General features: G+C 37.7%; 55 protein-coding genes and 1 pseudogene (2 of these 56 only partly in view). 33 read left to right on the top strand and 23 right to left on the bottom strand.

Annotated features, from left to right (window positions below):
- Nucleotides 1–1,051, top strand: partial view of a malic enzyme-like NAD(P)-binding protein gene (locus tag OM33_RS01480; RefSeq protein ID WP_038637799.1) — the 3' portion only. It extends 191 nt beyond the left edge of the window; only the last 1,051 of its 1,242 coding nucleotides appear in the window; the start codon falls outside the window, past its left edge; its stop codon occupies nucleotides 1,049–1,051.
- A gap of 45 nt (nucleotides 1,052–1,096) precedes the next feature.
- On the opposite strand, the gene metJ is transcribed toward OM33_RS01480, so the two are convergent.
- Nucleotides 1,097–1,420 (bottom strand): met regulon transcriptional regulator MetJ, encoded by a 324-nt coding sequence (gene metJ, locus OM33_RS01475; protein ID WP_010562146.1) that lies wholly within the window; start codon nucleotides 1,418–1,420, stop codon nucleotides 1,097–1,099.
- Between the two features lie 190 nt (nucleotides 1,421–1,610).
- On the opposite strand from metJ, the gene metB reads away from it, so the two are divergent.
- Nucleotides 1,611–2,831, top strand: a complete 1,221-nt coding sequence (gene metB, locus OM33_RS01470; protein WP_038637797.1) for a cystathionine gamma-synthase — start codon at nucleotides 1,611–1,613, stop codon at nucleotides 2,829–2,831.
- Between the two features lie 8 nt (nucleotides 2,832–2,839).
- Nucleotides 2,840–5,176 carry a bifunctional aspartate kinase/homoserine dehydrogenase II gene (metL, locus tag OM33_RS01465; RefSeq protein ID WP_038637795.1) on the top strand — a complete coding sequence of 779 codons (2,337 nt, stop codon included), beginning with the start codon at nucleotides 2,840–2,842 and terminating at the stop codon, nucleotides 5,174–5,176.
- A 53-nt stretch (nucleotides 5,177–5,229) separates the two neighbouring features.
- On the opposite strand, the gene OM33_RS01460 is transcribed toward metL, so the two are convergent.
- On the bottom strand, nucleotides 5,230–7,683 hold the full coding sequence (locus OM33_RS01460; protein ID WP_038637793.1) for a penicillin-binding protein 1A: 2,454 nt from the start codon (nucleotides 7,681–7,683) through the stop codon (nucleotides 5,230–5,232).
- Between the two features lie 135 nt (nucleotides 7,684–7,818).
- On the opposite strand from OM33_RS01460, the gene OM33_RS01455 reads away from it, so the two are divergent.
- From OM33_RS01455 to OM33_RS01415, 9 genes are all read left to right on the top strand, one after another.
- Nucleotides 7,819–8,898, top strand: coding sequence for a pilus assembly protein PilM (locus tag OM33_RS01455; RefSeq protein WP_038637789.1), 1,080 nt, complete (start codon nucleotides 7,819–7,821; stop codon nucleotides 8,896–8,898).
- Nucleotides 8,886–9,452, top strand: a complete 567-nt coding sequence (locus OM33_RS01450) for a PilN domain-containing protein (RefSeq protein WP_038637786.1) — start codon at nucleotides 8,886–8,888, stop codon at nucleotides 9,450–9,452. The genes OM33_RS01455 and OM33_RS01450 overlap by 13 nt, the downstream gene beginning before the upstream one ends.
- Nucleotides 9,449–10,054 (top strand): type IV pilus inner membrane component PilO, encoded by a 606-nt coding sequence (locus OM33_RS01445; protein ID WP_038637784.1) that lies wholly within the window; start codon nucleotides 9,449–9,451, stop codon nucleotides 10,052–10,054. Before OM33_RS01450 ends, OM33_RS01445 begins: the two co-directional genes overlap by 4 nt.
- On the top strand, nucleotides 10,051–10,584 hold the full coding sequence (locus OM33_RS01440; protein WP_038637782.1) for a pilus assembly protein PilP: 534 nt from the start codon (nucleotides 10,051–10,053) through the stop codon (nucleotides 10,582–10,584). The genes OM33_RS01445 and OM33_RS01440 overlap by 4 nt, the downstream gene beginning before the upstream one ends.
- Nucleotides 10,571–12,655 carry a type IV pilus secretin PilQ gene (locus tag OM33_RS01435; protein WP_038637779.1) on the top strand — a complete coding sequence of 695 codons (2,085 nt, stop codon included), beginning with the start codon at nucleotides 10,571–10,573 and terminating at the stop codon, nucleotides 12,653–12,655. Before OM33_RS01440 ends, OM33_RS01435 begins: the two co-directional genes overlap by 14 nt.
- 142 nt (nucleotides 12,656–12,797) lie before the next feature.
- On the top strand, nucleotides 12,798–13,316 hold the full coding sequence (gene aroK, locus OM33_RS01430; protein WP_038637776.1) for a shikimate kinase AroK: 519 nt from the start codon (nucleotides 12,798–12,800) through the stop codon (nucleotides 13,314–13,316).
- Between the two features lie 18 nt (nucleotides 13,317–13,334).
- Nucleotides 13,335–14,414 carry a 3-dehydroquinate synthase gene (aroB, locus tag OM33_RS01425; RefSeq protein ID WP_038637774.1) on the top strand — a complete coding sequence of 360 codons (1,080 nt, stop codon included), beginning with the start codon at nucleotides 13,335–13,337 and terminating at the stop codon, nucleotides 14,412–14,414.
- Nucleotides 14,404–15,834: a hypothetical protein gene (locus OM33_RS22465; protein WP_038637771.1), complete on the top strand. Its 1,431-nt coding sequence runs from the start codon at nucleotides 14,404–14,406 to the stop codon at nucleotides 15,832–15,834. Before aroB ends, OM33_RS22465 begins: the two co-directional genes overlap by 11 nt.
- Before the next feature lie 77 nt (nucleotides 15,835–15,911).
- The gene (locus OM33_RS01415) at nucleotides 15,912–16,751 is read left to right on the top strand and encodes a Dam family site-specific DNA-(adenine-N6)-methyltransferase (RefSeq protein ID WP_038637768.1); all 840 of its coding nucleotides are present in this window, start codon (nucleotides 15,912–15,914) and stop codon (nucleotides 16,749–16,751) included.
- On the opposite strand, the gene OM33_RS23045 is transcribed toward OM33_RS01415, so the two are convergent.
- Nucleotides 16,748–16,918 (bottom strand): DUF2970 domain-containing protein, encoded by a 171-nt coding sequence (locus tag OM33_RS23045; RefSeq protein ID WP_199922479.1) that lies wholly within the window; start codon nucleotides 16,916–16,918, stop codon nucleotides 16,748–16,750. The genes OM33_RS01415 and OM33_RS23045 overlap by 4 nt on opposite strands.
- 11 nt (nucleotides 16,919–16,929) lie before the next feature.
- Nucleotides 16,930–17,238: a hypothetical protein gene (locus OM33_RS01405; protein ID WP_052140856.1), complete on the bottom strand. Its 309-nt coding sequence runs from the start codon at nucleotides 17,236–17,238 to the stop codon at nucleotides 16,930–16,932.
- Between the two features lie 229 nt (nucleotides 17,239–17,467).
- Between OM33_RS01405 and rpe the strand changes: the two genes are divergently transcribed.
- From rpe to speD, 10 genes are all read left to right on the top strand, one after another.
- Nucleotides 17,468–18,142, top strand: coding sequence for a ribulose-phosphate 3-epimerase (rpe, locus tag OM33_RS01400; RefSeq protein ID WP_038637763.1), 675 nt, complete (start codon nucleotides 17,468–17,470; stop codon nucleotides 18,140–18,142).
- 95 nt (nucleotides 18,143–18,237) lie between these two features.
- A complete protein-coding gene (gene trpS, locus OM33_RS01395; protein WP_038637760.1) occupies nucleotides 18,238–19,242 on the top strand; it encodes a tryptophan--tRNA ligase in 1,005 nt (334 codons plus the stop codon).
- A gap of 65 nt (nucleotides 19,243–19,307) precedes the next feature.
- A complete protein-coding gene (locus OM33_RS01390) occupies nucleotides 19,308–19,892 on the top strand; it encodes an anthranilate synthase component II (RefSeq protein WP_038637757.1) in 585 nt (194 codons plus the stop codon).
- A gap of 11 nt (nucleotides 19,893–19,903) precedes the next feature.
- Nucleotides 19,904–21,064, top strand: coding sequence for an HDOD domain-containing protein (locus OM33_RS01385; RefSeq protein WP_038637753.1), 1,161 nt, complete (start codon nucleotides 19,904–19,906; stop codon nucleotides 21,062–21,064).
- Between the two features lie 311 nt (nucleotides 21,065–21,375).
- Entirely contained in the window at nucleotides 21,376–22,581 is a 1,206-nt protein-coding gene (locus tag OM33_RS01380) for an aspartate aminotransferase family protein (RefSeq protein WP_038637750.1), read from the top strand.
- 60 nt (nucleotides 22,582–22,641) lie between these two features.
- On the top strand, nucleotides 22,642–23,664 hold the full coding sequence (gene astA, locus OM33_RS01375; RefSeq protein ID WP_038637748.1) for an arginine N-succinyltransferase: 1,023 nt from the start codon (nucleotides 22,642–22,644) through the stop codon (nucleotides 23,662–23,664).
- Between the two features lie 19 nt (nucleotides 23,665–23,683).
- Complete coding sequence (astD, locus tag OM33_RS01370; protein ID WP_038637745.1) at nucleotides 23,684–25,150, top strand: succinylglutamate-semialdehyde dehydrogenase; 1,467 nt, start codon at nucleotides 23,684–23,686, stop codon at nucleotides 25,148–25,150.
- A gap of 178 nt (nucleotides 25,151–25,328) precedes the next feature.
- The gene (locus OM33_RS01365) at nucleotides 25,329–25,667 is read left to right on the top strand and encodes a DUF3802 family protein (RefSeq protein WP_038637743.1); all 339 of its coding nucleotides are present in this window, start codon (nucleotides 25,329–25,331) and stop codon (nucleotides 25,665–25,667) included.
- 93 nt (nucleotides 25,668–25,760) lie between these two features.
- A complete protein-coding gene (locus OM33_RS01360) occupies nucleotides 25,761–26,165 on the top strand; it encodes an OsmC family protein (RefSeq protein ID WP_038637740.1) in 405 nt (134 codons plus the stop codon).
- Between the two features lie 97 nt (nucleotides 26,166–26,262).
- Nucleotides 26,263–27,075 carry an adenosylmethionine decarboxylase gene (speD, locus tag OM33_RS01355; protein ID WP_038637736.1) on the top strand — a complete coding sequence of 271 codons (813 nt, stop codon included), beginning with the start codon at nucleotides 26,263–26,265 and terminating at the stop codon, nucleotides 27,073–27,075.
- Nucleotides 27,076–27,139: 64 nt separating this feature from the next.
- On the opposite strand, the gene OM33_RS22460 is transcribed toward speD, so the two are convergent.
- The 6 genes from OM33_RS22460 to OM33_RS01330 form a co-directional block, all read right to left on the bottom strand.
- Nucleotides 27,140–27,292: a hypothetical protein gene (locus tag OM33_RS22460; RefSeq protein WP_199922478.1), complete on the bottom strand. Its 153-nt coding sequence runs from the start codon at nucleotides 27,290–27,292 to the stop codon at nucleotides 27,140–27,142.
- Nucleotides 27,293–27,471: 179 nt separating this feature from the next.
- Nucleotides 27,472–28,914 (bottom strand): conjugal transfer protein TraF, encoded by a 1,443-nt coding sequence (gene traF, locus OM33_RS01350; protein WP_052140855.1) that lies wholly within the window; start codon nucleotides 28,912–28,914, stop codon nucleotides 27,472–27,474.
- 394 nt (nucleotides 28,915–29,308) lie between these two features.
- Nucleotides 29,309–31,426 (bottom strand): peptidase domain-containing ABC transporter, encoded by a 2,118-nt coding sequence (locus OM33_RS01345; protein WP_038642873.1) that lies wholly within the window; start codon nucleotides 31,424–31,426, stop codon nucleotides 29,309–29,311.
- A gap of 1 nt (nucleotide 31,427) precedes the next feature.
- The gene (locus OM33_RS01340; RefSeq protein ID WP_038637734.1) at nucleotides 31,428–32,666 is read right to left on the bottom strand and encodes an HlyD family efflux transporter periplasmic adaptor subunit; all 1,239 of its coding nucleotides are present in this window, start codon (nucleotides 32,664–32,666) and stop codon (nucleotides 31,428–31,430) included.
- Nucleotides 32,667–32,678: 12 nt separating this feature from the next.
- Nucleotides 32,679–33,140 (bottom strand): hypothetical protein, encoded by a 462-nt coding sequence (locus OM33_RS22455; RefSeq protein WP_234402716.1) that lies wholly within the window; start codon nucleotides 33,138–33,140, stop codon nucleotides 32,679–32,681.
- A 64-nt stretch (nucleotides 33,141–33,204) separates the two neighbouring features.
- A complete protein-coding gene (locus OM33_RS01330; RefSeq protein ID WP_038637728.1) occupies nucleotides 33,205–33,435 on the bottom strand; it encodes a hypothetical protein in 231 nt (76 codons plus the stop codon).
- 617 nt (nucleotides 33,436–34,052) lie between these two features.
- Between OM33_RS01330 and OM33_RS22710 the strand changes: the two are divergent.
- Both OM33_RS22710 and OM33_RS01320 read left to right on the top strand, forming a co-directional pair.
- Nucleotides 34,053–34,436: pseudogene (locus OM33_RS22710) on the top strand (integrase core domain-containing protein); the annotation flags it as partial.
- Nucleotides 34,437–34,666: 230 nt separating this feature from the next.
- Nucleotides 34,667–34,882: a hypothetical protein gene (locus tag OM33_RS01320; RefSeq protein ID WP_038637725.1), complete on the top strand. Its 216-nt coding sequence runs from the start codon at nucleotides 34,667–34,669 to the stop codon at nucleotides 34,880–34,882.
- A 239-nt stretch (nucleotides 34,883–35,121) separates the two neighbouring features.
- On the opposite strand, the gene OM33_RS01315 is transcribed toward OM33_RS01320, so the two are convergent.
- The 3 genes from OM33_RS01315 to OM33_RS01305 are packed head-to-tail and all read right to left on the bottom strand — an operon-like array spanning nucleotide 35,122 to nucleotide 38,357.
- Nucleotides 35,122–36,714, bottom strand: a complete 1,593-nt coding sequence (locus tag OM33_RS01315) for a non-canonical purine NTP pyrophosphatase (protein WP_052140852.1) — start codon at nucleotides 36,712–36,714, stop codon at nucleotides 35,122–35,124.
- Nucleotides 36,707–37,672 (bottom strand): beta-ribofuranosylaminobenzene 5'-phosphate synthase family protein, encoded by a 966-nt coding sequence (locus OM33_RS01310; protein WP_038637722.1) that lies wholly within the window; start codon nucleotides 37,670–37,672, stop codon nucleotides 36,707–36,709. The genes OM33_RS01315 and OM33_RS01310 overlap by 8 nt, the downstream gene beginning before the upstream one ends.
- The gene (locus OM33_RS01305) at nucleotides 37,653–38,357 is read right to left on the bottom strand and encodes a hypothetical protein (RefSeq protein ID WP_038637719.1); all 705 of its coding nucleotides are present in this window, start codon (nucleotides 38,355–38,357) and stop codon (nucleotides 37,653–37,655) included. The genes OM33_RS01310 and OM33_RS01305 overlap by 20 nt, the downstream gene beginning before the upstream one ends.
- A gap of 447 nt (nucleotides 38,358–38,804) precedes the next feature.
- Here OM33_RS01305 and OM33_RS22705 point away from each other — a divergent pair, with 447 nt between their 5' ends.
- The 8 genes from OM33_RS22705 (at nucleotide 38,805) to OM33_RS01270 (ending at nucleotide 44,422) form a co-directional block, all read left to right on the top strand.
- On the top strand, nucleotides 38,805–39,179 hold the full coding sequence (locus tag OM33_RS22705) for a DinB/UmuC family translesion DNA polymerase (RefSeq protein WP_081990985.1): 375 nt from the start codon (nucleotides 38,805–38,807) through the stop codon (nucleotides 39,177–39,179).
- Between the two features lie 14 nt (nucleotides 39,180–39,193).
- The gene (locus tag OM33_RS22700; protein WP_052140850.1) at nucleotides 39,194–39,397 is read left to right on the top strand and encodes a DUF4113 domain-containing protein; all 204 of its coding nucleotides are present in this window, start codon (nucleotides 39,194–39,196) and stop codon (nucleotides 39,395–39,397) included.
- Between the two features lie 87 nt (nucleotides 39,398–39,484).
- The gene (locus OM33_RS01295; protein ID WP_038637716.1) at nucleotides 39,485–40,267 is read left to right on the top strand and encodes an endonuclease; all 783 of its coding nucleotides are present in this window, start codon (nucleotides 39,485–39,487) and stop codon (nucleotides 40,265–40,267) included.
- A gap of 72 nt (nucleotides 40,268–40,339) precedes the next feature.
- Complete coding sequence (locus OM33_RS01290; protein WP_038637712.1) at nucleotides 40,340–40,630, top strand: hypothetical protein; 291 nt, start codon at nucleotides 40,340–40,342, stop codon at nucleotides 40,628–40,630.
- A gap of 629 nt (nucleotides 40,631–41,259) precedes the next feature.
- Entirely contained in the window at nucleotides 41,260–41,547 is a 288-nt protein-coding gene (locus OM33_RS01285; protein ID WP_038637708.1) for a hypothetical protein, read from the top strand.
- A 117-nt stretch (nucleotides 41,548–41,664) separates the two neighbouring features.
- Complete coding sequence (locus OM33_RS01280; protein WP_038637705.1) at nucleotides 41,665–42,132, top strand: hypothetical protein; 468 nt, start codon at nucleotides 41,665–41,667, stop codon at nucleotides 42,130–42,132.
- A gap of 100 nt (nucleotides 42,133–42,232) precedes the next feature.
- A complete protein-coding gene (locus tag OM33_RS01275) occupies nucleotides 42,233–43,018 on the top strand; it encodes a hypothetical protein (protein WP_199922476.1) in 786 nt (261 codons plus the stop codon).
- Nucleotides 43,019–43,435: 417 nt separating this feature from the next.
- On the top strand, nucleotides 43,436–44,422 hold the full coding sequence (locus OM33_RS01270) for an RES family NAD+ phosphorylase (protein WP_038637699.1): 987 nt from the start codon (nucleotides 43,436–43,438) through the stop codon (nucleotides 44,420–44,422).
- Nucleotides 44,423–44,702: 280 nt separating this feature from the next.
- Here the strand turns inward: OM33_RS01270 and OM33_RS01265 are convergent, their stop codons facing one another.
- Together OM33_RS01265 and OM33_RS01260 are read right to left on the bottom strand one after the other, a co-directional pair.
- A complete protein-coding gene (locus OM33_RS01265; protein WP_081990984.1) occupies nucleotides 44,703–46,190 on the bottom strand; it encodes a DEAD/DEAH box helicase in 1,488 nt (495 codons plus the stop codon).
- Between the two features lie 3 nt (nucleotides 46,191–46,193).
- Entirely contained in the window at nucleotides 46,194–46,724 is a 531-nt protein-coding gene (locus tag OM33_RS01260; RefSeq protein ID WP_038637697.1) for a hypothetical protein, read from the bottom strand.
- Between the two features lie 126 nt (nucleotides 46,725–46,850).
- On the opposite strand from OM33_RS01260, the gene OM33_RS01255 reads away from it, so the two are divergent.
- Complete coding sequence (locus tag OM33_RS01255) at nucleotides 46,851–47,081, top strand: helix-turn-helix domain-containing protein (protein WP_038637693.1); 231 nt, start codon at nucleotides 46,851–46,853, stop codon at nucleotides 47,079–47,081.
- 123 nt (nucleotides 47,082–47,204) lie between these two features.
- On the opposite strand, the gene OM33_RS01250 is transcribed toward OM33_RS01255, so the two are convergent.
- The 8 genes from OM33_RS01250 to aroQ all read right to left on the bottom strand — a co-directional run.
- Nucleotides 47,205–49,397 (bottom strand): AAA family ATPase, encoded by a 2,193-nt coding sequence (locus OM33_RS01250; protein ID WP_038637690.1) that lies wholly within the window; start codon nucleotides 49,395–49,397, stop codon nucleotides 47,205–47,207.
- Nucleotides 49,366–49,827 carry a coiled-coil domain-containing protein gene (locus tag OM33_RS01245; RefSeq protein WP_038637687.1) on the bottom strand — a complete coding sequence of 154 codons (462 nt, stop codon included), beginning with the start codon at nucleotides 49,825–49,827 and terminating at the stop codon, nucleotides 49,366–49,368. Before OM33_RS01245 ends, OM33_RS01250 begins: the two co-directional genes overlap by 32 nt.
- On the bottom strand, nucleotides 49,820–50,467 hold the full coding sequence (locus OM33_RS01240) for a hypothetical protein (protein ID WP_038637684.1): 648 nt from the start codon (nucleotides 50,465–50,467) through the stop codon (nucleotides 49,820–49,822). Before OM33_RS01240 ends, OM33_RS01245 begins: the two co-directional genes overlap by 8 nt.
- A complete protein-coding gene (locus OM33_RS01235; protein WP_052140849.1) occupies nucleotides 50,460–53,546 on the bottom strand; it encodes a hypothetical protein in 3,087 nt (1,028 codons plus the stop codon). Before OM33_RS01235 ends, OM33_RS01240 begins: the two co-directional genes overlap by 8 nt.
- Nucleotides 53,546–54,937, bottom strand: coding sequence for a tyrosine-type recombinase/integrase (locus tag OM33_RS01230; RefSeq protein ID WP_081990982.1), 1,392 nt, complete (start codon nucleotides 54,935–54,937; stop codon nucleotides 53,546–53,548). The genes OM33_RS01235 and OM33_RS01230 overlap by 1 nt, the downstream gene beginning before the upstream one ends.
- An 826-nt stretch (nucleotides 54,938–55,763) precedes the next feature.
- Complete coding sequence (gene accC / locus OM33_RS01220) at nucleotides 55,764–57,104, bottom strand: acetyl-CoA carboxylase biotin carboxylase subunit (RefSeq protein WP_038637681.1); 1,341 nt, start codon at nucleotides 57,102–57,104, stop codon at nucleotides 55,764–55,766.
- Nucleotides 57,105–57,125: 21 nt separating this feature from the next.
- The gene (accB, locus tag OM33_RS01215) at nucleotides 57,126–57,584 is read right to left on the bottom strand and encodes an acetyl-CoA carboxylase biotin carboxyl carrier protein (RefSeq protein WP_038637678.1); all 459 of its coding nucleotides are present in this window, start codon (nucleotides 57,582–57,584) and stop codon (nucleotides 57,126–57,128) included.
- 41 nt (nucleotides 57,585–57,625) lie between these two features.
- Nucleotides 57,626–57,671 carry the end of a type II 3-dehydroquinate dehydratase gene (aroQ, locus tag OM33_RS01210; protein WP_038637674.1) on the bottom strand. The gene runs 395 nt beyond the window's last position, so only the last 46 of its 441 coding nucleotides appear in the window; its start codon lies off the right edge, out of view — the gene reads right to left on this strand; the stop codon is at nucleotides 57,626–57,628.

Raw genomic sequence — 57,671 nt, 5'->3', positions numbered from 1 at the left:
TATGGTTGCTGTTATCTCAAATGGTACTGCTATTTTAGGTTTAGGAAACTTAGGGCCACTAGCGTCAAAACCTGTAATGGAAGGTAAGGCTCTTTTATTCAAGCGTTTTGCTGGTCTAGATTCAATTGATATTGAAGTTAAACATCGCACAACCGAGGATTTTATCAATACGGTTGAAAATATTGCGGACACCTTTGGTGGTATTAACTTAGAAGATATTAAAGCACCAGAATGCTTCGAAATTGAAAAAGCCCTAATAGAACGTTGTAGCGTTCCTGTGTTCCATGATGATCAGCATGGTACTGCGATTGTTACTGCGGCAGGTATGTTAAATGCGTTAGAGATTCAAGGTAAAAAGCTTAAAGATGCACTTATTGTGTGTTTAGGTGCTGGTGCTGCGGCAATTGCTTGTATGGAGCTACTAATTAAATGTGGCGCACAACGTGAGCACATTTATATGCTCGATAGAAAAGGGGTTATTCATACACGTCGTGACGACTTAAATGAATACAAGATGCTGTTTGCCAACAATACGGATAAACGTACATTACAGGATGTAATTGAAGAAGCGGATGTATTTGTAGGTGTTTCTGGCCCTGACTTGTTAGCTCCAGAAGATCTAAAGTTAATGGCAGATAAGCCAGTGGTATTTGCATGCTCTAACCCTGATCCTGAAATTAAGCCAGAAGTAGCGAATGCAGCGCGCAATGATTTAATTATGGCAACAGGTCGTTCAGATTACCCAAACCAGGTAAACAATGTGTTGTGTTTCCCGTTTATTTTCCGTGGTGCACTTGATGTACGCGCAACAGCGATTAATGACGAAATGAAAATTGCGGCGGTTAACGCTATTCGTGCTATTGCTAAAGAACCTGTGCCAGAGGAAGTATTATCTGCGTCTGGTGAATCAAGCCTTGAGTTTGGTAAAGACTATATTATACCTAAGCCAATGGATCCGCGCTTATTACCTCGTGTAGCACGTGCTGTTGCGGAAGCTGCAGTTGCTTCGGGTGTGGCACAAATAGAAATGCCAGAAAATTACATGCTTTAGCCTAGCTAAAGCCAAAAAAAACCTCAGCGTATGCTGAGGTTTTTTTTATTCGTCTTCTAATTCAGGAACCGGTAACCCGCGTTCAGCAAGAATCTCTTTTACCCTTTGCGGAATATGCTCAGGATTATCTTTTCTTAAATCTTCATCGTCAGGCAATGGCTGACCTGTAAATGCATGCAAAAATGCCTCACAAAGTAATTCGCTATTGGTTGCATGACGTAAGTTATTTACCTGTCTACGAGTACGCTCGTCTGTCAGTACTTTCAATACGTTAAGAGGGATAGATACGGTAATCTTTTTTACTTGTTCTGATTTTTTACCGTGTTCCGCATATGGGTGAATATATTCACCGTTCCATTCAGTTGCCATAAAGTGTACTAGCCTATATCTGTTACGATTTAATTTTGACGATAGCCCGTATAGTAAGAGGCAAAATTTTATCGTTTTAAAATATATAGTCAAATATCATTTGTTTGGCTATATAGACGTGTAAAAGTTTTGACTTCCGCTATTTAGTGGTTTAACCTTTTAGACGTCTAAACATCTAAGTAGCAAAGTTATGAAGCAGAGTAAACAAACAACCCTTGCTGTTCGCAATGGCATTACCGCAGATAAGCATCATGGCGCGGTTGTACCGCCATTGTATTTATCAACTACCTATGAATTCGCAGATTTTGATAAAAAGCGTGATTACGACTACGGCCGAAGTGGCAATCCTAATCGTGATATTTTAGCGGATACATTGGCTCAACTAGAAGGTGGCGAAAAAGGGATTGTTACAGCAACAGGTATGGCTGCTGTTCACTTATGCACACAAATTTTAACGCCGGAAGATACAATCTTAATTCCCCATGATTGCTATGGTGGTAGTTATCGTTTATTTACAAGTTTAGAAAAGCGTGGCCTGTTGAAAGTAGCCGTTGTCGATTTTACACATGCGTCTTGCTATGAACAGATAAAAGCAATTAAACCTAAGCTTGTATGGATTGAAACACCGAGTAACCCTGTTTTACGCCTAACAGATATTGCCAAAGTAGTGGAAGTTTCCCATTCGGTTGGCGCCTTAGTTGGCGCAGACAACACCTTCTTATCGCCTGCATTACAAAACCCAATCTCATTTGGGGTTGATATTGTGATTCACTCAACCACTAAATACATTAATGGCCACTCAGATGTTGTTGGTGGTGTTGTAATTACTCGCACTGCAGAATTAGGTGAAGAGCTTGCTTGGTGGGCAAACAACATTGGTATTACCGGTGCGCCATTTGATGCATATTTGACGCTACGAGGTATTCGTACGTTAAATGTGCGTATTAAACAGCACCAAGAAAACGCATTTGCTATCGCACGCTACTTAGAGACTTGTGAGCATGTTGAAACCGTTTACTACCCAGGGCTTGAAAGTCACCCTCAACATGACTTAGCGAAAGCGCAACAGAAGGGTTTCGGTGGCATGGTGAGCTTTAGTATAAAAGGTACCATAGAAGATACAGCGAAGTTTTTAACTAGTGTTGAGCAGTTCAGTCTCGCTGAATCACTAGGCGGCGTTGAGAGCTTAATTTGTCACCCTGCAACAATGACACATGCTGGCATGGCGCCAGAAGCGCGTATAAAAGCAGGTGTAAATGATACCCTTATTCGTATTTCTGTTGGCATTGAAGATGTTGAAGACTTAATTGCTGACCTTGAGCAAGCATTTGCAAAAACGATTAATAAAAACACAGCTGCTGGTGGCGATTCTAAAACCCAGTGTTGTGCCGCGCGACCTGCATTGTGGTGATAAAATAAATGACGAAACAAGTTTATAAATTTGGTGGCTCGAGTTTAAGCAGCGCCAAGCGTTATCATGCAGTTGCTAATATTTGCCATCATTTAAAAGGCGGTGATGCGGTTGTTGTTTCAGCTGCGGGTAAAACAACGGATACGCTTGTACGTTTATGGTCTTGTTACCACAATCAAGATCACAAAGGTGTTGGCGAAGTTATTGCACTGTTAAAAGATCATCAATGCGCACTAATTGCTGAACTGTTAGGAGATAAAAGTGAAGTGTATGCTCACTTTATCGATGATATCAATGCTATTTCTCAACGTGCTGGCTGCGCTGAGTTAGAGCAGGCATGGTTGCTTGCTCATGGCGAGTTGTGGTCTGCACGTTTGCTTGCTCATTATTTAAATAAAATAGAGGTTGCTGCTTGCCATTTTGATAGCAGAGATTTATTTATAGTTGCACAAAATAACCTTAAGCATGAGGAAAATACTGCCCGTTGTCAGGTTTTGAAAAATGATCAGCTTAATGTTGTGACAGGTTTTATCGCTAGTGATGAAAACGGCAGTACGGTGACACTTGGACGCAATGGAAGTGATTACAGTGCGACCTTACTTGGTAAATACTTAAACGCTGATAGCGTAACTATTTGGACTGATACACAGGGTGTTTACAGCACAGATCCTCGCAAAGTTGAAAAAGCGGTAAAATATAACAAAATTAGCCAACAACAAGCCCAATTACTTGCCCGTCTAGGAAACCCTGTTTTACATGCTAAAACATTGACACCATTAAAAGACAGCGATATCAAATTAGTTGTGCGTAGTAGCTACGACAGCCACAGTGATGGCACCAAAGTGGTTGCAAACGAACAGGCTAAAGCAAAGCGTTTTCTTACCACGCTTGCAAGTTCCGATGTTTTTCAGCTGACAAATAGTAATAAAGAAAGCATTAGAGAGTTGAGCATTTTGCTTCAACATCCTTTGCAGCCATTAGAGGTTGATGGTAATACCTTGTTACTAGTGCCAAGCCAGTTTGGTGAGCAGGTTGCAGCATTTTATCAAGAACACGCTGTGCTCATTGAGTCAAATGTGTCAGGTGTTGCGATTGTCAGCGAGCCAGGCAGTGAACCGCAATTACTTAAAAGCGCAAAGCAATTGCTTGAGAAGCAAAGTATGACGTTACGCGGTGCTTGGAGCCAGGATGGCTTTGCAATTTTGTTGGGTGATCAGTTATTAGAAAGTGACACCTTATCATTGCTACACGACGAATTAATCAGTGCAAAACAAGAGTTAGCTGTGATTGTCGCTGGTATTGGTAATGTAGGAGAAGTCTTCTTATCGCAATTAAATAGCCAACTAGAGCGGTTAAATACTTTACTCCCAGTAAAGCTTGTTGGCTTATTACGTTCCACTTCTAGCCTGTTAAATGGTCAGGGTATTGCATTATCGAGTGCAAGTGAGCAGTTTAATGAGCATGCTAAAACCACAACCTCTGAGCAGTTAATCGAGTTTATAAAGGAACTGGATTATGGCCATAAAGTGATAATTGATATTACTGCAAGCGAGCAATTTAGTTTACTTTATCCAGAGTTTGCATTACATGATTGTCATATTATTTCGGCTAACAAATATGCGGGTACTGCAGAGCTAGATTGGTATGAAAATTTACGACGACTACAAACCGAAAAGGGTCTTTTATGGCGTTATAACACCAGTGTAGGTGCTGGTTTACCAATAAACTTTGCACTTAAAGACCTACAAAATTCTGGTGATAAAATTACCAAAATAAGTGGTGTATTCTCAGGCACGTTATCTTGGTTAGGTGCACACTATTCACTTGATAAAAAATTCTCAGAGCTCGTTGAGCAGGCAAGAGAGTTAGGTTTTACAGAACCAGACCCACGTGAGGATCTTTCAGGTAGGGATGTACAGCGTAAATTACTGATTCTAGCTCGTGAGCTTGGACTTTCTCTCAATCTTGATGATATTGAATTATCCGCGTGGATGCCGACTGAGCTTGCAAATGGTACGTGGCAAGATGCATTAACAAAACGAGATTTACTTGATAAGTTTGTTGAAGAGTTAGCCTTAGAAGCTGAAAAAAATGGTAAAACATTGAGGTATGTTGCGGAATTAGACACCACGACTAAACCAGTAATTGCAAAAGTGGGCCTTAAAGCAGTTTCGCCAAATGCAGCTGTTGCTACACTGACCCCTGGCGATAACATCTTTGTTATAAACAGTGTATGGTATGAAAATAATGCGTTGATTATCCAAGGACCTGGTGCAGGCCGTGAAGTTACAGCTGCTGGGGTACACTCTGACCTTTACTGGTTGTGTCACAAGCTTTCTGAGTAACAATATTAATTGACTAAAACTAAAAAGCCGCTAATTAGCGGCTTTTTTGATGTTTAGAATAACTCTTCGTTAGTTGTGGCAACGTCATTTGATTCGTAAGGGTCGAATAAATTAGGTACCTCTTCTTGCGCAAATTGGGTTGGTGCAGTTCCTTTGATGAAATATTCAAAACGAGATGATTTATCTGTTTTTCGACTAAGTAACCCAGACTTGCGATCAATACGAACAGAGACTAAACCTTCCGGTTGCTCGATAGGCGCACTTGGCATTCCTTTAAGCGCTTCACGCATGTAAGCAATCCATGCAGGTTGTGCGGTTCTTGCACCAGATTCACCGCCAGCAAACTGATTGCGTGTTAAGTTGTTATTGTATTGAACGCGACCTAATCGTTTACCTGGGTCATCAAATCCAACCCAGGTGGTGGTAATAATCTGACTATTAAAGCCGGAGAACCAAGTATCAACAACGTCATTTGTTGTACCCGTTTTACCTGACAAATCATTGCGTTTTAGATCCTTTGCACGCCAGCCTGTGCCAACCCAGCCAGGTTCTCCATAAACAGCTGTTTTCATCGCATCAGCAATTAAAAACGCATTTTGTTCGCTGATAATACGTGGTGCGTAATGGTAACTATCACGGACTTCTTCAGCGGTACACAGGTTGCAAACTACTAAAGGCTGGGCTTGATAAATAACATTACCTTCAGCGTCTTCAATGCGGTCAATAAAATAAGGCTCGATTAAATGACCACCATTAGCAAATGCGGCCATGCCACGCGCAACTTCTAATGGTGTTAATGATGCAGCACCCAGTGAGAGAGCTTCATGAGGTTTGATATCTTCCGGTGAAAAACCAAATTTCAATAAATGGTCTACCGTGTTGCGTGCACCAATGCCCCTAAGCAAGCGAACTGCAACTACGTTCTTTGATTGTGCTAAAGCACGGCGAACACGGATTGGTCCATCATAATTAGGTGGGCTGTTTTCAGGGCGCCATGCAATACGCTGTGCAGAGTTCCAGCTATTGATTGGAGCATCATTAATAATTGTTCCTAGGGAGTATCCATGCTCAATAGCAGCAGAGTAAATGAAAGGTTTAATATTCGAACCAACCTGACGCTTAGCTTGAGTAACACGGTTGTATTGTGATTGTTCGAAGCTGTAGCCACCAACAAGGGCCTTTATAGCTCCGTTTTGTGGATTCAGAGAAACAATTGCACTACTCACATCTGGCATTTGTGATAATTGGTACTGGCCAGAACTGTTTTGCTGTACCCAAATAAACGCACCAGGGTGAAGAATGTCAGATGTTACGGTTGGAGCAGGCCCTTGTCTTGAATGGGTTACATAAGAACGTGCCCATTTTAAGCCATCCCAATCAATAGTAATTGAGCTGCCGTCTTTAAGTATTGCATACGCATTTTGCTCATCAGTTTGTTCGACTACTGCGGCTTTTAAATATCCAAACTCGTCAACTGATTGCAAGTAAGTAAGAATGTCATCGCGTGACCAAAAAGCATCGGTTTCTGAATTCCAAAGATATATTTTGACACCTCGAAAACCATGGCGTTGATCATAATTGTGGATGTTGTCCATTAATGCTTTTTGTGCGGCCGCTTGGTTGCGAGAATCTATTGTGGCAAATACTTTGTAACCGTTATTGTAAGCACCTTCCAAGCCAAAACGAGCGACCATTTCAGCGCGGATCATTTCAGAAATATAAGGTGATGAGAAATCAATTTCAGTACCATGGCGTCTAGCGGTAACGGGAGCATTTTTAGCATCATCATATTGCGATTGCGTGATGTAACCCTCAACTAGCATGCGATGAAGAACAACATTTCGACGCTTCTTGGAGCGCTCGGGGTAACTAATTGGGTTTAGTGTAGAAGGGGCCTTTGGAAGGCCTGCAATAGTCGCAAGTTGTGCAAGTGTTAATTCTTGTAAATCTTTTCCGTAATAAACCTGAGCAGCTGCCCCAATACCGAAAGAGCGATGGCCGAGTGGGATTTTGTTAAGGTAAAGCGTAAGGATTTCATCTTTACTCATTAAGCTTTCGATATGAAGTGCAATGAATACTTCTTTAATCTTTCGCATGAACGCTTTTTCACGGGTTAAAAAGAAGTTTCGAGCGGTCTGCATCGTAATGGTACTAGCCCCTTGCTTCTTTTGCCCAGTAGTTATTAGCACAATTGCAGAGCGCACAATCCCAATGGGGTCAATACCAGGATGTTCGTAAAAACGATTATCCTCTGTTGCTAAAATTGCATTGATAAAGTCCTGCGGAATTTGATCTATGGTAACTGGAATTCGCTTTTTTTCACCAAATTGGTTGATTAATCGACCATCTTTAGTAAATACTTGCATAGGTGTTTGAAGCTGAACGTCTTTTAGAACGGCAACACTGGGTAGCTCGGGCTTTACGTAAAAGTAAAGAATAACTACTGCAAAAGTACCAAGAATGGTACATATGATAATAAAACGTAAAAAGTTTTTTATAAAAGCCACAGAAAATTCCCGAGAATGGACTCCCAATTACAAGATAACACTGGTAGTATATCCTGATTAATTTTTGAATAAAATTTTTTCGCTAGATTTTATAAAGTTATTATAATTATAAAAAAAAGGATTAGCGTTAGGTTTATGATAGGTCAACTGTTTAAAAAGCCACAGCCATTGATGGTTGGTATTGATATTGGCTCACACTCCGTAAAAGCGGTGTTGTTAAGCCAAAAAGAAACGCATTACCGACTTGAAGCGTTCGCTGTTGAGCCGATGCCCAAAGGGGCAATGGCGGAAAGAACCATTCAAGATATTGAAGCTGTTGGTCGTGTAATCAACAAAATCCGTAAAAAGCTCCCCAAGAATATTACGGAAGCTGCAACAGCCGTATCAGGTCAAGCCGTAATCACTAAGGTCATCTTCATGGATGTAGCCTTAACGGATGCTGAATTAGAATCACAAATTGAAATTGAAGCTGATAGTTTAATCCCTTACCCACTAGATGAGGTAAGTTTGGATTTCGAAAAACTTGATGTGAACGATGCTGATCCCTCAAAAGTAAATGTATTACTTTCGGCGGCGCGTACGGAAAGTGTTGAGGCGCGTGCCGGAGCTGTTGAGGCTGGTGGTTTTGTTCCAAAAGTTGTTGATGTAGAAGCTTATTCACTTAGCCGAAATATCGAGCTTTGTTACGATTTGTTACCAGAAGATGCACCAAATAAAATTGTCGCCTTTATTGACGTAGGTGCGACTATGACACTAATTAGCGTTGTGCAAAATGGTGAGACACTTTACACCCGTGACCAGGTGTTTGGTGGTGAACAGTACACGCATAGTATAGTGTCTTATTATAATAAGAGCTTTGATGAAGCTGAACTTGCAAAAACTTCTGGCGACTTACCACCAAACTACACGTTTGAGGTATTAGCACCATTCCAAACGTCATTTTTGCAACAAGTTCGTCGTGCGATTCAAATGTTCTTAACGACAAGTGGTAAAGATCAAGTTGACTACATTGTTCTATCAGGTGGCACTTCACTCATTATGGGTCTAGAAAAATTACTGATAGATGAACTTGGTATTCACTCGGTGATTATGAACCCATTTGAGAATATGGAACTAGCTCCTGGTGTGGATCGAGAATCCTTAGAAAAACATCAAGCTCAGTTAGCTGTAGCGACTGGCTTAGCACTAAGGAGTTTTTCACCATGCCACATATAAATCTCCTCGCGTGGCGTGAGGCGTCACGCAAAGAAGCGCAAAAGCAGTTTTTAAGCATCTTGCTTTTAGTTGTTATTCTCTCTTTTGGTAGCATGTTCGCCTTGAGTATGTTTTACAGTGCATTAAAAGATGGACAGAATGTTCGAAACAATTTCTTGACCTCTGAAATTGCACTACTTGATCAGCGAATAAAGGATATCCGTGAACTAGATAAGCGCAAGGCGAGCTTACAACAGCGTATGCGCTTAATCGAAGAACTTCAAAGTAACCGTAACCTCGGTACTCAGATTATGGATGAAGTTGCGTTAATTGTTCCTTCGGGCGTTTATTTAACAAGTCTTGAGCGCCGTGATAGAGCGTTACAAATTGTTGGTAAAAGTGAATCACACAATCGTGTATCAGCTATGCTACGTAAACTAGAAGAATCTTATTTGTTTGAAGATGCAGTAATGCAAGTAATTGAAGCAGGCGATCAAGAACTACGTCTACTGAATGACTTTAATCTAAGATTTAGAGTTAAGCCTTTTGAAGAAATTAGCGAGGCTCAAAAATGAATATTGATTTAAAATCGCTAAATGAAATTGAATTAGATGAACTCGATTTAGAAAATGTAGGTAGTTGGCCGTTAGTTGTAAAAATTATCGTTTGTGTAATTGCTGCAGGTCTAGTAGCGTTCTTCACCTATTCCTTAATGGTTTCAAGTGAAATTGAAGCTTATGAAAGGGCTCAGCAAAAAGAGCAAGAGCTTCGTACTACATACCGTCAAAAATATGATGTAGCTAGTAAACTTGAAATCTACCGTCAACAGATGGTTGAGATGGAAGAAAAGTTTGCTCAGTTATTGAAACGTCTGCCTACTTCTAGTGAAACACCAGGTCTGATTGAAGACTTATCTTATATAGGTACTTCTAGTGGATTAACATTTCACAAAGTTGAGTGGATGCCTGAGATTGAGAAAGAGTTTTATACGGAACTTCCAATCAAAATTGAAGTGGTAGGAAGTTACCATGACTTTGGAGAATTCGTAAGTAAAGTAGCTGAATTACCTCGTATTATCAGTTTGCATGACTTCACGATCCAAGGTGGTGACACACAAGAGCAATTAGAATTTAGCGTAGTTGCTAAGACTTATCGTTACGAAGGAGAGCGCGAATGAGAAAACTAGCTATTTTAGCATTGCCTCTTATTCTTTGCGGCTGCTTTGATGATTTAACGGAACAACAAGAGTTTATTAATCAGGTTCGTGCCAATACAAATAATAACGTAGAGCCAATTCCTGAAATAAAGAAATTTAACCACTTTGCTTACACTGCCAGTGAAAAGCGAAGCCCATTTGTAGCACCAAAGCCAGAAGTTATTCAGGATCGATTATTGCAGGTACAAAATTGTTTGCACCCAGATCCACGAAGAAGAAAAGAGGCTTTAGAACGTTTCCCACTTGAAAATTTGCAAATGCGTGGAACGATTGGTTCAACAACAGAGTTATTAGCCTTGATCACAGCGCCAGATAATTCGTTGCATGAAGTAGGTATAGGTGGCCGAATGGGTTTATTTAATGGCAAGGTAACTCAGGTTCAAAATGGCTTTATCGAGTTATTAGAGTTAATACCTGATGGTGCAGGATGTTGGAAAGAACGCCTGACGAAAGTGGAAATCGTGGAGGCAGGTAGCAATGCGTCAAGTTAATAATAAAGGGTTTAATAATATGCGATCAACAGTAGGTCTTCTCCGTAAAGGTTTTTCAACTTTACTGACAGCCGGTTTGTTGGTGCTTTCATTTGGGGCATCAGCTGTCCCTCTGCTATATGATGTGCGCTACAACCCGTTACTCGATGGTGAAACTGAAATTGAATTCGTGTTCGATGAAGAAATTTATATTGAACCAAAGATTCAGGTTTTTTCTGAACCAGCACGTATCGAATTATTCTTTGATGAAGCTGACTTTGAAGAAAACTTAACAGAAGTGCTAATCAACAAAGCAGGTGTAAAGCGCGTTACTCATGAATTTGAAAATGATGGATTTAAGGTTACGGTATTCTTAGATTACCTTAAAATTTATCAAACTCGTGTTGATAAAAACTTGTTTTACTTACATGTAAGCGATAACCCAACTCAGGATGTTGCCGAAACGTCTGCAATTGAAGATAGTTCAAGCTACATCAATAAAATCCAAGCAATCGATTTTCGTCGTGGTGAAAGTGGTGAAGCACGTGTAATGATCTTCTTGCAAGAGAATATGGCAGCTATCGATGTAAGCGAGAAAGCAGGAAAAGTAGTCGCCGAATTCCACAACACAGATATTCTTGATGATTTATTATATCAACTAGATGTAATGGACTTTGGTACCGTTGTAAGTACTGTTGAAACGTTTAAAGATGGCATCAATAGCCGTATTGTAATCGACACAACCACAGGATTTGATTACAACTATCAACAACTTGATAATATTTTCACATTAACAGTAGAAAAAGATGAATCTAAGCGCAGCTTCCTAGGTGATGGAAAAGATTATCAAGGTAAACCGATGTCGCTTAACTTCCAAGATATTTCTATTCGCCAAGTGCTGCAAATTATCGCGCAATACAACAACTTTAACTTAGTAACAAGTGACTCGGTGGAAGGTAACATTACCTTGCGTTTAGATGGCGTTCCTTGGGACCAAGCACTTGACGTTGTATTACGTATGAAAGGTTTAGATAAGCGTATGGATGGCTCAATTCTGATGGTTGCACCGACAGAAGAGTTAGCATCACGTGAAGCGAGAGAATTAGAAGTAAAGCAAAAAGTAGCTGAACTTGAACCGCTTTATAGCGAGTACATCCAGCTTAACTATGCGAAAGCGAAAGACTTTTCTGAGCTGTTAAAGTTTGAAGGAAATAGCATTTTATCAAGTCGCGGTTCAGTATCAGTGGATGAGCGTACAAACACATTGCTTATTAAAGACACTGCAGTGAGTATTGAAAGCGTACGTCGTATGATCGAAAACCTTGATATCCCTGTGAAACAAGTGAAAATAGAATCACGCATGGTTACTGTTCGTGACAACGTTCAAGAAGACTTAGGAATTCGTTGGGGCTTTAGTGATCAACAAAATTCTGATGGCGTTTCAGGTACTCTTGAGGGTGCTAACAACATTGCAAATGGAATTATTCCAGCGCTTAGTGATCGCTTAAATGTTAATTTACCCGTTGCAAACCCAGCGGGAAGTATTGGTATTCATGTTGCCAAACTTGCTGATGGCACTTTAATTGACCTTGAGTTATCAGCACTTGAACAAGAAAATGAAGCTGAAATCATTGCTAGTCCAAGTATTACAACTGCAAATCAGAAATTAGCGCGAATTGAGCAAGGTACTGAAATCCCTTATGTACAAGCTGCATCTAGTGGTGCAACGACGGTTGAATTTAAGAAAGCAGTACTAAGTTTAGAAGTAACACCGCAAATTACTCCTGATGACAAGATAATTTTAGACCTTGTGATAACTCAAGATACACGTGGTGATACAGTTCAAACACCAACTGGACCTGCGGTAGCAATTGATACTCAGAAGATTCGTACTCAAGTATTAGTTGATAATGGTCAAACGGTAGTGCTAGGTGGCATTTACCAACAACAGATTGTGAGCAGCACTAAAAAGGTACCGTTATTAGGTGACATTCCTTATTTAGGCTATTTATTCCAATCTAATAGTGAGTTTAATGAGAAGAAAGAGTTACTTATTTTCGTAACTCCTAAAATTCTTAATGAATCTTTGTAGCTAAAAAGGGCTGAATAGCCCTTTTTAATGTATAACACTTGAAAACCTTGCCTATTTGTTGAGATAATCTCCGCCTTACTTTTGGGGACCAGCTAATAAGCGGGGTTTTTTTCAATTTTAGAGTTCGTTTGTACTAAAAGATATGGCTGAAAAACGTAATATATTTCTAGTGGGCCCAATGGGCGCAGGTAAAAGCACTATTGGTCGTCACCTTGCAGACCAACTTCATTTAGAGTTTTTTGACTCAGACCAAGAGATCGAGCGCCGTACAGGTGCAGATATCGCTTGGGTATTTGATATTGAAGGTGAAGAAGGGTTTCGTCGCAGAGAAGAGTCTGTTATTTCTGATTTAACAGAAAAGCAAGGTATCGTGCTAGCAACAGGCGGTGGCTCTATTATTAGTAAAGATGTACGTAACAAGCTTTCTGCTCGTGGCATCGTTGTTTATTTAGAAACACCGATCGAAAAGCAATTAGCACGTACACAACGTGACAAGAAGCGTCCGTTACTACAAACAGAAGAAGAGCCAAAAGATGTATTGGTTCGTTTAGCAGACGAGCGTAATCCGCTTTATGTTGAAGTTTCTGATTTCGTTGTTCGTACCGATGAACAAAGTGCAAAAGTAGTTGCCAATCAAATTATCGAAAAGATAAATTTCTAAATATAAAAGGGGATGCGCATGCTTGAATTATCAGTTAATTTGGGTGAGCGCAGCTACCCAATTTATATTGCTCAAAATAATCTGACCGACAGTCCAAATTTATCTGAATTTGTTCGAGGTCAAAAAGTTGTGATTGTTTCTAATGAGACAATCGCTCCTATCTACTTAAATCAACTAACTTCACAACTACCAAACAATTCTTTCTTGTCGTGCATCATTCCAGATGGTGAACAGTTTAAATCACTCGAATATTTTGAGTTTATTAACCGATTTTTACTAGAGCATAATTGCGGTAGAGATACTTGCTTAATCGCATTAGGTGGCGGTGTTGTTGGCGACTTAACAGGCTTTGTAGCTGCATGTTATCAACGTGGCGTTGACTTTATACAGGTCCCTACCACCTTACTTTCTCAGGTTGACTCTTCTGTTGGTGGTAAAACAGCTGTAAACCACCCTCTTGGTAAAAACATGATTGGTGCTTTTTACCAGCCAAAAGCAGTTTATATCGACAGTAATACGTTGAAAACTCTACCAGATAGAGAGTTTGCAGCGGGTGTAGCAGAAGTCATTAAGTATGGTTTAATTTATGATGCTGACTTTTTTACATTTATTGAAGATAACTTTAGCGCCATAAAAGAGCATCAAACTGATGCATTAAGTAAAATAATCTATCGCTGTTGTGAAATTAAAGCAGAAATTGTTGCACAAGATGAAAAAGAGTCTGGTTTAAGGGCATTATTAAACCTCGGTCACACTTTTGGGCATGCGATAGAAGCTGAAATGGGGTATGGCAATTGGCTTCATGGTGAAGCTGTTGCAACTGGTATGGTGTTAGCGTCACAACTAGCTTTTTTAAGAGGCTATTTATCAGAACAAGAATTGCAGCGTATTATTAATTTGCTCGCTAAGTTCAATTTACCTGTTCAAGCACCTGCTTCAATGTCATGCGATGACTTTGTTAAGCACATGATTAAAGATAAGAAGAACAAACAGGGAGTAATACGTTTTATTATCCCTACATCATTTGGTAAATGTGAGCTTGTTGATGATGTGACACAACAAGAACTTGAAGAGTTATTTAGACTGCATGCAAACTAAAATATTGCCAAGTAGGCAAGCACTAGTAGATCGCATCGAGTTACAGTTTGCTTATGGCAATAATTATATATGTCTAATTTCTGAGGTGGGTCTTGGTAAGAGTTATCTTGCAGAGACCTTCATTTCAGATAAATTTCCCGAATACAATAAATCCTATGTCCAAGGCTCCCGTAGTGCCCAAGATCGTCATTTGTTGGGGCAGATACTAGAGCAAAGCTTTTCCAAACCTCTTATTGATTATGACTTAAGCATTCTTGATAACTTTGCAATCTTATCAAAGGGGAATGTTGAGCCACTATTAATCGTTATTGATGATGCGCACTTTATAAGTGATGAATTCGCCAGCGAACTATTCCAACTAACTGAGCTTTATCAGGGGCAAATTCGAATCTTATTAACAGCTACAAGACAATTACCAGTTAGTGATGCAATTAATATTCATTTAGAGCCTCTAAACCAAATAGAAAGCATTACGTTAATGAAGATGTACTTCCAAGATTTGCCTTATGAAGATGAACCTGTCTTTAAAGCTTTTTTAGAAGCGAGCCATGGTAACCCTCAATTGTTACTAGCTTGGAAAAATGATAATTCGCAACAAAAATTAAAAGTTGAAACTAGAAAAAAACAAGTCAAAATTTATGCTTGGCTGGTCATTGTTGCAATATTACTAACCTTATTTGCAAGCGGTTTGTATTATTACTCAAAACAAGCACACACTATTCAAAACGATTCAGAAATTGGTGCTCCTTTAACGGTAATTACTGCGCAAGATGCTACATCTGAAGTAAATAAGTCATTTGACATCCCTGGTAATCAGCAAAATACTTCTGCGCAGCCAGAACAGCAGCCAGAACAGCAGCCAGAACAGCAGCCAGAACAGCAGCCAGAACAGCAGCCAGAACAGCAGCCAGAACAGCAGCCAGAACAGCAGCCAGAACAGCAGCCAGAACAGCAGCCAGAACAGCAGCCAGAACAGCAGCCAGAACAGCAGCCAGAACAGCAGCCAGAACAGCAGCCAGAACAGCAGCCAGAACAGCAGCCAGAACAGCAGCCAGAACAGCAGCCAGAACAGCAGCAGCCAGAACAGCAGCCAGAACAGCAGCCAGAACATCCCGTCAAAGTACTTTCAGGTAATGATTGGTTTTTATCTCAACCTCAAAGCTATTACACCATTCAATTAATGGTGGTGCGTGATAGGCAAGTGCTCACAAATACTGTGATGGAAAACAATTTAACCTCAACGCAAGTCTATGAAATAACAAAACAAAGCAATGTATTGATTGGGCTTACCTATGGTTTATTTGAAACATTAGCTGAAGCACAAAAGGCAAGGCAACAATTGCCTGAAAGTTTGTTAAAACAAGGTGCTTTTGTTAAATCTATTGGCAAAATTCAGCAACAAATACAAGCAAATAATTAAAGCCATAGTTTAGTCACTGTAGCTAGTGTAGAATAGCTCGCCTTAACGTAATTTATTAAGAAAAATAACCAGCTAGCATGAACAAAAAAACACGCGCATTTCTTAAATGGGCAGGCGGTAAATATAGCTTAGTTGAAGAGCTTTCAAAACGCTTACCAACAGCAGACACCTTAGTCGAACCTTTTGTTGGTGCTGGATCTGTTTTCTTAAATACCCAGTTTAAGCACTATATCTTGAATGATATCAATGCTGATCTTATTAATCTCTACAATGAATTAAAAGATAATCCCGATGAATTTATAGCTGATGCGCGTAAATTGTTCGTTGAAGTTAATAATGATGCTGATGTGTATTATGCATATCGAAAACAGTTTAATGAGTCATCAGATGCCTATGAGCGTGCAATTTTATTTTTGTATATGAATCGCCATGGCTACAATGGGTTATGTCGTTATAATAAAAAAGGTATTTTTAACGTACCATTTGGCAAATATAAACGCCCCTATTTTCCTGAAAACGAATTGTATTTTTTTGCTGAGAAATCACAGCAAGCGACGTTTACTTGCTTAAATTACGAAGAAGTATTTCAAGCTATTCCCGAAAATGCTGTGGTTTACTGTGACCCTCCTTATGTACCTTTGAGCAAAACCGCTTCATTTACAAGCTATGCCAAAGGAGGTTTTGACCTTGATGATCAAGCGAATCTAGCAAACCTTGCAGAGAGCCAAGCGTTTAACCAAGGGAACTCTGTGCTAATCTCAAACCATGATACTTTATGGACACGTAAAATTTATGCTCAAGCGAGCCTAGATGTGATCCAGGTAAAGCGAACAATTAGTCCTAAGGGGAACAAGCGCAATAAAGTTGGGGAATTGATGGCGCTCTACAAATCAGCAAATGCAGATTTTGAAATCTAACCTATTACGATATTTACTACGAATACAATTAAGATAATCAGAGCTACAGTCATCAAGGTAGCTAAGGCAATGAGGTGTTTTACAGATAATTTCTGGAAGTCTTCACGGCGTTTGCTATCACTTTGAATTCCAAATAATGCAGCGATTATGCTTTGTACATACTGCATCACAATCCCCATTATCTTATATGGCTAGTATAATTAGTGTTAGCTTCTTTTTTTCCTGACTCTAATAACTCAAGTAAGTCTAAGTAATGAAATTGAGAGCTTCGACTTTTGCCCGTTAACCATGATAACCAACTCTGGTTAGCTGCGCGGGCTTGACAGTTACCAACCGGTAAGTAGTTAGCATTGTTTGCTTGCATTTGAGAAGGGCAAGAGCAATTAGGATTTGTTGATTCGGTGGTGGTAATCCAAGAGAAAGAAGTCGCAGAAAACACTGTAAAAGCTGCGGCTGATGCTGTGTGTTTGATTCCTTTGCTGAACATAATATGCCCCTTCCTATTCATTACTTGGCTAAAGCTTAACCAAGTTTCAGGAACAACACAATGGTATTTTACCGCAAAATACACTTAGTCCATCTCAAATTATGTTATAAATGTTAACCATTTGTAAAGGTGTTTTTTGAAAAAAAATAAGGTAGAGTATAGTGCGCTTATAATCAAGCAAATCTCTGTTCCCGTTCAATGTGTTAACAAAAAATTTTAAGGAAGTGTTATGTCGCAGTATTTAATTGCACCTTCTATTTTATCAGCCGATTTTGCCCGCTTAGGTGAGGAAGTGGACAATGTATTAAACGCCGGTGCAGATGTCGTGCATTTTGATGTAATGGATAACCATTATGTGCCTAACTTAACGATTGGTCCGATGGTCTGTAAAGCGTTACGTGATTATGGAATAACAGCGCCAATAGACGTGCATTTAATGGTTAAGCCTGTTGATACACTTATTCCGATGTTTGCCGACGCAGGTGCAAGCATAATTACATTCCACCCTGAAGCAAGCGAGCATGTAGACCGTACACTTTCATTAATTAAAGAACATGGTTGCAAAGCAGGCTTAGTACTAAACCCAGCAACACCGCTAAGCTGCCTAGAATATGTGATGGATAAACTTGACGTTATTTTATTGATGTCAGTAAACCCAGGTTTTGGTGGTCAGAAGTTTATTCCAAATACACTTGATAAGCTGCGTGCGGTTCGCAAAATGATTGACCAATCAGGCTATGATATTCGTCTTGAAATTGATGGCGGGGTTAATGTTGATAACATTGCTGAGATAGCTGAAGCTGGCGCCGATATGTTTGTCGCAGGCTCTGCGATTTTTAATCAACCAGATTACAAACACGTGATTGATAAAATGCGTGAGCAACTGGCACACGTTAAATCTTAAAAAACTGAAATTCAGGTCGACAAAAACTTGCTTCCCAGCTCGAAGCATTTAAAATTGTCGGCCTTATTTGTAAATTATATTAGTAAAGGAAAATCATGACAAAGCCTGTAGTGTTAAGTGGCATTCAGCCAACCGGTGGTATGACAATTGGTAATTATATCGGTGCCATTAACCAGTGGCTTAAGTTGCAAGAAAATCATGATTGTTACTTTATGCTTGTTGATTTGCATGCCCTAACTGTTCGTCAAGATCCTGAAATATTAAAACAACGTGTTCTTGATGGTATTGCATTATATGCAGCTTGCGGTATTGACCCTGAGAAGTCAGCATTATTTGTCCAATCGCAAGTACCAGAACATGCACAACTTGGTTGGGTGTTAAACTGCTATGCGCAAATGGGCGAACTTAACCGCATGACGCAGTTTAAAGACAAATCAGCAAAAAATGCCAATAACATCAATGTTGGTTTATTTAGTTACCCTGTATTACAAGCGGCTGATATTTTACTTTATCAAGCTGATCAAGTGCCTGTAGGTGAAGACCAAAAGCAACATCTAGAACTTACTCGTGATATTGCAACGCGTTTTAATAACTTATACGGCGATGTTTTTACAATCCCTGAGCCTTACATCCCTGAGTTTGGTGCTCGTGTCATGAGTCTACAAGACCCGACCAAGAAGATGTCTAAGTCGGATGATAATCCAAATGGTTACATCATGTTATTAGATGAGCCGAAAAAGATTGAGAAAAAGCTTAAAAAAGCAGTAACTGACTCTGATGAGCAAGCGCGAATTTATTTTGATACACAAGAAAAAGCAGGTGTTTCTAATTTATTAACCCTGTTATCTGTGGCTACAGGTAAAACAATTGAAGAGCTTGTTCCAACTTACGAAGACAAAATGTACGGTCATCTAAAGAAAGATACAGCAGAAGCCGTAGTGAACATGATTGAACCAATCCAAGCACGCTTTAAAGAAATACGCGAAGATCAATCATTGTTGAACAGTATTATGAAGTCTGGTGCTGAAAAAGCAGGCGAACGTGCAGAATCAACGCTTAAATCGGTTTATAACGCGCTTGGTATGATCCCTCGTCCTTAATAGAGCGTTTTAACGTTAAATAAGAGCCAGGCGTCGCCTGGCTTTTCTATAAATAGGTATATTTCATGCTGTTAATGATAGATAACTATGATTCGTTTACTTACAACCTTGTGCAATATTTTCAACGTCTTGATGTTGAAGTCAAAGTTGTTCGTAATAATGAGATTTCGGTATCTGCAATAGCAAACCTAAAACCCCAGTATGTAGTTATATCGCCAGGCCCTTGTTCACCTAATGAAGCGGGTATTTCACTTGAGGTTGTTAGTCGCTTAAAGGGACAATTTCCGATTCTTGGAATTTGTCTCGGCCATCAAACTATTGCGCAAGCGCTTGGTGGAAATGTGGTGCGTGCAGAGCGTGTGATGCATGGCAAAACATCAAAAATAATCCATACTAATCAAGGGGTATTTAGTGGTTTACCCATGCCACTGGAAGTTTGCCGCTACCATTCGCTGGTAGTCGAAAAGGCGAGTTTGCCAAAAGAGCTTAAAGTAACAGCTTGGAGTCAAACAGCGGAGAGTGTGGAAAACGAAATTATGGGTATCCAACATGAAAGCATGGCGCTTGAAGGGGTGCAATTTCACCCTGAAGCAATTTTGACTGAGTCAGGCTTAGCACTCTTGAATAACTTTATAACCAAATATCGGTAAAGAACGGCTTAATGAATACAGCAATAAAGCAAAAGTGGCAGATTGAGATGTTGCTTGGCAGATTTCATGATTTACTGCTGGGACAAAAGTTCGCCCAGCAGCAAATAGGCTATATTCATACTCTTGATATTGATTACGGTGAACCATTACCGATTCGCAAACTATTAGAAGTTGAGCAAGTTGCAGCGAAAGCGCGGGAAAAAATAGATTCAAAAAATGCGCAATTTATCGTTGATGTCAATGCGGATCTACACCAACAAATAGAAGATGAAATTGATAAACTAATAAACGATATTGATTATATCTATAAAGAAATTATTCAAATACAAGATAATATACCGGCTACATTGGATATTCTGGCTGTTAAATCAGCCTCAGTAGGTCGGATTGACCCACTAATTAATGACCTTCACTGGCTTGGTGAAGATATTTTAAAGTTAATAAACCTCCCGCAATATCGCCAAGAGAAAGATCCTGCAAAAGCGGTTCGCGTAGATAATGTCTCACTTGCGCTACGTTATATAGGCTTAGATAATTTAAAGCTGATAGTACCAACATTCTCATTAAAGCACTGGACACCGCACAGTACCGCTCCCTTTGATATGCTTAAACGAAAACTTTGGGAAACAGGTATGGCTGCGGGTATTGCATCGCGTAAATTAGCAGAAATAAGTAATCAGGACCCATATCAACCCTTTGTGCTTGGCATGTTCCATGGCGTTGGGAATATGGCGCTCATTAGGCTTTATTTGCGATTATTTGATGTGATATGGGAGAAAAATGCACGAGAAGCAAGAGAAAACGGTCAAAAAGAACGTCACTCTGCGCTTTCCGAGTTACAACCTGATGCGCTTTTCTTACGAAATTTATTGGTTGAAAAAGGTCCGACTGTATCATGTGCATTGATTGAGCAAATGTCACTTAAATATATTCCGATCGCATCAGCAATGCGCGAAATCGCCGAAAATACAGTCTTTACTGAATGTACGCCACTGGCACAGACCGTACTTAAAGGGCGAGCTTATAGCCACTATAAGTTTTTACAAAAGCATGCACTTATTGAGCCTGATGAGGCAAAAGCACTTTTTACGTTTTACAAATTCAGTGCGAATGAGCTTAAATTATTGGCGAGCACCAGTTTGCAAAACTTACAATTACGCATTGAGCGTTAATCTTTCTTTATTTTTCACAATTTTTTTACGCCTATTCATGCAAGATGAATAAATTTCATTAATTTAACTAATTACTAGCCTGTATAGCAACGTGTGATAGAACACTCATCAATAAATTAAAATAGTTATTCATATAACATGAAAATTTATACGAAACCCTTGAATTTAAAGGTGTTGGAGCTATTTTTAATGGAGACAGTTGGGGATTTTTCTGGAATAATGATAGTCCGAATTTTGCCCGATATAGCGGGCTTAGGTGTCACAAAAGTGTAATTAAGCCATGTGAACCTAAAAATTGATGAGGAGTAAACATGACAGTTTCAAGAGCATTATTTGACCAAGTAATGGTACCTAACTATTCACCTTCTGCGGTAATTCCAGTTAAAGGTGAAGGTTCACGTGTATGGGATCAACAAGATAACGAGTATGTCGACTTTGCTGGAGGCATTGCGGTTAATTGCTTAGGTCACTGTCATCCTGCGCTTGTTTCAGCACTGAAGGAACAAGGCGAAAAGCTATGGCATTTATCAAATGTGTGGGCTAATGAGCCATCACTTCGCTTAGCGGAAAAGTTAACGAAAGCAACATTCGCTGAAAAAGTATATTTTGCAAACTCTGGCGCAGAAGCAAACGAAGCTGCATTAAAACTTGCACGTCGTTGGGCACTTGATAAATTCGGTGCCGAAAAATCACAAATTATATCATTCAACAAAGGCTTCCACGGCCGTACATTCTTCACTGTAACAGTTGGCGGTCAAGCTGCTTATTCTGATGGTTTTGGCCCTAAACCTGGTGATATTGCACACGCTGATTACAATGACCTAGCATCATTTGAAGCACTTATTTCTGATAATACATGTGCTGTTATGCTTGAACCTCTTCAAGGTGAAGGTGGTGTAGTAAGCCCGACAAAAGAATTTATCCAAGGTGTTCGCGAGTTATGTGACAAACACAACGCGCTACTTATTTTTGACGAAGTACAAACAGGTGTAGGTCGTACAGGTGATTTATACGCTTACCAAGGATTAGGTGTAACACCTGATATCTTATCAACAGCAAAAGCGCTTGGTGGTGGTTTTCCTATTGGTGCAATGCTAACAACAACAGAAATTGCGAAGCACCTTAAAGTAGGTACGCACGGTTCAACTTATGGTGGTAACCCATTAGCATGTGCAGTTGCAGAAGCCGCATTCGATACTGTTAATACAACAGAAGTACTTGAAGGTGTTACTGCAAAAGAAGCGTTATTCAGAGAGCTACTTGCTGAAATTAATGCTGAATTTAACGTATTTGCAGAAGTGCGTGGTAAAGGTTTATTACTAGGTTTAGCACTTAACGACGAATACAAAGGTCGTGCGAAAGAATTTATGACGGCTGGTGTAGAACATGGCGTAATGGCGCTTGTAGCAGGCGCTGATGTTGTTCGTTTCACGCCTTCATTAGTAATTCCTGAAGCTGATATCCGTGAAGGTATGGCTCGTTTTGCTAAAGCTGTAGCACAAGTTGTTAATGGCTAAGAGCAAAGGTAGAAAAGCAGCATTTTGCTGCTTTTCTTAATTTTACTATAGGGGCTACCAATGATTATCGTTCGTCCGATTAAAAGCTCGGATTATCCAGCTTTAATGAAGATTGCTGAGGATTCAGGCCATGGCTTCACGTCTTTGCCGCAAAATGAAGAACTGCTTAAATCTAAAATAGCGCGTTCTGAAAACAGTTTTAACAAATCTGTATCACATCCTGAAGATGAAGGTTACTTATTTGTGATGGAAGACCTATCAACGGGTGACGTTGTCGGTACTTCTGCAATTGAGGCTGCGGTTGGTTTAGATGACGCATTTTACCATTATCACTTAAGTAAGGTGATCCACTCATCACGTGAACTTAACGTTTACAAAGCAGTAGATATTCTTACCTTGTGTAATGATTATACAGGTGCAACTGAGTTATGTACTTTGTATCTTCAAGATCACTACCGTAAAGGTGGAAATGGTAAGTTGTTATCCAAAATGCGTTTTATGTTCATGAAAGCGCATGCTGAACGTTTCGCTAATAAAGTATTGGCTGAAATGCGTGGTGTGTCTGATGAAAATGGCGAAAGCCCATTTTGGCAATGGCTTGAAGAACACTTCTTTTCAATGGATTTTCCAACGGCTGATTACCTAACGGGTATTGGTCAAAAGGTCTTTATTGCCGAGCTGATGCCGAAATACCCAATCTATGTCAATCTGTTAAGTAAAGATGCACAAGCTGTGATTGGGCAAGTACACGAAAAAACACGCCCGGCAATTGAATTGCTAAAAAGTGAAGGTTTTACCTTTAATGGCTATGTTGATATTTTCGATGCTGGACCGACAGTTGAAGCTGATGTCAGCAACATCAAAACAATTCGTGATTGCCAAAATCGTAAAGTGATTATTGGCGAGATGAATGCTGATGCTCAGCAAAGTTATATGCTTTCAAATCATAAGTTGGTTGACTTTAGGGCATTACTATCGACAATGACCTTGGATGCAAGCAGTGACACTATTACTCTGTCAGCTGAACTTGCAAATGCGCTACATGTTTCTGAAGGTGATGTGATTACTGTCGCACCACTTTAAATAGTTAGGAGAAATTGAGATGACTCACGCCGCTCAGTTTATAAATGGCCAGTGGTTAGCTGGTGAAGGAGCTGAATTTAGCTCGTTAAACCCTGCAAAAGGGGAAGTAATTTGGTCAGCAACTGCTGCAACTGCAGAGCAAGTTGACGCTGCAATTAAAGCTGCTCGCGAAGCGTTCTATAGCTGGACTGATTTAACATTTGAACAACGCTTAGAGATTGTTAAGAAATTTGCTGAACAGCTTGCTGAAAATAAAGATGAGTTAGCGAATGCTATCGCTCTTGAAACCGGTAAACCACTTTGGGAAACGGCAACGGAAGTTGGCGCAATGATTGGTAAAATCGGTATTTCTGAAAAAGCGTATTTAGAGCGCACAGGCACAGTTGAAAACCCGATGCCTCAAGGCCGTGCTGTGATCCGTCACAAAGCCCATGGTGTTGTAGCGGTATTTGGTCCTTATAACTTCCCTGGTCACTTACCTAACGGTCACATAGTACCTGCGCTATTAGCCGGTAATACGGTTATCTTTAAACCGTCTGAACTTACGCCAATGGTTGCTGAGTTAACACTTAAGCTGTGGGAAAAAGCAGGCTTACCTAAAGGCGTTATTAACCTAGTACAAGGTGAAGTTGAAACTGGTAAGGCACTTGCGTCTCACCGTGGTATTGATGGTTTGTTCTTTACAGGTTCATCGCGCACAGGTCACTTAATTCACCAGCAGTATGGTGGTCAGCCTGGTAAGATCCTAGCACTTGAAATGGGGGGTAATAACCCGCTTATCGTTAAAGATGCGGCAGACACCAATGCTGTTGTTCACGATATTATCCAATCAGCGTTCGTATCGAGCGGTCAACGTTGTACGTGTGCACGTAAGTTATTTTTACCAGCTGGTGAGCAAGGTGATGTTATTCTTACCAAGCTTATTGAAGCGACAAAAGCAATCAAAGTTGGTTTTTTCGACGATGAAGAACAGCCGTTTATGGGGTCAATGATCTCTGAAGCAGCTGCTAAGTCGATGATGGACGCTCAAGCGCAACTACAATCTCTTGGTGGTGAATCATTGATTGAAATGACACACACTGCGGGTACAGGCTTTGTAACGCCAGCAATTATTGAGTGTACTAATATTACTGATTTCCCAGATGATGAGCACTTTGGCCCATTATTGAAAGTATTCCGTTATACAGACTTTGATGCTGCGATCGAGAAAGGCAACGACACTGATTATGGCTTATCGGCAGGTTTATTAAGCGATAATGCTGCTGATTATGATCACTTCTTACGTCGCATCCGTGCGGGTATTGTAAACTGGAACCGTCCAATTACTGGCGCATCAAGTGCGGCACCATTTGGTGGTATTGGCGCTTCAGGTAACCACAGAGCGAGTGCTTACTACGCGGCAGATTACTGTGCGTACCCAGTTGCATCAGTAGAATTAGAAAAGGTTGCTATGCCAGCAACATTAAGCCCAGGTATTAAAATTTAGTACTTGGTTTAATTAAAAAAGCAGCGCAAGCTGCTTTTTTTATGTCTATAGTTAGTGTGATATTAGTTAAATTGCTACGACATCAGGGTAGTTTACTAATGAAAAAGTATAGGCTAGCAATCTCGAAGCTAATCTGCTTAAAATAGAAACAAATTATGATGAAGTAGTAGGGCAAATAATGGTAATTGATAAGCAAGGTTATGATGAGCTCATTATGTATTTAACAGAACATTTATCCTTGTTCGAAAAGCCTGGCGAAGTGCGCCCCGGTGCGCCTACGGTAATGGCACTGATTGAGGACGATATTGCTGAGCAAATAATTAACCTTTGCATGCAGCATGAAGATTTAAGTGTTGATGACCGCAGCCTGATTATGCGCGAGGTTGATGGTATTGTGTATGATCTACAAGAAGTATTGTCAGGCGTGATTAATCAACCAGTAACTATTGAGCAACATGCATTTATTGATGAGTTTGCAGGTTTAGTTAAAAACTTATTCGATTCAGCTGTGTCATAACGCTATCTCAACAAATCCGTTAACCTCTTTTTATTGCTATCTTTTTTTGCTTGCATACAATCGTTGTTAGATTAACAAATAAGAGTGTAAATAATGCAAGCAAATGTTAAATGGGTAGATGGTGATACTTTTGTCGGTTTATCACATTCCGGACACAATGTCGTATTTGATACTGGCAGTGATAGTGCAGCGCCAAGCCCAATGGAAATGGTGTTAATGTCGGCAGGTTGTTGCTCTTCGGTCGACGTTGTTAGTATTTTACAAAAATCGAAACAAAACTTTTCAAACCTTGAAGTAAAACTCTCTGCAGAGCGAGCAGAAACAACACCAAGAGTTTTTACTAAAATTAATCTACACTTTGTTGTTACTGGTAAAGATGTCTCAGAAAAACACCTTTCCAGAGCGATTAGTTTGTCTGCAGAAAAATACTGCTCTGTTGCACTAATGCTGGATAAAACCGTAGATATTACACATAGCTACGAGATCGTAGAAGAATAGCGAAAATAGTCCTTTTGCGCGGGTGGATTTTCATATAAAATCCGCCATCTTCAAATGCGAAATCGCGATTATTTTATACAATTGAGGGTGGTTTACAGTGCCAAAGCCATTTAAAAAATTAAAGCTACACGGTTTTAATAATCTGACAAAAAGCCTTAGCTTTAGTATATATGATGTGTGTTATGCAAAAACACCAGAGCAACGTAAAGAATACATTGAGTATATTGACGAACAGTATAGTGCTGAACGCCTGACCGATATTCTAGGTGAAGTTGTAGATATTATTGGTGCAAATATTCTCAATGTAGCGCGTCAAGATTATGACCCTCAAGGCGCTAGTGTAACTATTTTAATCTCAGAAGAGCCTGTTGCTGATGCGACTGCTCAACAAGAAGAGCCAGGTCCACTTCCGGATTCTGTAGTAGCACACTTAGATAAAAGCCATATTTGTGTACATACCTACCCTGAAGAACACCCTCATGATGGTATTTGTACATTCCGTGCTGATATTGAAGTGTCGACCTGTGGCGTTATCTCACCACTGAAGGCATTAAATTTCTTAATTCACTCTCTAGAATCAGATATTGTAACAATCGACTATCGTGTGCGTGGCTTTACCCGTGATGTTGATGGTAAAAAGCATTACATTGACCATGATATTAATTCAATTCAAAACTTTATGTCGGAAGATACTCAAGATGCGTATCAGATGATCGATGTGAACATGTATCAGGAAAACTTATTCCATACGAAAATGTTACTTAAAGAAACCGATCTGAATACATATTTATTTGGCATCACAACAGATGATCTATCTGAAGAAGAACAGGTGGAAATTCGTCATAAGCTGACACGAGAAATGCACGAAATATTTTACGGCAGGAACTACCCAGCTGACTCAGCAGTTTAATAAAAAAGGCGCTTTTAGCGCCTTTTTTTATATCGAATTAGTGTCTTATTTTAACTTCAAAAGACTACTTATCAGTTTTGATTACTTTTGGAGGTACTCTCACAGGTGGTTTTCCTAAAGAGCCAACATCAGTTACATCACTGACTGCTTGGTTTGTATCATTGGCAATATCATTTATCTGAAGTTGCATTGCAAAGTATAAAATTAAGCTAATCATCTTTGTTCTCTATTGTTATTGCAATTAAAGTATGAACTGCGATCAAAGCACTTGTTTATTAATCAAGCGCAAACAATGATTGCTCATTTTTTGCTCTGCATCTACCGTTAAGGGCATTGAAATATAAACAAATGTAAACAAGCTCAAATATTTTAAAGGAATCAGCTTTATAAAGTTTATTAATAATCGAACTGAATGCCCAAAGATACACTGAGTCCTCGCATATAATCCTGCCCGTCAATTTCAACGGTATCAAGCGTTGATGCAACATCTAAATTGATAAACTTCATAAACGTTAACCCAGCATTCAAGTAGGCTAGCTCTGAGCCTGCTAAATTACGACTAAAGCCCACTCGAGCGCTGGGTAACCACCAACTATCTGCGGCATAACCTGCGGTGAAGTTAAGCCATTGGAATTTATCAAGCATAGGGTCGTTAATGGCATTAGCATCTACTTCAAGGCTAAAACTCCATTTATGATCTTCACTGAATAGAGCGCCTTGCAAAGTAAGTTGGCGTTCTAGTGTAAATCGCTCATTTTTGTCGAGTTGCTGAAGTACATAAGGGGAATTAAAGCGGCGTCTATCAATTTGTGGAAAACGATAGTCGCTTTCTATGGCATTTTTCAAATGGCCAGCAATAAGGTAATTGTTACTTGCAAATGACAACCCAAAATCAACATCAAAGCCATGTTGATAACTGTAATCGCCATTCTTTATATCATCGAAAATGGCTTCGGCATCTTCTAAGTCGCCAATTCGTACCCCTAAACTTGTCATACCAATATTGAAATAAGTAGGTTTAACGCCCCAATATAATGTGCCGTAATCGTTTTCATATTGAGCGCGCGAGTAGGATAAATTGACCTTACTAATCCGAGCCGATTTCACAAGTAACAGGCTATCGTTTGTGACGATTAATTTAACCCCTTTATTTTGTGGGTTATACAGCATTTTTAATCCAGCACTTAAGTCCAGTTCTTGAATTCCATCATCTTCATCAAAATCAGGTATTCGCATTAACTCATTTTTTGCTTGCTCAGCATCAAATTGGATCTGCTCTAAAATGCCCTCAGCTTTTGAGTAGCCTGTGTAACTCGTGCCGAGTAATACCGTGCCACCATAAAAATCCGAACTTAGCAAAAACGGAGCTTCTAAGCCTAATTCAGCTTTACCGTAACCTTCAGTCGCAATCAGCGCAAGTAAGCTTGCTAGTGATACCACTTCATTTTTTAAGATATCTAATCGATCTTCTAAGTTAGGGTATGTTTCAAATAATTTATCCCAGTCGATGAGTTCGGGTGTCTCTATGGGGTTAGTTGGTGTTCCTGGAGGGGGTTCTGATTGTTCAAAGTCACCAGATAATTTATTGTATGCTTCAAAAAGCTCGTCCAAATTACCATATTCGAGTGATGCAGTGCCATTGAGCATTGCACCTGTCATTACATGGTTATCATCACGTTTAACAACCAAGGCGGTGTTTGCTGGATTAGCATCGCTAGTTAAAGCCCGTTGCGAAAAATTTAATTTAGTATGTTTAGATTGAATGTTTGCAAGTGCAAAGTTAAAGATACAGCTAGAGATGCACAGTACAATGATGGAATAGGGCAATATCTTTCGCATATTAAAAATCTTTAATTAGAAGATAGGCTTAAAAGTATACTCAAGAATAAAATGTATACACAATGAATTGCTACAAGTAATTTAAATTATTGTAATTGTGAAAGAAAATACAAAAGGGAGTGTTATAGAAAAATGGTGGCCCCACCCTGACTTGAACCATTATATGGGGTAAATGACTTTTCAAAAAGAAGTTGATACTGTCCGTCCGTTTCGTGAATAGCTTCCAGTGTGAGCTTTAGGTAGCATATCCTGTCTTTGATGTGGTACTCTTAAAATGTAACCTTTAGGTTGTATTTATTTCTAAACACTCTCTGACCTGTCTAATTAAATCAGTTCACCGATTGAAAAACTGGTAACAGTCAGGTCAAGTCTGAGCTAGTATATTTTATTTTTCTTACTTTTTAACTTCAATTAGCTTCCCATTTGACAAAGTGTAAACTTTGTCGGCACTTGAAATGGTTTCGGGTCTATGAGCCACCATTATTCTAGTTATATTTAAAGATTTAATTTTATCATTGATCATTTTTTCGAGGGAGATATCTAGATGACTAGTTGCTTCATCAAGGAATAATATTTTGGGCTCTTTATATAATGCTCTAGCTAATAGGATTCTTTGCTTCTGACCACCAGAAAGAACAGAGCCCATTTCACCAATTAATGAATCAAAGCCCATTGGCATTTTGATAATATCCTCATAAACCCCTGCATTTTTAGCGCATTCCTCGACTTTATCGAATTTAATATGTGTATCAAAAAAGCTGATATTTTCTCTAATTGAGCCAGATATCAATTGATCATCTTGCATTACGGCTGCTATTTGGCTTCTATAATTCTCTATCCCTAAATGATTTATTTCTTGACCATCAATTAATAAGTTTCCTCTTTGAACTCTAAAAATACCCATCAGTAATTTTAATAATGTTGATTTACCTACTCCTGACGGGCCAGTAATTGCTATAGATGAACCAGCATCAATTTTTAATGATAAGTTTTCAAAAATATATGGCTCATCGCTGGTATATCGATAGCCAATGTTATCTATCATTAAGTTACCTTTTATTAATCTTTTGTTTTGAATTCTTTTGCCAGTATTTTCTTTATCAGTCAATGCAATGTCTGCAATTCTACCAAGGTGTAAGTTCAACATTTTAATCTCTAGTAATTTTTCTATGAGAGCTATCATTCGACTCGAAAACTGCTGTTTGTACGACATAAATGCCATCATCATACCTATAGTTAATCCACCAGCCATAACAGCCTTTGCAGCTAAAAAAATTATTATGATTTTTTCAAATCCAAAAATGCTGTTATTGAGAGTTGTAAAGAGGATGTTTAATTTGCCAAGTTTAATAGTTGCATTAATATTGTCTGCATAGCAGTTTTGCCACTTTATTTCTCTTTTAGATTCACCATTAAATAGCTTTATACTTTGAACACTTCTTACTGTTTCCATAAAGTTTGTGTTCTCTTTGGCTGCAGTAACAATAGAGTCTTCAGTTAACCTCTTCATTGGTGAGAACAAAACTAATCTTAAAAGAGCATATAAAAGAACCGCCGATATGACTACTAAGCTTAGTTGAGGACTATAGATATATATTAGAATTAGGGTTGATAATGCCATTAAAGCATCAACTAATATTTCAACTAAACCTGTAGTTATTATTTTATTAATAGAATCTAATGATTCGAAACGCGAGACTATATCTCCTGTATGTCTTTTTTCAAAAAAACTAAGTGGGAGTCTTAGCAGATGTCTAAAAAGGTTTGATGCAAGTTGAATACTCAAAATACTGCTTAGGTGTAGTGTCACTAAAGACCTAAACGCAGTAGTTAATATGTTGATAATTGTTAGTAATGCAAACCCTAAAGCTAAGACTATCAGCAAGTTATAATCATGACTAAGTACTACTTCATCTAAAACTAATTGAAGATAATATGGACTGGCAAGAGCAACAAACTGTAGAATTAAGGATAAGAATAGAATTCTTAATAACGCGGGAATAAGGCCTATCATTTTATTCCACAAGTCTTGAATTTTTACCTTTTGTCTAACATCTTCCTTTTTAAATTCACTTGTTGGTGTTAATTCTAAAGCTACACCTGTGAAATGTTTAGAAACTTCATTATAGCTCAACCTTCTGAGCCCAATTGCAGGGTCATGAATTTCAATATAATTTTTGGTCGCTTTTTTTAAGACAACAAAATGGTTTAAGTCCCAGTGAAGAATTGAAGGTTGTTTGAGGTTTGTTAATTCATGTAATTCTAACCTAAGCGCCCTAGAGGATAGCTCTAGCTCATCAGAAATCGAAATGAGCTGATGTAATGTTGAACCTTTCAGAGATGTTTCAAATCGCTTTCTTAAATAATTAATATCTACTTTCTTACCAAAAAAGCTACTAATCATAACAATACAAGCAATACCACACTCAGATAATTCTGACTGGATTATCTGAGGAAGTTTGTTTGATGAATTGAAATTTACTAGAGATAGCAGACTAACATTATTTTCCAATTTAGAATTTCCCTGTGATGCTAAAGATTGGTTCAAGCAACCACTCTAAAAGAGTTCTGCGTTCCAAGATTATATCGGCTTCAAGCAGCATTCCTGCTTGTAGTTCAGATTTACGTCCATATAATGATACTGCCTGATCTTCTAATTTTACTTTCACTTTATATACAGGCTCTTTAATTTCAATTGGTACAAGAAGTTCACCAGGCAAAATGACAGACTTTGAGACTTCAGAGATGATGCCTTTTGCAACACCAAACCGTTGATATGGGAAAGCCTCATACCTAATTCTCGTGATCTGATTTTTATTTATAAATCCATATGATCTTGTTGGAATTAATAATTCAGCTTCTAAATGTGAATCTTTTGGTATTAACGAAAGTGAAGGAATATGTGAAAAGACCATTTCCCCCGAAGAAACTTGTATAGAAGTAACCTTACCTGCACTTGGCGATAACACATCAAGTGATGTTTTTTCGCTAATATCTTCTTTTCGTAAGGTTAATTCAGAAATCATTTTATTAATGTTAAGTAATTGCTTTTCGAATTCTATTGGTAAAGATTCTAAAGCTATATTTTTCAAGTTTAATAATTCGAGTTGCTTTTCACGATGTGATTCATTTACAGCTATATCGCCAATGATGCTTAAATAAGCCTCTTCTTGTTCATTGAAAAGCTCTTCTGAGATGTTATTCTTCTCATGTAATCTGAGAAACTTTTTTCTTCTTTCTTTGTTTATTTTGAGCCGCTTTTTTAAAGCATTAATTTGGGTGTCAAGAGTAATAAATGATTTCTTTAAATATTTGATAGACTCTTCTAGTTCTTTTTTCTTTAAATCATTTAAGTTCTTTAATATAACTTTCTGTTTCGTCGCATCTTTAATCTGTTTTTCAAGTTCTAATATTAAGTTTTCGCTTCCTTGAGTACTCATAATATTTTCACTTTTTATACTAAAAAGTTTTTGACCTTGTTCTACAAAATCTCCTTCAGATATAAAAATATTGTCAACAATTCCACCTCTATGAGGGTAAACCTTTTTAAGACCTAAGTTTGGTGTAAGGTACCCTTTGACTACTTCCTTTCTATTTAATGAAGCAAAAGACAAAAAAAGGACGATTAGTGCTGTTATTAATGTTAAATAAAAAGTAATAGTCGTAAAATTTTGGGGTTGAGTAAGTATTACATTGCCTAAAATTTGTGACTTTTTATTTTCAATAACCTCATTTCTAAATAAGTTTGCCATATAACTTTTTTATCACTCTAAAACCATAAGAAATACTGCAAAGTTATTTTGTAGAGAGTGAATAATGAAACTCACAAAAAAACCACACAATATAGAATTTTCTTTCCAAACTAAAAATGCCAATGAAAATATATAGAATGGCAAAAAAGTAACTACTCCCCATACAGGGCTAACATATGAGTGCATTCCAGCCCAAATGACTGCAGAAATAGCAGAAGTTAAATGTATATTTTTAGAGAAACGATTAATAAACAAAATCCCTATTAATAGTAGTAAGGTCTCAACTAATGGCGTGAGAAAGCCTAAAATAATAATTAATTCTGTAAAGTTCCCTTCAAAACTTTTTCCGATATCTTCTGCTGGGAATATGATATTTAGGATCAAAAAGATTGAAATAGACGAGATCAGAGATATTAATAAAGATAAGGATATATAGCTAATAATGTTTTTTTTGTTCGATAAGTAGTTAATCACTTAGGTTCACTCGAAGAGATATGGGAGGGGTAATAAATTCCACCTCCCCAAGACATCTTAAGAACTAATCTTTGTCTTTATCAATCAATAAAGTAACAGTTTTGGTTTGTACGTTGACAGATATTGGAACGTTCATAACCAAATCATCCCAATCTGCATTCCAAGCACTCTCAGCTGCTGACTTGAGCTGGTCGTACAACATACCTCCGGCAATAGCTTCACCAAGCCACTTTAAGAATCGACCTCTAGATCCACCACTAACTTCGCAAATTTCCAACGCATTTAATTCACGCACGATGATTTTCCTTTTTTTAGATTGGTATTTATAAGGATATTCAGAGAATTGGCTAAGATTTTTTGCATATCCTTATGCTGTAGTTAGCAAGGAATTTGCTAACGAGTTAATAATAATACTCTTTGATATGGGTTTTAATACTTTGTTTACATTCATTTTCAAATTATTATCATACCTGCTGTTTGTTTTTTGGAGTGCCTATATAAATCTGCAAACTAGTTTTTGTTGTTTTAGGTGAAGGTTAATCAAAAATAATAAGTTGTTTTGAAATATACGCTTATTTGTCATTTCAGATAATTATGTACAGCAACAGTTTGTGGTGGCAGAATCTGATAAATTTGTGTCACCGATATTACCTACAGTGTACTCTGAGTTCAGCGACAGCAAGGATTGCTCAAATGGACCACGAGTCTATTTGAAATTCATAAATAATTGAACTGAAATTTAATTTGTTTATGACGCTATCTGGTTGTGTAGATAGCTGAATCTGAGCGGCAATGACTCATTGTGTGATAAAGGGGTGATGTAACCCGCTGTCAACCGGAAGTTAGGCGAGTTCGTTAAGCCAAAATGCTTTTCTAGACTGTGTAGTGGACGTCTATTCACGAAGTGGCTGACGTGCATTAAAATCAATACAAACTGTGCTGATGTTAGATCTGTTGGAAAAAGCATTATGGGCGCGAGGCAAACCGAATAGCGTGACCCATCACAGTGATTGGAGCAGCCAGTATGTTTCTATTCGTTACACTGAACGGTTAAGTGAAGCTGGCTGCAGCGCTTCTGTCGGCAGCGATGGAGATTCCTATGACAATTCGTTGGCTGAAACGATTAACGGCCTTTATAAGGCGAAGTGAACCACAAAGACGGTCCATGGAAATGTCTGGAACAAGTTGAACTAGTGACCTTAGATTTGGTTGACTGGTTTAACAATAAACGGTTACTGAGTTCTACTGGCGATTGAATATGAGGGAAATTACTATAGACAGCTGTCTGAACATTAGGCAGCTTAACTCAAATAAACAAACTATTAATTTACATATCCTGCCATTTAGCTCGGATATCTAAAAGCTTTCTCCTAAAAACAAATTCCACTTAGACATCAGGCATTCCATTTGTTAGCTTTATTAATGAGTATTTAGCTTGTATTCACTTGTTAAACTATTTTATTTTTGATTTAACCCGAAGTGCATGCTTATATACTGTTAACTGTATAAGACATGCTAGGAGAACTATGAATTTAAGAACAATCATTTTGGCGCTAGTCGCATTCGGATTAGTCGATATTCTGGGGATGACATTAGGAATTGAAGTTTTGAGTTCATCTTTGCTTGATGCTAGCAACGAAAACAAAATCATTTCTTTTGCAGTCAGATTTATAGCTATGTTGCTATTTTATTGGTTTTTAAGCCAAGTTACTAAGTGGTTATTCAAGAGCAACGTAAATTGAATCTTTTAGTTAATGGAAAATCCTCTTATGAACTGTTTCATTTTTTGGGGGAGTTACACTCCCAGTGTAAGCTCTAGGTAGCATATTCTGTCTTTTATGTGATTCCCTTCTAAATGCAACCTTAAAGTTGTATTTATCTCTAATAACACTTTCTGTCTTACTTCACTTTGAAAATAAATGACGTCTAGAGAATTGTTCACTTAAGGTATTATGAGAAATGGCTTTGAGTTACGACTCGACTAACGAGTTATTGTATGTCTAGGGAACTCAAACTTCCTTAAAATGATTTTTGCAAACCCAACCCCAGTATTCGATAAACGATACTTTCTTACTTTTTTCGTAACCTTTATTTCAAATAGCTCGTTGGAGTTCATCTTAAAAAACCTTCCAACGTTAGTAACAAATTTGGGTTTTTTTAGCCCATTTTTATTTATAAGCTCGGTAATTTCTGTGGTAGTGAAGAAGGAAGACTTTTCAGCATCTCCTCTTTCAACGTAAAGGACTATAATGATTAACTCCTTTAAGCTAAGTTCTTCAAAGTTTGAAATTTTTTTCCTAAAGGGGGGTTTGTATTCTGTTAGACGTAATTTGGTTTCATATTCCGAGTAAAACTGGTTAAGAGTCTTTTCATTTATTATTTCAATGCTATTTTTACTATCTTGTATTAACCGAGCTATACCCATATCTAGCTCTCGTTCATCCCTTTTATCAAGTTCTTCTTCATTTATACTTTGAATCGTTCGGTTGCGTTTATTTTTTCGTTTTAGTCTAAGTTCACTGTTTGCTACAACTAAAACTCTTTTACTTTCATAATTACCTGAAAGGTTCTTTTCTATGAATTCTACCTCTTCAACTAATCTGAAACCTGTTATTACAACATTTTCTTCTCCAAGGCTTTCTATGTATTCAAGGACTTTTTCTGCAACTAAAAGAGGTGAAGTTTTTAAAATCTCTTTCGCAAAAGCTCCTATTGCAACATCGCTTTGAAGTCCATGATGTTGTCGATAAATCACGTGCATGAAGTCAGATGCTTCAACATGTAAAAAGTCGAACTTGTTTATTAAATAGGTTGCTATAGTTGTTTTTCCAGCACAACTGAGACCATAGATTAAATGACAGTTTATATTTTCAACTAAGCTTTTAGTTTTACTTGGAATTACAAGAGTTTTACTCTTTTCTTTTATAATGTTGTATCTTTTTAGTGTGGCCAGCATTTCATCAAAAGACTTTTTTCTGAAATCATATAGGTCAGCTTTTTCGATAGGTAACATACCTAGTACCGATGTTTCACCTTTAGGGATAAACCACTTGTTAAATGTCTTATTATCTAACCATGGGTAGACGATATTTGTTTCAAAACTATAAGGTTTGCTGGTAAACTTCCCCTTTGTTTTTCCAATAAAATGGAATGGTTCCTCTCTAACTTCAGGAAGGTAAAGCAGTAGGTCTGAGCGAACCGTGACAGAACGATCATTGCCTAACATTTCTAGTTCTAGATCTATATCCTCAAATCTTACTTTTTCCATCCAATATTTGACATCAAGTCCTGGATATTCGTATCCATACTTTTTTGACAATGCATGAATATCAACAGATGTGTCTTCAATAATAAAAGGTTTGATATTACCTAACTTCGACTTCTTAAGTTGCGACAGCGCACTGGAAAAACTCATATCGAGTAGTTTTTCTCTATTTGATAAACGAGGCTCTTCATAATTAGCTAAGCTAGTTATTTCATTGAAGTTTCTAATCTTTATCTCAAACTCTCGACATATATGTCGAGAGTTTTGCATTTTTATTCTGCTAGAGGTAAAGAAAATCAATTCAAACATAATTTAATTTCCTCCCATTATTATTGGGAGTTAGTCTTAATTCGTTTAGCTTATACATTGCTTTTATTTCTTCAATTTCTTCACTTTTTCCTTTCGAAACAATAAAAATACCAGGGCCCATGCTGCTCATACTAGTTCCCTGAACTCCTTTCTCTTCTAAGGAAGTAAAAATATTTTGTATTTTTGAACCACAATGTTGTATTTCCGCCATCTTCCAAGCTGTTTTTCGTATAGCATCAACAGCCTTTGAAAAAGTGAGAATTTGCTTGTCTGCTAAAGCTGCGGCTACCATAAAAAAGGTGTTGTAGCAGGCTTCTAAAGAAGCACTTTTAGAAATAGGAGTGTTTTCTTCAAAAAAGTCAGCCTCTAGGTTCCCAAAGTTTTTAAATTGTTCACAAGGATAAAGAAATCTTATATCCCCAAAAGGATAATCTTTTTTAAATAAAAGTGTAGGTATAGATATTGGTTCAACATAACTTGAAGGATTATGTGGCCTATTTTCAGGTGGAACACCAGTATCAAAAACCATCCCACCAGTAAAATACGAATGTATGCCTACGCCTGATGTTCCACCTCTTCCTGATAACTTTTGTATAGTATTGTGATCATATTCGTAATTATTTACTATCAAAAGAGCTTCAATAGAAGCTAAAGTTAAAGCTGTTCCGCTACCTAGTCCAATGTGTGGTTTGGGAGGTTCAATTAACGAGATCTTTATTCCTGAAAGTAGGGATAATTCCTTCGATATTTGTTCTAGTTTTATTGTAACTTTTTCAATTGTTTTACTAAGTTCGTTATATTCACCCTCAAAGCTTATTTTATTTGACCTTTTACCTTTTAGCATGAATCCTGAATCGACAGCCAAACCAAAGCCTCCATTTCTTCTATATTGACATTCATGCAAAGCAATTAAATTGAAGTGGAGTCGAAGAGGAACTTTAATTGTTATCTTCTGCATTTTCCCACTCAGTGTTGAAATATTTTTTGTAAGGCGCAACAAAACTAGCGTTAGAGCGAAAATGGATTGAAGGGAGATATTTTCCCTTTTCATTTTTGAAGTATGGGCCAATCACAGCATCTGTATCTGTAATAAAAAGATTGTGATTAGGTTCGTGACAGTAAAATCTGACTTGAAAACGATCTCCATATTTTTTTCTGAGTCGACTTATGGCTTTTGAGCTAATATCATATGAAAGGTGGTCTCTCTCCTCTAGGTAATCTCTATGTGTTAGAAGCATTCTGACAACTAAGTTAGGGTTTTTATCTAATAATTTTATAAGAAGATTATCTTCACCTTGTTCCTCACAAAAATCTTCGAAGAAACGCTTTGAAGTATGAAAGAGCAAGTCAAATTGAGTATTGGCTTTGTTGATCAATTTAGAGTAATAGTCTCTGTCACCCCTAGTGCTTAGAAACTCACGAACTCCACTATCTTCAAGTTTTTCATTATTTCTATAGTTTTTAAAGTTAATCAGGAACTGTATTAATGATACTAAAGATGATATTGCCATACCGCCTACTATTGGTGCCCATTTTTCATCGAAAACTTCTTTATGATATAAAAAAATAAGAACTGAGGTTCCTAAGACCAATAACCCTAATACGATGACAGAAATCGAAACATTGAGGTGTTTCTTATACATATATGCATAGTCCTTTATGTAATTGATGAATAAATGAAATTATAATGAAAATACACTTTATTAGGTTAGTGTTCTAATATCAATAAGTAGCACAGATTGAACTTGCCCCCAATTCTCAAGACATTTATTATCAAAATGAATAAGATAGAAGGTGATATGAGAAATAATTCCCCCAAGAATTTAAGGATGAACCCGTCGCTCAAGTGATTGAAAAAGGCTATAATGTCGTTGATGTCGCAAAACATTTGAGCAAACTTATTTAATCTGTATTGGAGCAGATGCACATTCATCAAAAATTGTTATCCTGGATATCCCTGATCAATTCCAATACTTCCAACTATAGTTGATGACCTTACTACTAAAGCGTCCAAATATAATTGGCATTCACACAGCGCTCGACTTAGCTAATCAACCAGCGAGGATAATGCGTAAACAATTTAGCGTTGTTTGGAACGGACCATAAATGAGTTAAATGGCACCGCATGTTTGTCTTGGGATGAAGTAAAGCAAAAGAAAAAAGAAGTGTATTCGACACGTTCATTTGGAGAGTGTATTACTGACATACATTCACTTAAATCAGCGTTAGCAGCACATTGCTCTATTGTGTCTCGCAAGCTAAGAAAACAAGGTTCTTTGGCAAAACGGTTAGTGATTTTTGCGCATAGCTCACCACATGAAAACAATTACTATAAACGTGCATTTATCCATGATTTTCCGATCGCATCAAGTGATGCTACTGTTTTCGCAAACGCTGTAAAAAACGTCCTATTGTCGATATATAAACCTGGTGTACGTTTTATAAATGTGGCATTGGCGCAATAGAACTTGAAGACGAAATGCATCATCAAGGAGACTTGTTTAATAAATCTCAAGATAAACCAGAGCTTATGAAGTGCTTAGACGAAATAAACAACCGATTTGGCAGTCATAAGCTCAAAATCGAAAGTGAAAAGCAAACTTCATTTTGGAAAATGCGGCGAGACTTTTTGTCGCCACATTACACGACACGTTGGTCTGATATTCCAGTTATTCATTGCTAATCACATTGTAGATAGCAGATAGACTCAACTTGTTGCATTTGTATAATGAATTTCAAATTAGTCCTTCAAAAATAAAGGGATTTAGATATGAAAAAACTCCTAATGACTTTGCTACTTGTTGTATGTGGTAATGTCTACGCTAACTACCCAACGAGCTTTTCAAACGCGAAGACGAAAGCAGAAAAAGAGGTTTATTTTGACCGCTCGACAACATTCTATTGTCAATGTGACTTTGTATTCGATGATATAAAGGATGTTGACAGTGATGGCAACATCACTGAAACCAAAATAGACCCGAAAGCATGTGGATATGAGCCTCGTAACCCCGTTACTAAAAAAGGAAAAGAAAATAAGCGTGTGTCTCGTATTGAGTGGGAGCATATCATGCCTGCAAATATCATTGGCGGTCATCTTGAACAATGGGAAAACTATAAAAACCACGAAGAGTGTAAGGACAAAAAATATAAGACCAGAAAATGCGCTTATCACCTAGTGCCTGAGTTTAAGCGGGCTCATGATGATATGAACAATCTCGTTCCTGCAGTGGGGGAATTAAATGGAGACCGCTCGAATTTTCGCTTTGCGAATATCGAGGGTGAAAACAGAGCGTATGGAAAGTGTGATTTTGAGATTGATTTTGAAGCTGATACAGCAGAGCCTGCAGATAATGTGAAAGGTAATATTGGGCGCGTTTACCTACATATGATGAAAGAGCATAAGGTTTCTCTACCAGAAGAAACTGTGAAAATGATGAAGGAATGGTCTGATTTAGATCCAGTCGATGCATGGGAGTGTGAGCGCAATGACCGTATTAAGAAGTCTCAAGGTCTTGGAAATAGTTTTGTAGAAGCTGCCTGCGAGAAACGCTGAAAACAAGATAATTTTTGAATTCCATGCAATCTTGTCAATACTTTAAGTATCAACAGGAAGTTGGAGAAGAGCATGGAATTCAAAATTACGGAATTAGTAGCTACGACCATATCAGGTATAACGCTTTGGGCTTTCAATATTGCTCGCCAATCGAATTCTAAAGAACATCAATTAAAAGCTAACCAAGAATACGCAAAGCTTTTCAATTACCTCAAAAGTAAACCAGAAAACATGGAGTCAATTAAAACAATTTGTGAGAAGTTAAATTGGTCCCAAAATCAATTAAAAAGGGTCGTTAAGCGGGCGCCATTTAGATTCCATTTCAAAGGGAAGTGTATTAGAGTAGACTTGCTCAAACCTTAACTGTAGTAACTCATATCTGATCATAAAGTTTCGATGAATAGGTTTAGACCTCATCTGGTAGGCACCTATAAGTGAACAACTGTTGCTCATAAACTTTATAGGTTTTCTATAGTGCTTCAAAGCAGACGTTCAACTAACTCTTTCCACTTCCATTACATACACAAAGGGAGGATTTGAACGAGGAACAGTCGTTCACAATCATGATTTAAAAATTACATATTTAGTTAATCTATTAATTTCATCAAATAACTTAAAAGTATGTGTATTTGTACAGGTATAATAGCTAACCAATCAAAAATGTGATTTTACTTCCTATCAAATAGGTTTATTAATTCTCGCTTTACCTAGCTCATGAAATTCAACTTATTGATTAATAATTAGATTTTTAAAGATCTTTAGTGTTTAATAGAAGGTGACTGAGGGCTCAATAAGACAGGTTTCGCTTTCTTTTCGAAAATTAAATACATTAGCGGCCCTTTAAAATATAATTTATTAATATTAATCAATTGCTTATTGTTGTTTTTTTGTCAAATTTTATGTGATGTCTGAAAATTACATATTCGGCATTCTCGATAATAAGCGTTAGCAGTTTATGTAAATTGGAAGCTTGATTCGCAAAAGGAAAAGAAATGAGTGATGTAGAATTTGAAAAAAGGCATGAATCAATTGGTCCTGTTTTTACCGAGTGGTACGACGGTTCTAATACAATATCTTCGTGGACTATTGATGTAGAAAATGAAGTTTCATTAAGATTAATGGACGTGACTGTAAGTGTTACTGTAACTGAAGCAAATGACCAAAATTATAAAGGCACAGTTAGAGCATTTGAAAATGTTTTAGGTAGGACATTTGAAGGAATATCAATTGGAGACACGGTGAGTTTCAGGTATGAAAATATAATTGGCTGTAGTAAGTAAACTGCTAACAAGGCGTTTAAAAATCGGACACCGTAATGCTTGCTCGGTTTCGCTTCGCTTCACATTTTAGCAAGCATTACTATGCCGTCTAACGCGGCGTTATGCGTAAAGGAAAGTATGGATACAATTCTCACTAATCTAAATGACCCATCATGGTGGTTTACAGGACTATTCTTTGTAGTTATTGCTTTATTAATACCCAAAGCGATAACTTTTATGCATTCAATCCCTTTGCATGCAAAAGGCTTTAAGCGTAAATCCAAATTAGCAGATCTTAAAAAAGTTAAGGGAATCAGGCATGATGATACTAAAGTTTTAATAGAATCTATTAAAACTTTTGCTTGGATGGTTGTATTTATTTTATCAATCTTAATTTTAATGTACTCATATTTAACGGAACCTATTTGGTTAGGTAATACTTTAAATAATACACCTACAGAAAAAGGTTTAGGTGTGGCACTTATAGCATTATCATTACCTATTTATGTATTAGAAATCATCTACCTAAAGCAAGATCGTCTTCTAAAGGTATTAATTAAACATCGCGATAAATTACGCATAACAAGCAAGTCGACTAGGACTTAAAACAGTTTGCTGTTTTTCGTTCCTCAAACATTTTAGCAAACAGTTTTATGCCTGTTATCTGGGCGTTAGTTACTAGTTCACATCAAGGAGTATGCAGAACGTGCAAGGTTGGATTATTGAAAACAAAGACTGGTTATTTTCAGGGGCTGGAATTTTTGTTGTTACTACTGTTTTCAGTATTATCTCGATAATTGTTACATTGGTACTGAAATCGAGGTCGGATAAAAAAGCGATAAAGAAGCTTCAGGTTTTAGAGGATTTAGTTAAGTTTGAGCTACCTAATGCAGATGAGCAATTTGATAGCAAAGCTTTTTCTGTGTCGTATAAGAACGAAAGCTATAGGCACTTGTGTCACTATTCAGTTTCCTTAAAAAATACTGGTAGTGTTGCTATAGAGAAGCAAAATTTACTTTTATCAATACCTGAGACTGGCAAGATAATTGAGAGAAATACCAAGGGTTGCCATTCATCCATAGAAATTAAAGAACAACCTACCTCTTTAGAAAATGACAAATTATACGTCATTGACAGGTTAGAGGCTGATGAAGAAATATCAATTACTTTGTTGGTTGATTTAGAAGATTCTCATCTAATAGAGTGCACTCCAAGGGGGGTAGATGGCATTGAATATGTCTACAATAAACCAACCTCATCCAATGATATGGAGGTTCTAATCTTTCTATTGGCAGTATTTATAATGGTTGATATGGTTCCTTTTGTTGGAAGTGGTTTACAAGCTCTAGTTGTAGTTGTTAGCTCTCCAAGATTGATTAAAATTGCTTTATCTTTACTAAATAACCAAAAAAACAGAGATAATGTAGTTAATATTTCAGGTGGTATTAAAATGGCGGAAGACTCAAATATATCAATTGAGCAACAACGTTGATCGTAACAAACAAACTGTTTAAAAGCGGACAAAATTCCGTTTGCTGGTTTCGCTCCGCTTCACATTATAGCTAACTAAATTTTGCCTTTTAACAGAGGCTTTACCACCGACCGCTTTTGGCACTAAGCGGAAGTAACTCACTGAATTTAATTATGTATCCGGCAGCAATGACCGAACAACGGACATTAAATATTTTTGATACTGTTATTATATCCAGAGTTTACAACTTTCCACTATATTCAGGAAGATGAGCAATTTGCACATTTTTGTCCTCAGAGCACTTTGCCAACTAAAAATTTCTTATCTAGTAAAAGGTTAGCTAATTTGATAAATAGTAGTAATCAGAAAAGTGAGTAGTTGCGTGGTAGAAATATGCGCGATTTGCGCACTTTTAAATTGTTAGGTTAATGGGATGTTATGTTAACAATTGAAGAAAGAGAGCAGCTTGAAGAGCTGGATATGTATGGAATAGAAGACCTATTTTTATCTGAATGCGATTCTTGGTTTTCAGCGGATATAGCTTGTTGTGACCTCTGTGTTGATGATTTTCTAAAAGCATGGCCAAGTGCTGGAAATGCGATAGACTTTCAAAGCAATGTTATGGATATTGACCATTTTTATGAGTCAACCATACTTAGAGATTGCTACACACCAGAAGATTATTTAAAGTTTATGCAGTTAGTCAATTGTCCAAGTTGTGGAGAGCAGTTGAAAGGTGGATTCTATCCTTATGAACTACCTTTTAAGCCTGTTGATTCTTTCGAAGATATCCTAAATGAACTTATGGAAATTGCGCATAAGTCGCCCTTTGTGATGCTTAAGCATGAGTTTGCAGAGTCAGTATTTCAAGCTATTCAAGAGTTAGCTGAAAACGCAGTTCCTATAGAAATTACACAGCCTTTGTATCGAGCAAGAGCTGCATCTCAAATTACTGAGGTTGCACCAAAGGAGTTCGATGTTACTCCAAAAGCATTTGCTTCAGAGGGTAGGTATAACCATTCTGGTTTACCTGCCTTTTACCTTGGTAGTGACATGCGTACTTGTTATGAAGAAATGCGCAGGGTTCCATGCTATATGGCTGAAATTTGTATAAATCAACCAGTGAAAACTCTCGATTTAACTGCTTCGCACGAAAACCACGAACAGCATAGTGATATGCTCGATACTATGGTCTATTCAGCTTTAGTGAGCGCAAAGCACGACGATGAAGGGCAGTACAAGCCCCAATATTTGTTTTCAAGGTTTGTCGCTGATTGTGCAAAGTATGCAGGGTTTGATGCAATCAAGTATCCATCAACTCGTACTATCGCTGGGTGTTTTAATCTTGTCTTTCTCAATCAAAACTTTAGCCTTGGCAATGCGTGCGAACTTTTAAACGTAAAGCGTTACCCAGACGAAAATTAACCTAACAAAGCATTTAAGAGTGATTCGCAACGCTTGGCAGTTTCGCATCGCTCAAGTATAGCCAAGCGCCGCTCATACCTTAATGCGGCGTTACACGTTAATAATTAGGATGTAACTGACGTGATTTTAGATTGTTCAAATTATGAATCTACCAAAAATCTATTCTAGATATTTTTAGTACCACTGAGGACAAATTAACCTCATTTTTGCAATCTATAAATCCATTCGAAAGCATCTATAAGCCAGCTGAAGAGGCCTTTGCATCATCATAACTCCATTTTTAAAATGCCACTGAACTATATTGGCTAAGCTTTTTTATTGATTGTTCTGAGATGTTTAGTTGTTCGAAGCCTTCGATCTCAAGCTCTTTGTGATTAAATTGACCAAAGATCCTCATGATTTTATCGATTGAAATGTCTAATTCAATTGATGGTATGTCATTAGACGACGTGAGCCTCTCATCCACGTTAAATGTTGTATCACCAATGCTGATAGTTTGTTTTGTAGCACTAATTAAGGTATTACAGTCACTATTAATCACTTCGTCACTTTCACTTAACACATTTGCTTTAGTTATGATTTCTTTATCCATCTGAGTAAATTTTACTTTTTCCAAATTTTCAGGAATGTCCTGAGACACGCGATAAGCATATTCAACAAGTTTTGGCTCGGCAGGCATAAAAAAAATTGCCTGCTGGTTTGGTGCATCAGTAATACGCAGTAAACGCCCCATCACCTGACGGTAGTTCATTTCTGTTTTCACATTTGAAAGATAACAGCACACCTGAAGGCGTGGAATGTTGGTGCCTTCAGAGATCATTCCAACACTGATGATCCACTTCTGTTGGTTATGTCTGAAAGATCTAATAAGTTCATTTCCATTGCTTTCATCACTAGTGACAACAAGAGCACTTTCTCCAATAACCTGTTTCAAAATTAGTTGTATTTGCCAAGCATGAGTTATAGATGAAGCGACGATTAATCCACCTGCTTCTTTATTAAAAGTTCGTAGTTCATTTAACTTATGACTTGAGTGGATTAATAGCTGCTCTATCACGCTGGTGTTAGTCACAATCTCAGAATATGGAATAATTGATTGTGATAGCAAATCTATAAAGCTTGTGAAGTGTCTCGTTTCATCACCTTCAACAACTGTAATCTGATCATTATCTAATGCGACTACTTGTGGAATTCGACACACATTGTCAGCAATCGCTTGTTTTAAGCCATATACATAATCACATTGTATTTTTCCTGAATCATTACAATATTCAGCAAGAGCGATAGGTAGCGCATCGGATCGCCACGGTGTGCCAGTTAAAGCGATTGTGTAGGCAGCTTTTTCTTTAATCATTGTAATGATTGGCTTACCCCAAGCATTAGCATCTTTGATATTTGATCCTGCGCAATGATGGATCTCATCGAAGATCACAAACACACGATACTTATCAAATAAGCGCCAGACCTTATTACCTAGTGTGCTCAAACCCTGATAAGTGAATGAATTACCCAATGCACCAATAGTGCCGTCAAAATGGGATTTAAGTTGATCACTTAACGCTTCACTAAAATCATTCGCGACGATTGAAGAAGGAGAAAAGCAAATTACAAGATCAATATCATTTTGGTCATACAGTAATTTAGCTAATACTGAGGCCATCGCTGTTTTGCCAGCGCCAGGAGTAGCAAGGGCCAAAAAATGCTTGTTTGATTTATAGTTAGAAATTGCAGAGTGAATACACTCTGACTGCCAATTTCTTAGTTTCATTTATTAGTTCTCTCTAGTTAATTTAATAAGTTTGTTTAAAGCTAAAATTCTACCTTTTAAGATAAGGTTGTTTTCTTGAACGGCCATGTAATGACTTTTAAAGTCGTCATGTTGTTCAGGGTATATCTCTTTCAATGCGACATACTCTTTTACAGCTCCTAAGCCTTCTAATAACTCCGAGTTATATTGATTTAACCTTTGAACAAGCATTTGGGAGTAATTGATAGGAGAACTTACTTCTGTCACTTCATGCTGAAGTGGCGATAACATTTCTTTTAAAATCTCGAGATCAAATAATTCGCTTTTGGTATAACGAGTAAGACCTTTCTTCTTGGTTGTACTTCTTATTAACCAACCCCGCCTAGTTAATTTTAAAAGCTCCTCATAAACGAAACGACGGGATACAGTTGGATTAAGTTCTACATCCTGCTTTATTGCTATATATGCCGTTCTAATTTCAGTGGCTGTGAAGTGATTGACGTTGGGCATAGACAAAATTTGGATGACAGTTTTGTCTAGTTCGAATTTTTCCATGCATAAACCTCAATAAATATAATAAAAACACCTTAAATATGCATATATGCATTATTTAGGATTATATGCAATCGTGTAAATCAACGCAATGTGGGATATTTAATCTTTTTTGTCTGAGACAATCCAATGGACGATTTTGCGAAAAAATTAGGTAAAAATATCAAACTGATGAGGGTCTATAAAGACCAAAGCCAAGCCGAATTATCATTTAAATCAGGTTTAGATCAGAGCTATTTAAGTCGAGTGGAGAACGGCACAGTAAATGTAACAGTTATTAAATTATGCCAGATGGCAAAAGCGCTTGAATGTAATTTGATTGAATTAATACCGGAAATTGATGACACTAGCGCACTTTAAACTTCTATTTATCCCACATTTAAAATTAGCACATACCTACATTCACTAAAATATACCTTCTAAACCCTTAACTTTGATTACAGCCAAGACTGCACCATTCAAAAGGTGCAAAAATAGTAATGGCTAAACTTGAAAAGGTGATTTTAGTGACTCAAATCTACTTGGTTTTTTAACTGCATTGATTGCTACTTCCAGTTTACCTGCAACTAAAGTGAGTTTTCTGGAGCGAGTAATTGCAGTATAAAACATACTTCTATCTAAAAGTTTACTGCTTTCGATTGCGCAAACAACCGTTGTGTCGTACTCAGAACCTTGAGATTTATGTATTGATATTGCGTAGGCTAACTGCAGACCAAGTTCCCATGCGTTAGATTTAGTAATTGTTATTTCATTGCCATCAAAAACAATATTGCAGCAAATTTCTCCGTGTTCTTCTGAGTAGTAAACCGAGCTAACAATACCAGTATTACCGTTGTATAGGTTTAGGTCATGCACGTTCTGATTAACAATTACCCAGTCATTTCTCATTATCTTTAACTCACCTAAAGCCATGAAAATGTCTTGATTAGACTGAATATTACTTTGTATAAAATTATTGATCAGTCTAGCGGAGTCTTTACGGGATTCAGTAACATGTGCAGTTACAACCTGAGCATTAGGCATTAGTTGTTTCACTTCTAACAGCCTGTTGAATAGCTGAGTTTGGTTGTCGCAAGGCAATAGGTAGACGCCTTCAGTTTCACCTCTCCATTTTTCAAGCTTATGTAAGTTGCCGGATCTAACCCCAATTGATACTTTGTGAAGCATTCCCATGGCTTTTGTTCTATGTACTTCCCTGAGTTTGATAACTTTTATTTTATCATTATCACTGTTAACTAAACGGTGAAAGAAAAGTCCAACTCCAATGGGGGATAATTGTGCTCTGTCTCCCACCAGTAACAAGGAATAGTCGATACCTTTTAATGATTTTATTAGTCTGTATATCAGCAGAATATCAACCATTGAAGCTTCATCAATTATAATCTTAACTTTTTCGTTTTTAGCTAGCTTCTTGGTTTTTACCTTTTCAATAAAGCCATGTATTGTAAAAGCTTCTGCGCCTTCACCAATAGATTGTTTTGCTCGTTCTTTAGCTTTTCCTGCAAGAGCAAGAACATAGCTTTTTTCGGGTTTCAAAACGGAGACTACACCTTCCAAAATGGTAGTTTTTCCTGTGCCCCCATAGCCATCGATTATTACTAATCTATTAGTAACAGCCTCTTTAATAGCTTTCAATTGTGCGTTTGTTAAATAGAATCCATCTCTCGTGTAAATTTCTTCTTTGAACACATCGATTGAAGATTTTACATCAATAAAAATGTCTTCTTGTGAAGGGTGTTCAAGTAATGAGCTAATTTCCTTTTCGACTTCATATTCGATATAGCCAATCGAAGAAAGTTGATAGTATTTGATCCCCTTATAGATAACGTGACAAATTGCTTTTTTCTTGAGTGCAGTCTTTAAAGCATTTATCGTTGCATCATAAGACCCAAGCTCTTTTTCCAAATAAGCTACAATCTCTTCTCTTCTGCAAGCGGTATGAGCCATAGCTAATTGTTCATAGAGACAGTATTCAACTAGACCAATTAGTCGCCTAGGATCGTCTTGTTCGATTCCTAGTTTTGCAGCCGTTCTTTCAATGCTGTGCCAAATATTGGGAGCGATATCATAAAAAGCGATTAGAGAATACGGATTGGACTCTAGACGAGATACTGTATTGTAGCCACAGACCTTAAGCAAAGGTTTTGCCACACTCACCGGAATACTATTTTCTTTCAAAAATTGAAGTGTTTCAAAGTGGTTATTCAGGGCTTGCCAATTTCGGCAAAGCGATTTAGCAATGTGTTCGCTAAGTAAGTCAGTTAAGTGTTGCCATTTATTGTGATTGAGCAGTGTAATTAATGCTTCAGCACCAATTCCATGCTTGCCTAATAGCTTGTCAATTTTAGCTTTTCCCAGACCAAAGCCCCTGAACCTGTAGTGTTTTAGAAGATGCCATCGTAAAAGCTCTTTAGTTAAAACAGATTTGATTTCGATAGGGTGGCAATCTGTTAAGTCGATATAGTTATTGTATTCATCGCTATTTACTTTTTGACCTGTTATTTCCCATACTTCTCCCGTAGCAGGTGAGCGTGTCGCAATTTTATAAGGAACCTTACAAACTAGGTTTTTTCCCCCTTGAATTGGCTTTCCTGAAAATATATATCCACCGTAAGAGCCTAAACTTATAGAGGTGACTCTAATCTTATGGTTCAGCATAACTAAACGATCTTCCATTTTCAGACATTTCTTTATAGCGTTCATCTGATTCTTGCTGAATATTGGACACCTTGAACTCTAATTCTTCTACTTGGGCTCGCAACTTTTCAATCTCTGCAGTAGCTTGCTCCAGAGATTTCAATAATCTGCTATTTTCTTTTTTAACTTTTTCAGAAATATTGTTTAGAACTGATTCTAGATTTTTAGGTGTATTTTGGCTTGTACCAACGGTTTTAGCATCTTCTTGAATAATTTGAGATAACTTTTTATTGGTATTTTCCATTATTTTATTGGAGTTTTCACTAAACCATTGTCTACGATTTCCACATTCTTTTGCCACTATAGTGAAGTTAATATCACCAAAATTATTGCAAGGAAACTTTTCACCAGAACTTTTGAGGGTAGTTACATAGGCTTGATAACGTTCAAATGGTGTTTTTTTAGTCATTTTCGTTACCTATATGTTTAAAGTAGGTTTTTGCAAATTGAGAGGGCAACTTCCCGTGCAAATCATCAGCCATGTTGATGATGGTTTCGTTCTCTTTGTCTATAACAACGATCCCTTCGGTAGCTTTGACCAAAAAATCAATTACACAGATAAGATTATCTAAGTCTTGTTTTAATTTTTGCAATGAATAGCTGTCTTCTATGCTTTTAGAGCTAAGTTTGGCTTCTCCAATTGCCTTTATTAAGGCTTCATTCTGTATGGTTAAATTGTTTATTTCACGCTCAAGCTCTTCCCTTTTTTCCATATCAGAAAAGCTATTAAGTGCTTTAGCTTTAATTGTTTCTAAATCGCTATGCTGGTCATCACCATAGTGGAGGTAATAGATCGGTCCAAGCTCATTCCAATAAGGACTGTTAGCAATTGTGCGCCTAGAGATGGCTTTCATATTTATTGGAAGATCTTCATTGAAAACCTCCGCACACATTTCTTGAAACTTAGTTTTATTTTTGAAATGTATGAGATCCAAATAAGACTTTATTTTTGGGATGACAATTTCTTGTATTCTTTGAAGCCTAGTCAGTACTCTGGATTCTTGAGAGGTCTTGAAGCGGTTTTCACCTTTCTTGGCCCCTTTAGCCATTATATTTCTCTTTAATGCTGCTAGGGAGGTTTACAGTGTGTTTTAAGGTGTCTGGAATTACAGCTTTTTGTTCGTCTAAAGCTTTTGGCAATTGATTAACACTGATCCCCGTAATGTCACATATTCCTTTAATGATACCTTTAAATTCGGATATTAAGTTTTTTCCAGCAGGGATATCAGATATTAGTTTTTGAAATTGCCCAGATTGAACAAGTATTTTATTGCGGAGCAGTGAAACTTTTGCTTTTAATTGAGGAGTTAAAAACTCTTCACTATTAAGTGCTTCTTCAATTCGAACTAAGGTATTTGTCAACTCGTTGGAAGATTTCATCGATTGGAGTTTTTCGTTTAAAAATTCTGGTTTAGCAACTAGCCACTTGTCTTTGTGCTCCAAGCTATGGGCCATCTGTTCAAGACATGTGGCAGTAACTGTCCAAGCAGAAATTTCATTTGCATAAAACTTTTTAAGAGCAATCTCTCCTCGATATATGGATAGATCAGAGTTGGACTTTTTAGCTGAACTGATTATTTCCTCTAGTTCGGCAGATTTATCAGCGTATGCCCTTATTTTTGCCGCAATAGCTGGCAGATGATCTACTGTTTTCAAAGCATATGGACAACTACCGCAATGTTTAAATTCCTTCAGTTCCGTATTTTCAATGTCAGAAGGGCATTTATTAGTAAAGGGGCACATATGTGTTGAGTTAAACGCTATGATTTCATGAATATCTTTATTTTCTCTAATGTCATCCATAACTTTATTCAATCCACTTTTTATGCCAGTGCCAAATGAAATTCCACCGAAGTCTTTTAATGCACCTAAAGGATCAGTTTTCATTGCACTGGTTAGTACAGAGTGAGAACTTTTCACATCAATAAACATAGGGCTTATAAAGTCTTTAAATTCTTCGTCTTGTGCCTTTTGTTGGTCATCTACCCAACTTTCCTTTAGTTTGGCATAGTAAAGCACGTGGGCGTCATTTGAATGACCTGTTATTCTTTGAATCACACTTGGAGGGAGCATTGTAATATTATCTGTCACTACCTGAGAGCGCATACTGTGAGGCGTGTAATTTGTAGAAGCAGTTTTCCATTTTTTCATACACTCTTCAAGATTGTTGCAGTCGTTAATGTCTAGTGGTGACGTATATCCTACTTGCTTATAACACCATGAAAAACCGATTAAGAAGTTTCTAAAGTGTTTCCTTAAAGTGTCGTCAGTGACTACAGAAAAATCGTCAGAAGTGGTGCGAGAACTAATTGCTGTCGCAAATAGTGGTGTAATGTATTCAAACTCTGAGTTTTCAAAGTGGTCATATGGTATTGGACTGTCTTTCCCTATAAGGTATTTCTTTCGCCATTTTAATTGCCTATCGAGTATCCCTATAACAGACTCGGATACGTCGGCCACCCATGCTCCATGGGATTTATCTGTATTCACATATAGTTTGCTGGGTACGTATGATCTTTCTTGAAAATTTAATCTTTCAACTTTTTCATCGTATAGGTTTTTGTCTAGCCACCTGAGGTGCATATGACGTATTCCTGTTTCAGCCATAACTATAGCTAGATGAATAAAGTGAGGCATAAGAGATGCTTGGGTTAATTGACTATTTTTTGAGTTATGTCCAAAAAGGGGTGAGACAAACTGCCTAGGAATCCTAAGTATTGCATGATATTGATCTTCAATATAAACCAGGGGTTGAAAGCCTGTTGAAGCAGGCTCAATACTTTGCAAGTTGTTATTTCCTTGTATTAAAAAGCTGGCTTTGTTGTCATAATTTTCACTCATAAACCAAAGCCATTCAGCAATACCATACAAATAAGATAAAAAGGCAGCGAAAACGGCCTCGTCAATGACTTCTTTGTTGGTTCCTTTTGCTCTGCCAACGATTGGCAGATCTAATTTTCTTGAAATGGGATTTGAAAAACCTTTTTCTATGAGTGATACATAGTCGAAAAAAACACTCACTTTACTGAACTGCTCTCGATAGTGTTCTTTTCCTACATCATTTTTAAGAGCTTCTTTAATCAAGCTTATGTGGGCTTCTCTATTAATATCACGAATTAATGGTACTGGTGACTCTTGCGCAATGAGCTTTTTTAAAACTTTACCAATAGCGAGAGAGTACGAGTAATACGATTTAGTTCCGTTGTCATAAAGTTGCCTAACAAAGTCATTACTAATTGTTACCCAGTTTTCAATATTAGGGTTAGACTCGATGACAAGCGGAGGAAAAGATTCAATCGATAAATCAGGTGCCCTTTTGTAGCCAGATTTACCAAAAGCCCCACCAGACGCCTTATTATAAACATCTGCAATGGTATACCGAACTTTGTCTGGGAACATATCTATAAGAGCTATGTACCAGTCAATAGTTCTTGGAGTTTTTTGTTTGGGAGAGTTGTTCATGAGCTTGAGAAGTTCTGGTGTTATATCTTCAACTACCCATGCTGCGCAGGCTCTCATATATCTATGTGCATACCAGTTTAAGTTTGTAAGGGATTTTTCACTGATATATTTCGTAATATTTTGACTTTTTAATTCTGAACAAAATGGCGAGCGAATATACCTTAACAATTCAGGGTAAGCATCAAAAGCCCATTCATACTGCTGTCCTTGGCTATTGCGTAGAGTTGGAAGTGGACTAAATGAAACGGGAATAAGCACTAATTTTGAAACCCAGCAACAATGTATAAATAGCTGAAGATCTCGCTTTAACGCTTTTGCATGGTTTTGTGTTATAGTTTTATGCTTGGCTTCTTGAGGTAAGAATTTTACAACTTCAACACGTACTTGTTTATAATTGGACTTTGATAACTCAAATATACCTTCTACCCATTTTTTGTCAGTTTGTACGGCTTTAATATCACCAAAAAACTTAAACAATGATAAGCGAGGAAGAGTTGTTCTTGCACTTTCATTTTCAATATCATGTTGCGTAAGATTATTTGCGTTTAAATCTTTCTTTATGCACTCCATTGCTAGATTTAATCCCTTGATTGCTCTGTCACCAACCTCATTATCATGGCAAATAAACTCTAAGTTTTCAGTAGTGTTATAAATCGGGAACTCCATTAAAGCTCCTCTAGTTTACTTTCCAGCATTTTCATTTGCTTTGTATAGTATTGAGATAAAAGTTGCTTAGGAGTTATCCCTTTTTTTCTAATATATGAATTCGATGAAGCTATAACAAACTCTATTAAATCAATATCTTCTCTGGCATAGACTTCTGTTGAAGATATTTGTGCATGACCCATTAATATTTTAACAAAACCTAGCGGCATTCCTTGTTCACCTGTAGCTTCACCTTTACTATTAACTATTGGAAGATAGTTATAGACATAAAAACCATATAAGTGCCTAAAACCATGTAAGTTGTGTTTGCCTAAACTTTGGTCTACTGCTCTTAAATATTTTTTAAAGGTTTTGGATCGTTCAGACCTGTCGGCAGCGAAAAATGGTCTGCCATTTAATTTTTGAAAGAGATATCTATGATTAACATTCGTTTTGTAATGAGTGCTTAAATACGTCTCTAATAAACCCCAGAATATATGTGCGAAAGGCTGGATTAAGAACGTTTTTTCAGTCACTCTTCCTTTCCAAGAAAGGCACTCTTCTTCTTTTTCAGTGAGTCCTATTTGAGTGCGAGTAAATGGATTGACGATTCTTATTTCTCTTTTATCAAAATCAATATCGTCAACGGTAATTTGTAAGCACTCAGACTGTCTCACTCCTGAGGTTGCTAAAAAAGAGTACATAAGCAGATCTCTAACTACAGAAAACTTATTAAAACGCTGTTCACTTAAATGATGAGTAAAAAAGTCAATGCTGCTATTGGCAGGGATCGCTCCCCTGTATGCCTTTTCTTTATTATTGTTTAAACCATTTTTATTCGCTCTCTTGCTTGCTTTAGGGAAGAGCTTCCTTTTAATTTTAGGTTTAGACGCGGACAGTAATTTAGTGGTTGCAGAGAGCCAAGAGTTTTTCTTTATTTTAGCTTTTTGCTTTGTGGTAATTTCAGAGGTGTATGTCAGAAAATCAAAGTGTTCTTCTTGAACATTATTAAATAACTGCATTTCCAGAAAGTAGTTGAGTGCAGATTCAATTCCTTGCGAAATACTTACATGGCTTGTGTTCTTTGTCTTATTTAGGTTTTTGGCGACTTGCTTTAACAGCTCATCATCATTGTGTTTTCCCTTTATTAAAAACTTTTCATAATTTGCAAACAAGCGACTTGCAACAATATCTATCTGGTTTTCAATAGCTACAGTTTGGTATTCATAGAGGAAGTCGAGAAATCTACTAACATGCTCAGCATATTGCTTTGTTGTGGTTGTTGCACCTTCCTTATCCAGCAACATCCTTACATAAGCCTCAAATGGTTCGTAATACTCTGAGGTATGTACATTCATCAATGCCATTCCATCAGAAAGCAATTTCCCCTTAATCCTTACGAAATTTTTCATTTAATAATGAGACCTTCCAAAGACAACCGAAAAATAAAGTACAACCTTATTTAGGTTATAGTTAAGAAAATCAAAGTTATCAAGTTAGGTTCTTTATACTAGAGATTACTTAGATTTGGGGAATGAGGGGAAGTTAATAATTGAATGAAAAAATGGTGGCCCCACCTGGACTTGAACCAGGGACCTACCGATTCTGGTTACCCCAAGTTTTCACTTGGGCCTGGACTATATCATCACCCTCGATAACGATAGGGTGTCGGACGCTAATGGTGTATTACGTAACAAGAACGTGTTACTCCACCTAGTCTCTGAACCTTCCTGATACGCTTATCAGGCTTGGCTGCTGATTGGCATGTTTATAAATAAACGAAGCTTTCCAGCAATTCATCCGATTTTTCCAAATAGTATTACTACTATAGGTCACAAAATTTATGAGTCGGGTGCTCTAACCAACTGAGCTATAGGGCCATTTTTTCTTTTAAATTGTATGAATACTTTTTACTAGCCAAACATACAGGCTATTTGTCAAATGCTAGCACTTGGTAATTCCAAGTACAACCCTAAACTAATCCCCACATAAGAACAGGGGACCTACCGATTATGAGTCGGGTGCTCTAACCAACTGAGCTATAGGGCCATTTAGATGCGTTATTTATCAGGTCTGATAACTAAGCGGGATGAAGTATAAAAAGTTTTGTCAGTCTTGTCACTAATCAATTCGGTAAAAAATGTATTTTATTAATCAATTGATTATTTAATGTTCGCTTGTGCTGTGAGTAGGAAGAACAGACAAAAAAGCCAGCATCTGCTGGCTTTTTATTGGTATTTATAACCCTAACTTTTTCTCTAAATAGTGGATATTAGTGCCACCATTATGGAAGTTTTCATCAGCAAGGATTTTCTTGTGAAGTGGGGTATTGGTTTTAATACCGTCAATCACTAGTTCATTAAGTGCGTTTTTAGCACGGGCAATCGCAACATCACGGTTTTCACCATAAGTGATAAGCTTGCCGATCATTGAATCGTAATGAGGTGGTACTGAGTAGTCAGCATAAATGTGGCTATCCCAACGAATGCCTAAACCGCCAGCAGGGTGGAATCGTGTGATTTTACCTGGTGATGGAATAAAGGTTTCAGGATCTTCCGCATTAATACGACATTCAATCGCGTGACCACGAATTACAATATCATCTTGTGTAATTGAAAGAGGCTGGCCGGCAGCAATTTTTAATTGCTCTTTAATTAGGTCTACGCCAGTTACCATTTCAGTTACTGGGTGCTCTACCTGAATACGCGTATTCATTTCAATAAAGTAGAACTCACCATTTTCGTATAAGAACTCAAATGTCCCCGCACCACGATAACCAATTTCAATACATGCACGAGTACAGCGTTCACCAATGTTTTTACGCATTTCTGCCGTAATACCTGGTGCCGGTGCTTCTTCAACTACTTTTTGGTGGCGACGTTGCATTGAACAGTCACGCTCACCTAGGTGAATCGCATTACCTTGGCCATCGGCAAGTACTTGAATTTCAATATGACGTGGGTTTTCTAGGAATTTTTCCATGTAAACCACACCATTATTGAAGAATTGCTTTGCTTCTGTTTGCGTTAATGCAATTGAATCTAGAAGCTCTTCTTCGTTACGTACTACGCGCATACCACGACCACCACCACCACCAGCAGCTTTGATGATTACTGGGTAGCCAATACGTTTGGCGATTTGCTTGTTGCGCTCACCGTCGTCTGTAAGTGGGCCATCAGAACCCGGTACACAAGGAACGCCCGCTTTACGCATTGCATCGATTGCAGAAACCTTGTCACCCATCATGCGAATAGTATCGCCTTTTGGACCAATGAAAATAAAACCACTTTGCTCAACTTGGTCTGCAAAATCAGCATTTTCAGAAAGGAAACCGTAACCTGGGTGAATAGCTACTGCATCAGTTACTTCTGCTGCAGCAATGATACGTGTAGTGTCTAAGTAGCTTTCAGATGCCGCAGGCTTACCAATACAAATGGTTTCGTCAGCAAGTAAAACGTGCTTTAAGTCTTTGTCTGCAGTAGAGTGAACTGCGACAGTTTTAATGCCGAGTTCTTTACATGCACGTAGCACACGCAGGGCGATTTCGCCTCGGTTTGCAATTACAACTTTATCTAACATAAGTGTTGCCTTCTGCGTGTATTATTCGATTACAAATAGTGGTTGGTCGAACTCAACAGCATCTTCGTTATCTACCAAGATTGCTTTAACAACACCAGCCTTATCCGCTTCGATTTGGTTCATCATTTTCATCGCTTCTACGATACATAGCGTGTCACCAACATTTACAGTGTCGCCAACTTCAACGTAAGAAGGTGCTTCTGGTGAAGAAGCGCGGTAGAAAGTACCCACCATTGGTGATTTTACTTGGTGGCCAGCTACAACTGCAGGTGCAGCTTCTTCAGAAGCTACTGGCGCAGCAGTTGGTGCAGCAACAGGTGCAGCCGCAATTGGCGCTGCAGCAGGAGCAGCCGCATAATGAACTGGAGCAGAACTGTGACGATTAATACGTACTGACTCTTCACCTTCTGTGATTTCTAACTCAGCAATACCTGATTCTTCAACAAGTTCAATAAGCTTTTTGATTTTGCGAATATCCATTCTAACGACCCGCCTTTTTAATAATTTATGTAAATGTGTGTTTAGCAATCGGCCAAGATAGCGTCTAATGCCATTTTGTAGCCGTTC

The sequence above is a fragment of the Pseudoalteromonas piratica genome (assembly GCF_000788395.1).
GTDB classification, from domain to species: Bacteria; Pseudomonadota; Gammaproteobacteria; order Enterobacterales; family Alteromonadaceae; genus Pseudoalteromonas; species Pseudoalteromonas piratica.
This window is presented reverse-complemented; position numbering and strand designations above follow the sequence as displayed.

Bases quoted from the DNA above. Each gene is read 5' to 3' on its own strand.
- OM33_RS01445 (WP_038637784.1), top strand. From the start codon at position 9,449: ATGAATATTGATTTAAAATCGCTAAATGAAATTGAATTAGATGAACTC.
- OM33_RS01435 (WP_038637779.1), top strand. From the start codon at position 10,571: ATGCGTCAAGTTAATAATAAAGGGTTTAATAATATGCGATCAACAGTA.
- OM33_RS01405 (WP_052140856.1), bottom strand. From the start codon at position 17,238: ATGTTCAGCAAAGGAATCAAACACACAGCATCAGCCGCAGCTTTTACA.
- astA (WP_038637748.1), top strand. From the start codon at position 22,642: ATGATTATCGTTCGTCCGATTAAAAGCTCGGATTATCCAGCTTTAATG.
- aroK (WP_038637776.1), top strand. From the start codon at position 12,798: ATGGCTGAAAAACGTAATATATTTCTAGTGGGCCCAATGGGCGCAGGT.
- OM33_RS01250 (WP_038637690.1), bottom strand. From the start codon at position 49,397: ATGGAAGATCGTTTAGTTATGCTGAACCATAAGATTAGAGTCACCTCT.
- rpe (WP_038637763.1), top strand. From the start codon at position 17,468: ATGTCGCAGTATTTAATTGCACCTTCTATTTTATCAGCCGATTTTGCC.
- metJ (WP_010562146.1), bottom strand. From the start codon at position 1,420: ATGGCAACTGAATGGAACGGTGAATATATTCACCCATATGCGGAACAC.
- traF (WP_052140855.1), bottom strand. From the start codon at position 28,914: ATGCGAAAGATATTGCCCTATTCCATCATTGTACTGTGCATCTCTAGC.
- OM33_RS01415 (WP_038637768.1), top strand. From the start codon at position 15,912: ATGAACAAAAAAACACGCGCATTTCTTAAATGGGCAGGCGGTAAATAT.
- OM33_RS01310 (WP_038637722.1), bottom strand. From the start codon at position 37,672: ATGCAGAAGATAACAATTAAAGTTCCTCTTCGACTCCACTTCAATTTA.
- metL (WP_038637795.1), top strand. From the start codon at position 2,840: ATGACGAAACAAGTTTATAAATTTGGTGGCTCGAGTTTAAGCAGCGCC.
- OM33_RS01380 (WP_038637750.1), top strand. From the start codon at position 21,376: ATGACAGTTTCAAGAGCATTATTTGACCAAGTAATGGTACCTAACTAT.
- OM33_RS01320 (WP_038637725.1), top strand. From the start codon at position 34,667: ATGAATTTAAGAACAATCATTTTGGCGCTAGTCGCATTCGGATTAGTC.
- OM33_RS01450 (WP_038637786.1), top strand. From the start codon at position 8,886: ATGCCACATATAAATCTCCTCGCGTGGCGTGAGGCGTCACGCAAAGAA.
- OM33_RS01385 (WP_038637753.1), top strand. From the start codon at position 19,904: ATGAATACAGCAATAAAGCAAAAGTGGCAGATTGAGATGTTGCTTGGC.
- OM33_RS22700 (WP_052140850.1), top strand. From the start codon at position 39,194: ATGCATCATCAAGGAGACTTGTTTAATAAATCTCAAGATAAACCAGAG.
- accB (WP_038637678.1), bottom strand. From the start codon at position 57,584: ATGGATATTCGCAAAATCAAAAAGCTTATTGAACTTGTTGAAGAATCA.
- OM33_RS01340 (WP_038637734.1), bottom strand. From the start codon at position 32,666: ATGGCAAACTTATTTAGAAATGAGGTTATTGAAAATAAAAAGTCACAA.
- aroB (WP_038637774.1), top strand. From the start codon at position 13,335: ATGCTTGAATTATCAGTTAATTTGGGTGAGCGCAGCTACCCAATTTAT.
- OM33_RS01285 (WP_038637708.1), top strand. From the start codon at position 41,260: ATGAGTGATGTAGAATTTGAAAAAAGGCATGAATCAATTGGTCCTGTT.
- OM33_RS01315 (WP_052140852.1), bottom strand. From the start codon at position 36,714: ATGTTTGAATTGATTTTCTTTACCTCTAGCAGAATAAAAATGCAAAAC.
- OM33_RS01255 (WP_038637693.1), top strand. From the start codon at position 46,851: ATGGACGATTTTGCGAAAAAATTAGGTAAAAATATCAAACTGATGAGG.
- OM33_RS01265 (WP_081990984.1), bottom strand. From the start codon at position 46,190: ATGAAACTAAGAAATTGGCAGTCAGAGTGTATTCACTCTGCAATTTCT.
- OM33_RS01230 (WP_081990982.1), bottom strand. From the start codon at position 54,937: ATGAAAAATTTCGTAAGGATTAAGGGGAAATTGCTTTCTGATGGAATG.
- OM33_RS01295 (WP_038637716.1), top strand. From the start codon at position 39,485: ATGAAAAAACTCCTAATGACTTTGCTACTTGTTGTATGTGGTAATGTC.
- OM33_RS22460 (WP_199922478.1), bottom strand. From the start codon at position 27,292: ATGATTAGCTTAATTTTATACTTTGCAATGCAACTTCAGATAAATGAT.
- OM33_RS01245 (WP_038637687.1), bottom strand. From the start codon at position 49,827: ATGACTAAAAAAACACCATTTGAACGTTATCAAGCCTATGTAACTACC.
- OM33_RS01390 (WP_038637757.1), top strand. From the start codon at position 19,308: ATGCTGTTAATGATAGATAACTATGATTCGTTTACTTACAACCTTGTG.
- OM33_RS01365 (WP_038637743.1), top strand. From the start codon at position 25,329: ATGGTAATTGATAAGCAAGGTTATGATGAGCTCATTATGTATTTAACA.
- astD (WP_038637745.1), top strand. From the start codon at position 23,684: ATGACTCACGCCGCTCAGTTTATAAATGGCCAGTGGTTAGCTGGTGAA.
- OM33_RS01455 (WP_038637789.1), top strand. From the start codon at position 7,819: ATGATAGGTCAACTGTTTAAAAAGCCACAGCCATTGATGGTTGGTATT.
- OM33_RS23045 (WP_199922479.1), bottom strand. From the start codon at position 16,918: ATGCAGTATGTACAAAGCATAATCGCTGCATTATTTGGAATTCAAAGT.
- OM33_RS01240 (WP_038637684.1), bottom strand. From the start codon at position 50,467: ATGGCTAAAGGGGCCAAGAAAGGTGAAAACCGCTTCAAGACCTCTCAA.
- OM33_RS01280 (WP_038637705.1), top strand. From the start codon at position 41,665: ATGGATACAATTCTCACTAATCTAAATGACCCATCATGGTGGTTTACA.
- trpS (WP_038637760.1), top strand. From the start codon at position 18,238: ATGACAAAGCCTGTAGTGTTAAGTGGCATTCAGCCAACCGGTGGTATG.
- OM33_RS01360 (WP_038637740.1), top strand. From the start codon at position 25,761: ATGCAAGCAAATGTTAAATGGGTAGATGGTGATACTTTTGTCGGTTTA.
- OM33_RS01440 (WP_038637782.1), top strand. From the start codon at position 10,051: ATGAGAAAACTAGCTATTTTAGCATTGCCTCTTATTCTTTGCGGCTGC.
- metB (WP_038637797.1), top strand. From the start codon at position 1,611: ATGAAGCAGAGTAAACAAACAACCCTTGCTGTTCGCAATGGCATTACC.
- OM33_RS01305 (WP_038637719.1), bottom strand. From the start codon at position 38,357: ATGTATAAGAAACACCTCAATGTTTCGATTTCTGTCATCGTATTAGGG.
- OM33_RS22465 (WP_038637771.1), top strand. From the start codon at position 14,404: ATGCAAACTAAAATATTGCCAAGTAGGCAAGCACTAGTAGATCGCATC.
- OM33_RS01290 (WP_038637712.1), top strand. From the start codon at position 40,340: ATGGAATTCAAAATTACGGAATTAGTAGCTACGACCATATCAGGTATA.
- accC (WP_038637681.1), bottom strand. From the start codon at position 57,104: ATGTTAGATAAAGTTGTAATTGCAAACCGAGGCGAAATCGCCCTGCGT.
- OM33_RS01270 (WP_038637699.1), top strand. From the start codon at position 43,436: ATGTTAACAATTGAAGAAAGAGAGCAGCTTGAAGAGCTGGATATGTAT.
- OM33_RS01235 (WP_052140849.1), bottom strand. From the start codon at position 53,546: ATGGAGTTCCCGATTTATAACACTACTGAAAACTTAGAGTTTATTTGC.
- OM33_RS01260 (WP_038637697.1), bottom strand. From the start codon at position 46,724: ATGGAAAAATTCGAACTAGACAAAACTGTCATCCAAATTTTGTCTATG.